This window comes from Desulfacinum infernum DSM 9756 (assembly GCF_900129305.1).
Lineage (GTDB): Bacteria > Desulfobacterota > Syntrophobacteria > Syntrophobacterales > DSM-9756 > Desulfacinum > Desulfacinum infernum.
In genome coordinates this window covers 56,787-114,457 of record NZ_FQVB01000007.1, presented here as the reverse complement: position 1 = coordinate 114,457, position 57,671 = coordinate 56,787, and the positions used below count along the sequence as shown (strand labels likewise).

General features: G+C 62.0%; 51 protein-coding genes and 1 pseudogene (1 of these 52 only partly in view). 24 read left to right on the top strand and 28 right to left on the bottom strand.

Annotated elements, in window-relative coordinates; genetic code table 11:
* The first annotated feature begins 81 nt into the window (after window positions 1–81).
* The gene (locus BUB04_RS04425; RefSeq protein ID WP_073037327.1) at window positions 82–552 is read left to right on the top strand and encodes a YaiI/YqxD family protein; all 471 of its coding nucleotides are present in this window, start codon (window positions 82–84) and stop codon (window positions 550–552) included.
* A 262-nt stretch (window positions 553–814) separates the two neighbouring features.
* On the opposite strand, the gene BUB04_RS04420 is transcribed toward BUB04_RS04425, so the two are convergent.
* Window positions 815–2,059, bottom strand: coding sequence for a NupC/NupG family nucleoside CNT transporter (locus BUB04_RS04420; protein WP_073037325.1), 1,245 nt, complete (start codon window positions 2,057–2,059; stop codon window positions 815–817).
* A gap of 57 nt (window positions 2,060–2,116) precedes the next feature.
* Window positions 2,117–2,581, bottom strand: coding sequence for a phosphohistidine phosphatase SixA (gene sixA / locus BUB04_RS04415; RefSeq protein WP_073037421.1), 465 nt, complete (start codon window positions 2,579–2,581; stop codon window positions 2,117–2,119).
* Between the two features lie 212 nt (window positions 2,582–2,793).
* On the opposite strand from sixA, the gene upp reads away from it, so the two are divergent.
* The gene (upp, locus tag BUB04_RS04410) at window positions 2,794–3,420 is read left to right on the top strand and encodes a uracil phosphoribosyltransferase (protein ID WP_073037323.1); all 627 of its coding nucleotides are present in this window, start codon (window positions 2,794–2,796) and stop codon (window positions 3,418–3,420) included.
* A 92-nt stretch (window positions 3,421–3,512) separates the two neighbouring features.
* The gene (locus BUB04_RS04405; protein WP_073037321.1) at window positions 3,513–4,757 is read left to right on the top strand and encodes a uracil-xanthine permease family protein; all 1,245 of its coding nucleotides are present in this window, start codon (window positions 3,513–3,515) and stop codon (window positions 4,755–4,757) included.
* A 243-nt stretch (window positions 4,758–5,000) separates the two neighbouring features.
* Here the strand turns inward: BUB04_RS04405 and BUB04_RS04400 are convergent, their stop codons facing one another.
* Window positions 5,001–5,963 (bottom strand): PP-loop family protein, encoded by a 963-nt coding sequence (locus BUB04_RS04400; RefSeq protein WP_073037319.1) that lies wholly within the window; start codon window positions 5,961–5,963, stop codon window positions 5,001–5,003.
* 163 nt (window positions 5,964–6,126) lie between these two features.
* Complete coding sequence (gene speE / locus BUB04_RS04395) at window positions 6,127–7,035, bottom strand: polyamine aminopropyltransferase (protein WP_073037317.1); 909 nt, start codon at window positions 7,033–7,035, stop codon at window positions 6,127–6,129.
* A 106-nt stretch (window positions 7,036–7,141) separates the two neighbouring features.
* Between speE and BUB04_RS04390 the strand changes: the two genes are divergently transcribed.
* A complete protein-coding gene (locus tag BUB04_RS04390) occupies window positions 7,142–8,020 on the top strand; it encodes a radical SAM protein (protein WP_084076160.1) in 879 nt (292 codons plus the stop codon).
* A 374-nt stretch (window positions 8,021–8,394) separates the two neighbouring features.
* Here the strand turns inward: BUB04_RS04390 and BUB04_RS04385 are convergent, their stop codons facing one another.
* On the bottom strand, window positions 8,395–9,246 hold the full coding sequence (locus tag BUB04_RS04385; protein ID WP_073037316.1) for an NAD(+)/NADH kinase: 852 nt from the start codon (window positions 9,244–9,246) through the stop codon (window positions 8,395–8,397).
* 150 nt (window positions 9,247–9,396) lie between these two features.
* Between BUB04_RS04385 and BUB04_RS04380 the strand changes: the two genes are divergently transcribed.
* The 7 genes from BUB04_RS04380 to prfB all read left to right on the top strand — a co-directional run bounded on the left by BUB04_RS04380 (window position 9,397) and on the right by prfB (window position 16,352).
* Complete coding sequence (locus BUB04_RS04380) at window positions 9,397–10,338, top strand: GGDEF domain-containing response regulator (protein WP_073037314.1); 942 nt, start codon at window positions 9,397–9,399, stop codon at window positions 10,336–10,338.
* A gap of 198 nt (window positions 10,339–10,536) precedes the next feature.
* Window positions 10,537–11,088 (top strand): helix-turn-helix domain-containing protein, encoded by a 552-nt coding sequence (locus BUB04_RS04375; protein ID WP_245795123.1) that lies wholly within the window; start codon window positions 10,537–10,539, stop codon window positions 11,086–11,088.
* Between the two features lie 81 nt (window positions 11,089–11,169).
* Window positions 11,170–11,619, top strand: a complete 450-nt coding sequence (gene speD, locus BUB04_RS04370; protein ID WP_073037312.1) for an adenosylmethionine decarboxylase — start codon at window positions 11,170–11,172, stop codon at window positions 11,617–11,619.
* A 65-nt stretch (window positions 11,620–11,684) separates the two neighbouring features.
* Window positions 11,685–12,542 (top strand): agmatinase, encoded by an 858-nt coding sequence (gene speB / locus BUB04_RS04365; RefSeq protein WP_073037405.1) that lies wholly within the window; start codon window positions 11,685–11,687, stop codon window positions 12,540–12,542.
* Between the two features lie 95 nt (window positions 12,543–12,637).
* Complete coding sequence (locus BUB04_RS04360) at window positions 12,638–13,510, top strand: hemolysin family protein (RefSeq protein ID WP_073037310.1); 873 nt, start codon at window positions 12,638–12,640, stop codon at window positions 13,508–13,510.
* 111 nt (window positions 13,511–13,621) lie between these two features.
* A complete protein-coding gene (gene lnt / locus BUB04_RS04355; protein ID WP_073037308.1) occupies window positions 13,622–15,115 on the top strand; it encodes an apolipoprotein N-acyltransferase in 1,494 nt (497 codons plus the stop codon).
* Between the two features lie 114 nt (window positions 15,116–15,229).
* A protein-coding gene (gene prfB, locus BUB04_RS04350; RefSeq protein ID WP_245795122.1) for a peptide chain release factor 2 occupies window positions 15,230–16,352 on the top strand; the annotation gives its coding sequence in 2 pieces (ribosomal slippage) (window positions 15,230–15,298 and window positions 15,300–16,352; 1,122 coding nt in all).
* Window positions 16,353–16,361: 9 nt separating this feature from the next.
* On the opposite strand, the gene BUB04_RS04345 is transcribed toward prfB, so the two are convergent.
* From BUB04_RS04345 to BUB04_RS04300, 10 genes are all read right to left on the bottom strand, one after another.
* Window positions 16,362–18,386 carry a ribonuclease catalytic domain-containing protein gene (locus BUB04_RS04345; RefSeq protein WP_084076151.1) on the bottom strand — a complete coding sequence of 675 codons (2,025 nt, stop codon included), beginning with the start codon at window positions 18,384–18,386 and terminating at the stop codon, window positions 16,362–16,364.
* A complete protein-coding gene (locus BUB04_RS04340; protein ID WP_073037305.1) occupies window positions 18,383–20,152 on the bottom strand; it encodes an N-acetylmuramoyl-L-alanine amidase in 1,770 nt (589 codons plus the stop codon). Before BUB04_RS04340 ends, BUB04_RS04345 begins: the two co-directional genes overlap by 4 nt.
* 77 nt (window positions 20,153–20,229) lie before the next feature.
* Window positions 20,230–22,863 (bottom strand): DNA mismatch repair protein MutS, encoded by a 2,634-nt coding sequence (gene mutS / locus BUB04_RS04335; protein WP_073037303.1) that lies wholly within the window; start codon window positions 22,861–22,863, stop codon window positions 20,230–20,232.
* A gap of 276 nt (window positions 22,864–23,139) precedes the next feature.
* Window positions 23,140–23,514, bottom strand: coding sequence for a LapA family protein (locus BUB04_RS04330; protein ID WP_073037301.1), 375 nt, complete (start codon window positions 23,512–23,514; stop codon window positions 23,140–23,142).
* On the bottom strand, window positions 23,501–24,001 hold the full coding sequence (locus tag BUB04_RS04325) for an HIT family protein (RefSeq protein WP_073037299.1): 501 nt from the start codon (window positions 23,999–24,001) through the stop codon (window positions 23,501–23,503). The genes BUB04_RS04330 and BUB04_RS04325 overlap by 14 nt, the downstream gene beginning before the upstream one ends.
* A 9-nt stretch (window positions 24,002–24,010) precedes the next feature.
* A complete protein-coding gene (locus tag BUB04_RS04320; RefSeq protein WP_143156348.1) occupies window positions 24,011–24,490 on the bottom strand; it encodes a metallophosphoesterase family protein in 480 nt (159 codons plus the stop codon).
* A gap of 223 nt (window positions 24,491–24,713) precedes the next feature.
* Window positions 24,714–25,448 (bottom strand): UPF0280 family protein, encoded by a 735-nt coding sequence (locus tag BUB04_RS04315; RefSeq protein WP_073037295.1) that lies wholly within the window; start codon window positions 25,446–25,448, stop codon window positions 24,714–24,716.
* 1 nt (window position 25,449) lies between these two features.
* A complete protein-coding gene (gene guaA / locus BUB04_RS04310; protein ID WP_073037293.1) occupies window positions 25,450–27,006 on the bottom strand; it encodes a glutamine-hydrolyzing GMP synthase in 1,557 nt (518 codons plus the stop codon).
* A 19-nt stretch (window positions 27,007–27,025) separates the two neighbouring features.
* On the bottom strand, window positions 27,026–28,504 hold the full coding sequence (gene guaB / locus BUB04_RS04305) for an IMP dehydrogenase (protein ID WP_073037291.1): 1,479 nt from the start codon (window positions 28,502–28,504) through the stop codon (window positions 27,026–27,028).
* 60 nt (window positions 28,505–28,564) lie between these two features.
* Entirely contained in the window at window positions 28,565–29,611 is a 1,047-nt protein-coding gene (locus BUB04_RS04300; RefSeq protein ID WP_073037289.1) for a Ppx/GppA phosphatase family protein, read from the bottom strand.
* Between the two features lie 119 nt (window positions 29,612–29,730).
* On the opposite strand from BUB04_RS04300, the gene BUB04_RS04295 reads away from it, so the two are divergent.
* Window positions 29,731–30,345 (top strand): L-threonylcarbamoyladenylate synthase, encoded by a 615-nt coding sequence (locus BUB04_RS04295; RefSeq protein WP_073037287.1) that lies wholly within the window; start codon window positions 29,731–29,733, stop codon window positions 30,343–30,345.
* 79 nt (window positions 30,346–30,424) lie between these two features.
* Here the strand turns inward: BUB04_RS04295 and sppA are convergent, their stop codons facing one another.
* The 4 genes from sppA to hisC form a co-directional block, all read right to left on the bottom strand.
* On the bottom strand, window positions 30,425–31,312 hold the full coding sequence (sppA, locus tag BUB04_RS04290; protein WP_073037281.1) for a signal peptide peptidase SppA: 888 nt from the start codon (window positions 31,310–31,312) through the stop codon (window positions 30,425–30,427).
* 106 nt (window positions 31,313–31,418) lie between these two features.
* Window positions 31,419–33,203, bottom strand: a complete 1,785-nt coding sequence (locus BUB04_RS04285; RefSeq protein WP_073037279.1) for a 30S ribosomal protein S1 — start codon at window positions 33,201–33,203, stop codon at window positions 31,419–31,421.
* A 103-nt stretch (window positions 33,204–33,306) separates the two neighbouring features.
* On the bottom strand, window positions 33,307–33,996 hold the full coding sequence (gene cmk / locus BUB04_RS04280; RefSeq protein WP_073037278.1) for a (d)CMP kinase: 690 nt from the start codon (window positions 33,994–33,996) through the stop codon (window positions 33,307–33,309).
* Window positions 33,997–33,999: 3 nt separating this feature from the next.
* A complete protein-coding gene (gene hisC / locus BUB04_RS04275; protein WP_245795121.1) occupies window positions 34,000–35,121 on the bottom strand; it encodes a histidinol-phosphate transaminase in 1,122 nt (373 codons plus the stop codon).
* Window positions 35,122–35,288: 167 nt separating this feature from the next.
* On the opposite strand from hisC, the gene BUB04_RS04270 reads away from it, so the two are divergent.
* Window positions 35,289–36,263 (top strand): RNA polymerase factor sigma-32, encoded by a 975-nt coding sequence (locus BUB04_RS04270; RefSeq protein WP_073037401.1) that lies wholly within the window; start codon window positions 35,289–35,291, stop codon window positions 36,261–36,263.
* Between the two features lie 612 nt (window positions 36,264–36,875).
* Here the strand turns inward: BUB04_RS04270 and BUB04_RS04265 are convergent.
* Window positions 36,876–37,724, bottom strand: coding sequence for an amidohydrolase family protein (locus tag BUB04_RS04265; protein ID WP_073037276.1), 849 nt, complete (start codon window positions 37,722–37,724; stop codon window positions 36,876–36,878).
* Window positions 37,725–37,944: 220 nt separating this feature from the next.
* On the opposite strand from BUB04_RS04265, the gene BUB04_RS04260 reads away from it, so the two are divergent.
* Window positions 37,945–38,823, top strand: a complete 879-nt coding sequence (locus tag BUB04_RS04260; protein ID WP_178371900.1) for an inositol monophosphatase family protein — start codon at window positions 37,945–37,947, stop codon at window positions 38,821–38,823.
* Between the two features lie 132 nt (window positions 38,824–38,955).
* On the opposite strand, the gene BUB04_RS19245 is transcribed toward BUB04_RS04260, so the two are convergent.
* A complete protein-coding gene (locus BUB04_RS19245; RefSeq protein WP_073037274.1) occupies window positions 38,956–39,348 on the bottom strand; it encodes a hypothetical protein in 393 nt (130 codons plus the stop codon).
* A gap of 127 nt (window positions 39,349–39,475) precedes the next feature.
* On the opposite strand from BUB04_RS19245, the gene BUB04_RS04250 reads away from it, so the two are divergent.
* A complete protein-coding gene (locus BUB04_RS04250) occupies window positions 39,476–40,417 on the top strand; it encodes an AEC family transporter (RefSeq protein WP_178371899.1) in 942 nt (313 codons plus the stop codon).
* 19 nt (window positions 40,418–40,436) lie between these two features.
* Here BUB04_RS04250 and BUB04_RS04245 read toward each other — a convergent pair whose 3' ends face one another.
* The 3 genes from BUB04_RS04245 to BUB04_RS04235 are packed head-to-tail and all read right to left on the bottom strand — an operon-like array spanning window position 40,437 to window position 44,107.
* On the bottom strand, window positions 40,437–41,831 hold the full coding sequence (locus BUB04_RS04245; RefSeq protein ID WP_073037270.1) for a sigma-54-dependent transcriptional regulator: 1,395 nt from the start codon (window positions 41,829–41,831) through the stop codon (window positions 40,437–40,439).
* A gap of 10 nt (window positions 41,832–41,841) precedes the next feature.
* Entirely contained in the window at window positions 41,842–43,119 is a 1,278-nt protein-coding gene (locus BUB04_RS04240; RefSeq protein ID WP_073037267.1) for a dihydroorotase, read from the bottom strand.
* 49 nt (window positions 43,120–43,168) lie between these two features.
* Window positions 43,169–44,107 carry an aspartate carbamoyltransferase catalytic subunit gene (locus BUB04_RS04235; RefSeq protein ID WP_073037265.1) on the bottom strand — a complete coding sequence of 313 codons (939 nt, stop codon included), beginning with the start codon at window positions 44,105–44,107 and terminating at the stop codon, window positions 43,169–43,171.
* Between the two features lie 157 nt (window positions 44,108–44,264).
* Between BUB04_RS04235 and greA the strand changes: the two genes are divergently transcribed.
* Both greA and rpsT read left to right on the top strand, forming a co-directional pair.
* Window positions 44,265–44,732, top strand: a complete 468-nt coding sequence (gene greA / locus BUB04_RS04230; RefSeq protein ID WP_073037263.1) for a transcription elongation factor GreA — start codon at window positions 44,265–44,267, stop codon at window positions 44,730–44,732.
* Between the two features lie 161 nt (window positions 44,733–44,893).
* Window positions 44,894–45,172, top strand: a complete 279-nt coding sequence (gene rpsT / locus BUB04_RS04225) for a 30S ribosomal protein S20 (RefSeq protein WP_073037261.1) — start codon at window positions 44,894–44,896, stop codon at window positions 45,170–45,172.
* A gap of 131 nt (window positions 45,173–45,303) precedes the next feature.
* Here rpsT and holA read toward each other — a convergent pair whose 3' ends face one another.
* From holA to leuS, 3 genes are all read right to left on the bottom strand, one after another.
* Window positions 45,304–46,293, bottom strand: coding sequence for a DNA polymerase III subunit delta (holA, locus tag BUB04_RS04220; protein ID WP_073037259.1), 990 nt, complete (start codon window positions 46,291–46,293; stop codon window positions 45,304–45,306).
* 6 nt (window positions 46,294–46,299) lie between these two features.
* Window positions 46,300–46,818, bottom strand: coding sequence for an LPS assembly lipoprotein LptE (gene lptE, locus BUB04_RS04215; RefSeq protein ID WP_073037257.1), 519 nt, complete (start codon window positions 46,816–46,818; stop codon window positions 46,300–46,302).
* A gap of 463 nt (window positions 46,819–47,281) precedes the next feature.
* Window positions 47,282–49,771 (bottom strand): leucine--tRNA ligase, encoded by a 2,490-nt coding sequence (leuS, locus tag BUB04_RS04210; RefSeq protein ID WP_073037255.1) that lies wholly within the window; start codon window positions 49,769–49,771, stop codon window positions 47,282–47,284.
* Window positions 49,772–50,070: 299 nt separating this feature from the next.
* On the opposite strand from leuS, the gene BUB04_RS04205 reads away from it, so the two are divergent.
* The 7 genes and pseudogenes from BUB04_RS04205 (at window position 50,071) to ahbD (ending at window position 57,354) form a co-directional block, all read left to right on the top strand.
* Window positions 50,071–50,499: a PilZ domain-containing protein gene (locus BUB04_RS04205; RefSeq protein WP_073037253.1), complete on the top strand. Its 429-nt coding sequence runs from the start codon at window positions 50,071–50,073 to the stop codon at window positions 50,497–50,499.
* Between the two features lie 133 nt (window positions 50,500–50,632).
* Complete coding sequence (locus tag BUB04_RS04200) at window positions 50,633–51,097, top strand: hypothetical protein (RefSeq protein ID WP_143156345.1); 465 nt, start codon at window positions 50,633–50,635, stop codon at window positions 51,095–51,097.
* Entirely contained in the window at window positions 51,094–52,020 is a 927-nt protein-coding gene (locus BUB04_RS04195; protein WP_073037250.1) for an AAA family ATPase, read from the top strand. The genes BUB04_RS04200 and BUB04_RS04195 overlap by 4 nt, the downstream gene beginning before the upstream one ends.
* Window positions 52,021–52,203: 183 nt before the next feature.
* Window positions 52,204–53,352 (top strand): annotated as a pseudogene (locus tag BUB04_RS20395) (AAA family ATPase); the annotation flags it as partial.
* A gap of 642 nt (window positions 53,353–53,994) precedes the next feature.
* Entirely contained in the window at window positions 53,995–55,179 is a 1,185-nt protein-coding gene (ahbC, locus tag BUB04_RS04185) for a 12,18-didecarboxysiroheme deacetylase (RefSeq protein ID WP_073037246.1), read from the top strand.
* Window positions 55,180–55,236: 57 nt separating this feature from the next.
* Window positions 55,237–56,214 (top strand): porphobilinogen synthase, encoded by a 978-nt coding sequence (hemB, locus tag BUB04_RS04180; RefSeq protein ID WP_073037244.1) that lies wholly within the window; start codon window positions 55,237–55,239, stop codon window positions 56,212–56,214.
* Between the two features lie 9 nt (window positions 56,215–56,223).
* A complete protein-coding gene (gene ahbD, locus BUB04_RS04175; protein WP_084076144.1) occupies window positions 56,224–57,354 on the top strand; it encodes a heme b synthase in 1,131 nt (376 codons plus the stop codon).
* Between the two features lie 66 nt (window positions 57,355–57,420).
* Here ahbD and BUB04_RS04170 read toward each other — a convergent pair whose 3' ends face one another.
* A protein-coding gene (locus BUB04_RS04170; protein ID WP_073037242.1) for a hypothetical protein crosses the window boundary here: on the bottom strand, window positions 57,421–57,671 show its final stretch. It continues 517 nt past the right edge of the window; only the last 251 of its 768 coding nucleotides appear in the window; the start codon falls outside the window, past its right edge; its stop codon occupies window positions 57,421–57,423.

Genomic DNA, 57,671 nt, shown 5'->3' with positions numbered 1-57,671 from the left:
ACGTCGTTTTTTCTCGCCCCGCCGGATCCCCCGCTGTGGTAGGGAAAAGGGGCAGGGAGACAACTTCAGAGGAGAAAACACGTGAACATTTGGATCGATGCGGACGGATGCCCGGGGGACATCAAGGAGATCGTCTTCCGGGCGGCCCAAAGGCTGCGTCTTCCCGTTTTCGTGGTGGCCAACAGGCCCTTGGCCGTGCCCCGCTCATCGCTTGTCACCATGGTGCGGGTGAGCGGGGATTTCGACGCCGCCGATCAAGCCATCGCCCAGCGGGTGGCACCGGGGGACCTGGTGATCACCGCGGACGTTCCCCTGGCCGCTCAGGTGGTGGACAAGGGAGCCGTGGCCATCGATCCCCGGGGGCAGAGCTACACCAAGGAAAACGTAGGGGAGCGACTCTCCATCCGGAATTTTCTCCACGATCTTCGAGGCGCCGGTCTGGCCCAGGGCGGCCCGGGCCCCCTGAGCGAGAGCGACCGGCGCCGTTTCGCCTCCGCCCTGGACCGGGCCCTCACCCGAGGACTCAAGGCCGGAGGCCAAAATCCGAGTTGAGGTTCGGGGATCCGAGAGGCCGGCCGAGCGTTGAAGTCGCGAACGAACACGAAACGATCCATTCGCGTCCATTGGCGTTCATTCGCGGTTCTCTTTCACTTCAACTCTCATCGCGCGGAGAGAAACAATGAAAGAGGAAACGCACCTTTGGGAAGCGGACCCTTGTAGGGTCGACTGATGATTCGCCCCTACAGGCCGCGTGCACGAACGGAACGAGGTCGCGTTTCATGCAAACGGCGGGGATCTCCGCGGCGGGTACGATTCAGACCAGCAGACCGATGACCGCTCCGGTCATGCAGGTGGCGAGAGTCCCCGCCACAATGGACCGAACCCCCAGTTCCACGATTTCCGGCCGCCGCGCGGGCGCCATGGCCCCCAGTCCTCCGATCATGATCCCCAGGGATCCCATGTTGGCGAAGCCGCACAGGGCGTAGGTGAGGATCAAGCGCGAACGGGGGCTGAGCGCATCGGCGGGCAGGGCCGCCATCTGGAGGTAGGCCAGGAATTCGTTGAGGATCGTCTTGACTCCCATGAGACTCCCCGCCGTGTGCGCCTCGGACCAGGGAACGCCCATGAGCCAGGTCACCGGCGCCATGATCAACCCCAGAAGCCGCTGCACGGTCCAGGGCTCTCCGCCCCAGGAGGGGACCCATCCCAGGATCATGTTGGCCAGATGCACCAGGGCCACAAAGACGATCAGCATGGCGATGATGTTCAAAAGAAGGGAGAGGCCGGCCAGGGTGCCCTGGGTTACGGCGTCCATGGCGCTTCGGGCCTCCCGCTCCAGGGCCAAGGAGCCCTCCACGCCCTCCTCCACGGGCGGCACCATGAGCTTGCTCACCGTCACGGCCGCCGGCGCGCTGATGATGGACGCCACCAGCAGATGCCCCATGACCCCGGGGATGACCGGTTCCAGGATGGAGGCGTACAGCACCATGACCGTGCCGGCGATGGTGGCCATACCGGCCGCCATGATGGTGAAGAGCTCGCTTCGGCTGACCCTTTCCAGATACGGGCGGACCAGGACCGGGGCTTCCACCATGCCCACGAAGATGTTGGCGGCCGTCCCCAGGGCCTCCACACCGCTGATCCCCGTGGCGCGTTTGAGCATCCAGGCCAGGGCCCGCACCACCCGGGGAATGATCCCCCAGTGATAGAGCAGCGCGGACAGAGCGCTCATGACCAGCACCAGGGGCAGTCCCCGGAAAGCCAGGATGTAGGTGGACGCCCCGGGCCGGACCTGGAAGGGCGGATCGCCGCCGCCCAGGTATCCGAAGACGAACCCGGTTCCCGCCTCGGTGGCCGCCGAAAGGGCCTGAACCGCCTGGTTCAGCCAGGCGAAGACGAGGCGCGCCCCGGGCATCTTCAAGAGGATGAAGGCCAGGGCGACCTGGAGAACGATCCCTCCCGCCACCTCCCGCCAGGCCAAACGGCGCCTGTTTTCCGAAAATCCCCACGCCAGAAAAACCAACATCACGAGGCCCAAAGCGCTCTGCAGCTGCAACATCCCTCTCGCTCAGCCTCCATGCGAACAGACAAGACCAAGGCCCGCTCCCCAAGCCGTTTATGCCAACTCAGGGGCAAGCATCCAGGCCACCTGCCAACCCTCCGCCTCCCGGACGAGACAGAGGACGGCCCCCTGCCGGAAACGGATCAAGGGCGGTTCGTCCCGGAGCCCCGCCGTGAGGAGGCGGGTGGCCAAGCGCCCCAGGTGCGGCAGGTGCCCCACCACCAGGCACTCACCCGTTGCGGCCTCCAGGTCCGCCAGCACGGACCCCGGGTCCGCCAGCGGCGCCAGATCCTCCCGTTCCTGCAGCCGCCCCTGGCCCCCCAGCTTCCTCCAGACAATGCGTGCCGTTTCCTTGGCCCTTTCCTTAGGGCTGTGCAGGAGGACCTCCGGGCGAACTCCCGCCGCCGCAAGGCGTTCCCCCACCATCTCCGCGTCCCGCACGCCCTGTCGGGAAAGGGGCTGGCGGGGATCTTCTTCCTTGGGTACGGGCCGGGCGTGTTGCATGAGGTAGATTCTCATGGGTCGCCTCCCTTCCATTTCCTCGCCGCCGAGAATCAGGCTGTAGATTCCACATGAATTTGAAAACATTAGCAGCGTCTCCGTTTCTGCGTCAACGCTGCGGCACCCGCTCGCCCTTCCCTCCCGATTCCTTCCTTGACACCCCCCCTGCTTTCCTCTATAGGCTGCGCCTGAAGCAGGCATCCGAACGCCGTCAAAGAAAGGAGACGCCCGTGGCCGTTCACGTCGTCGACCACCCCTTGGTCCGCCACAAGCTCGGCATCATGCGCAAACACAACATCAGCACCAAGGATTTCCGGGAGCTGGCTTCCGAACTGGCCCGGCTGCTCACCTACGAGGCCACCAAGGACCTGGAAACGGAAAAGCGCACCATTCAGGGCTGGAGCGGCCCGGTTGAGGTGGAACGCATCAAGGGCAAAAAGATCACCGTGGTGCCCATCCTGCGCGCCGGCCTGGGCATGATGGACGGTGTCCTGGACCTCATCCCGGGCGCCAAGGTGAGCGTGGTGGGCCTCTACCGGAACGAGGAAACCCTGGAGCCGGTCCGCTACTACGTGAAGCTGGCCAACAAGATGGACGAGCGCATCGCCCTCATTCTGGACCCCATGCTGGCCACCGGCGGCACCCTGGTCCTCACGGTGGACCTTCTGAAGGAAGCCGGATGCACCAACATCCGAGGAATCTTTCTGGTGGCCGCCCCCGAGGGCATCCGGCGACTGGAAGAAGCCCATCCGGACGTGGACATCTATGTCGCAGCCGTCGACGAAAAGCTCAACGACATCGGCTACATTTTGCCCGGCCTGGGAGATGCCGGAGACAAGATCTTCGGCACCAAATAGCTCGTTCCGAAAGCACGCAAAGCGTGCTTTTTTTTTGCCTTCCCACCGGAGAAAGCACTCCAAGAACGACGCATGTCAAAAGGAGGAATTTCATGGAAAAAGGCATTCATTCTACCGAGTATCACCTTCGATTCAAGGACACCCTGGTGGGTGCCCAGATGCTCTTCGTGGCCTTCGGCGCCCTGGTCCTGGTGCCGCTCCTGACGGGTCTGGACCCCAACGTGGCGCTTTTCACGGCCGGCGCCGGCACCCTGCTCTTTCAACTGATCACCCGGGGGAAAGTCCCGGTCTTTCTCGCTTCCTCCTTCGCCTTCATCGCCCCCATCATCTACGGGGTGAAGACCTGGGGCATCCCGGCCACCCTGTGCGGCCTGGCCGCCGCCGGCGTGGTCTACGTAATCTTCAGTCTGATCATCTTGTGGCGGGGAAGCCAGGTGCTGGACCGGATCCTCCCCCCGGTGGTGATCGGGCCCGTGATCATGGTCATCGGCCTCATCCTGGCTCCCGTGGCCGTGAACATGGCCCTGGGAAAGACCGGGGACGGCGCCGCGGTGCTGGTGCCCGAAAAGACCGCCCTGGTGGTCTCCATGATTTCGCTGGCCACCACCATCCTGGTGTCTCTTCTGGGGCGGGGCATGCTTCGGCTCATCCCCATTCTGTGCGGCATCGTGGTGGGCTACGTTCTCTCCATCCCCCTGGGGCTCGTCAATTTTGAACCGGTCCTGAAGGCCCCCTGGTTTGCCGTGCCCAACTTCGTCTTTCCCGAGTGGAACTGGCAGGCGGTTCTTTTCATCGCCCCGGTGGCCATCGCCCCGGCCATTGAGCACTTTGGGGACATCCTGGCCATCGGATCGGTGACCGGAAAAGACTACATCAAGAATCCCGGCATCCATCGCACCCTCATGGGCGACGGTCTGGCCACAGCCCTGGCGGCCTTTCTGGGCGGACCGCCCAACACCACCTACTCGGAAGTGACCGGCGCGGTGGCCCTCATCAAGATCTTCAATCCGGCCATCATGACCATCGCCTCCTGCTGCGCCATTCTGCTGGCCTTCGTGGGCAAGCTGGGTGCTCTGCTCCAGACCATCCCCGTGCCGGTCATGGGCGGCATCCTCATTCTGCTCTTCGGGGCCATCACCGTGGTGGGCCTGAACACCCTGGTACGGGCCGGCGATGATCTCATGGAACCCCGCAACATGGCCATCGTGGCCCTGGTGGTGGTCTTCGGCATCGGCGGCATGGCCTTTTCCGCGGGAGAATTCACCATCAAGGGGATCGGCCTGGCGGGTATCTGCGGGGTCATCCTCAACCTGATACTGCCCAAGCGGAGGGCGTGATCCGTCATCCGTGATTCGTCATCCGTTTCTCGTGGTGACGGATAATGAGTGACGAGTAATGAGTGATGAGTAATGAGTGATGGGTGATGGGTGATGGGAAGTCGCCCCTTTTCCGAAGGGGGTGGGGGGATTGCCCAAGATCCCTTTGCCGACAGAAAAACCCCAGGTCCGGGTTTCGGGCCTGGGGTTTCTTGCGTTCCCTTTCGGGGGAGTTCGGCGGACGGCTGGCGGCGAACAGGATCCCTATCGGGGACCTTCGCCGTCGGAAGGCGGGCGTCGCGCCGCATCCTTCTCCCGAAGCTGGTTCAAGAGGTTGCAGACGCTGCAGCGGGTTCCGTAGCAGGGCTGACCGCACTGATCGCAGGTACCGAAGTCGTCCACGGGCTTGGGCGGCTCCTTGGACTCCAGGTAGGAAAAGAGAAAATCCCGTTTCGTTCCGGGCATCTTCTTTTCGAGAAACTGGAGGACTTCCTGAAAGGTGTGGCTGGTGGCTCCGCGGGACAAGGGGCACGAATCGGCCAAGTATTCGATTCCCTCCACCCGGCAGAAGGTCCGGATCTCATCGGCCGAAACCCGATAGAGGGGTTTGATCTTCACCGGCAGCCGAGGGTGAGACGACGGCAGATAGGGGTACTGCTTCTCGATGTATTCCCTTCGATTCCGCACCAGGTTGCCCAAGAGCCGCCCCGCTTCATCGTCCAGGTTGTGGCCGGTGGCCACCACCCGGCACTCTTCCTGGAAGGTGAGGCGGTTGAGCACCTGGCGTTTGACCGTGCCGCAGACCGAACAGATCTTCCGGCGGGTGCGTTTTTGGATCTCGGGAATGGTGTACCCGAAGACCTCCTTGAGCGAATAACGTACCCATGAAAGGCCTCTTCGAGCCGCGAAAGCATCGATGGCGGCGGCCGAAGCTTCGGAAAACCCCTCGATTCCCAGATCCACGTGGATTCCCTTGGTCTTCCAGCCCAGATCCTGAAGGACGGCCCAGGCGGCCAGGGAATCCTTGCCGCCGGAGACCGCCACCAGAATCGTCTCCCGGGGATCCACGGGGAACTTCTTCATGGCCCGCTGCACGCTGCGACGAAAAAAGAAGCGAAAACAGTCTTCGCAGAAGTTGGCATGGTGGCTCGGAAGCGCAATGGTCGCCTGCTCCCGGCACCGTGTGCATTTGGCCCCTCGAGGGAGCCGCCTGGTTTCATGACTCATGATCTATCCCAACAGATTCGCGCTTTTCGTTCCCATTTATGAAACACGACCCCTCCTTGCATGCGGGCTGCAGGGGCGAATGATCATTCGCCCCTGCGGTGGGCCGCATGACAAAGGCGCTCTCATGGCTCGCAGTCCCGGGTCGTCCGTTCCGTGATGAGGACTAATACTCCTCTTCGTCCATGACGTAAGGCGCGGCGTCCGTGGATATCTGGCACGGAGTCTCCAATATCCGGGTTACATACCCGGGAAGAGCGGAAGCGCGCGGGTGCATCGCCGGGTGGTAGTAGTAAAGATGCCCGATGTTTCGATCCCGAAGCCGCTCCCTCAGCACCTCCTCCGACACGTCCAGCACATCCTCCCTGGAACAGATGGAGAAGGCAAAGTCCAGCATGTATCCCACGATGTAGGTGAGATATTGGCGCCGGTAGGGGAAGACGGAATCCAAGGTCTTGGAGATCACGTTGAAGGCTTCCGGATAGAAGAAGGGGGAGTCGTTGTGAAGGGCCAGGATGCCTCCCGGACGCAGCCGGTCCCGGCAGAGAGTGTAGAATTCCTTGGTATACACGTACTTGGACGGTTCCAAGGGATCCGTGAGATCCAGGATGATCACATCGAAAGTCTCGTCCGTCTCTTCCACGAACTTGCGCCCGTCGCCGATAATGAGACGGGTCCTGGGATCATCGAAAGCATCGCCGCAGATGGACCGAAGATGGACCTTGGCGATGTCCACCACTTCGGGGTCCAGTTCCACCATGGTGGCGGACTGAACCGACGGATATTTGAGGGACTCTTCCAGGGTGCCGCCGTCCCCCCCTCCGATGATGAGAACCCGCTCCGGGTTGGGATGGGTCATCATGGCCGGATGCACCAGGGATTCGTGATAGAAGAATTCGTCCTTTTCCGACGTCTGGAAGCGCCGGTCCAGAAAGAGGGTGATCCCGTAGTCGCTGGTTTCCACCACTTCCACCAGCTGGAAGGGGGTCTTCTGGGTGTGGATGTTCCGCGCGATGCGAAACCGGCGGCTCATGGTGGAAGAAAAAGGCTCGTTCAGGATGTTGTTCTCGGTCATGGCGAAGGTCCTCCTCGCTTGAAAATTTTGGAACGGGCCAATATATAGGAGCGATTTGGAAATCTCAAACACAGAATAGCCCTTTCCGATCCGGAGAAACCAGAACATGGACGGACTGCATTACGAAGGCATGATCATCCGCCCGCCCAGCGAGGCGGAAAGCATTATCCTACAGGTCACACGAGGCTGTTCCCACAACAAGTGTACCTTCTGCGGCACCTATAAGGGAGTGCGGTTTCGGATCAAGGATGACGCCATCATCGATCGGGACATCGACTACGCGGCCCGGAATCTTCAATTCCTGCGTCGCGTCTTTCTGGCGGACGGCGATGCGCTCATCATCCCCCAGGGGCGGCTTGCGGGGATTCTCCAGAAGATCCGCACCCGAATGCCCTGGATCCAGAGAGTGGGGTTGTACGGCAACGCCAAGAGCATCCTGCGAAAGAGCCCCCAGGAGCTGGAGGAGCTCCGGGACCTGGGGCTGGGGATCGTCTATCTGGGCGTTGAGAGCGGAGACCCGCAGACTCTCAAGGACATTCGCAAAGGGGTCTCCCGGGAAAAGATGGTGGAGGCCGGAAGGCGGATCCGGGAGGCCGGGATCAAGCTTTCGGTCACCGTCCTGCTGGGCGTCGCCGGGCGTGAGCGATCCCTGGAACACGCCCGGGCCACCGGATCCATCTTGAGCGAGATCGATCCCAACTACGTGGGCGCCCTCACCCTGATGGTGCTTCCCAACACGGAGCTGGGGCGCCGGGCACAGGAGGGCGCCTTCGAGCTCCCGGAACCCCGCGAGCTTCTGGTCGAACTGAGGGAGATGCTGGCGCATACCCACATGAGCCGGGGGCTTTTCTTGTCCAATCACGCTTCCAACTACCTGCCCCTCAAGGTGAAGATGCCGTCGGACAAGGAGAAGGCCCTGGCTCTCATCGATGCGGCCCTGGAAGGCCGGGTGCGCCTCAAGCCCGAATGGATGCGCGCCCTCTAGGAGGCTGTACGAAAACTCCACCACCCGTCACTCCCGCGCAAGCGGGAGTCCATAACTTACTGGAAATTCTGGATCCCCGCTTTCGCGGGGATGACGAGTGGGCGTTGAGCGGCGCAAATCTGCCGTTTTCGATCAGGCGCCCAGGATGCTGTCCGAAAACGCCGCGGACGACCTCTTTTCTCGTAGCGCAGCCCTTTAGGGCTGCGGAGGAACCCCCGGCCGTCGGACAGGCCATCGCGTATTCCCTGTCACTTCATGGAGTTACGATGACCCTTTCCGCGGGATTGAAGCCCCGCGGCTACGAGGAGGACCCAAATTCCTCGGCCTTGTAAAGCGGAGAGCCATTGTCAGGCAGCCTCCTAAGGCGGCCCACTTCAGGCCTGCCCCCACTTCAGCTTGGTACGCAGGATTTCGAAGTAGTCGGTGCTGGTAGGCTTGATGAGGCGCAGCGGGTAGGGCGACACACGGATGTGGATGCTGTCGTGGGCGGCCAGGTGGCAGCCCACCTGGCCGTCGCAGGTAAGGGCCACGTCCTGGGCCTCGTCATCCAGATCCACGCGGATCTCCACCGTTCCGGGCAGAATGATGGGCCGATTGGTGAGTGTAAAGGGGCAGATGGGCGTGAGGATCACCGCCTGGGCCGTGGGATACACGATGGGTCCGCCCGCCGACAGATTGTAGGCGGTGGATCCGGTGGGGGTGGCCACGATGAGGCCGTCCGCCCGGTAGTGGGTGAGATAATTTCCGTCGATATGGGTGTAGAGGTCCACGATGCGGGCCAGGGCGCCCTTGTTGATCACGGCATCGTTCAGCACGGTCTGCTGGAACACCGTTCGGCCTTCGCGCCGGATGGACACCGTGAGGCGCATGCGCTCCTCGATGTCGTAAGCCCCCTGGAGGACCTGCTCCAGATCCTCGAAGCAGCGCTCTCGGCTGATTTCGGTCAGGAACCCCAAGCCGCCCAGATTCACGCCCAGGATGGGAAGCGGCCGGTTTTCCAGCTGGCGGGCCACACTGAGGAAGGTGCCGTCGCCGCCCAGGACCACCACTGCATCCGCCGGCACCTGGGGAAGCGCCGACAGGGGCTTGTCCGAAACGCCCATATCGGCCACATTCTGCTGGGCCGTCACCTGGATTCCCTTCCGGTTCAGCCACAGCACCAGACGCTGGGCCAGCTCCGCAGCGTCCCCCCGCCCCCGCTTGTAGATGAGAATGATGTGGTTCATGCTTTCCCTTCCGAGCGTTTTGCCGGCCCCGATGATAGGGGAAACGCCTCCGAAAGGCCATAGGAAACGAATTGCAAAGAATAACGAAAGAGGCTATTCTTGTTACTTATCCCCAAGGGATCTCGCAACTGCCGGTCCGGGTTGAAAGAAATGGAAAAAGAGACCTTAGACATCTACGGCCCCCAGAACATCCTGGTGGTGGACGACGAGCTGAGTGTCCGCGAGCTGGTGGCGGAAAGCCTGGAGCTCATCGGCCACAGGGTGGAGACCGCCGTGGACGGCCTGGACGCGGTGGAAAAACTGGAAAAGAAGACCTTCGACATCGTGGTGACCGACATGGACATGCCCCGCATGGACGGCATCGCCCTCATCCGCCACATCCGCGAACACCACCCGGACGTGGACGCCATCGCCATCACGGGCCATGCGGTTCGCTACAAGTACGTGGACGTGATCCATGCGGGAGCCGCCGACTTCATCACCAAACCGTTCAGCCTGGACAAGCTGGACGCCAAGCTGCGCCGGCTCATGCGGGAAAGATGGCTGAGGCGCGAGCTGGAGCAACTGGCCACCCGCGACCCCCTCACGGGCCTCTACAACCGCCGCCACTTCCGAAAAGTCCTGACCCAGGAGGCGGTGCGCTCCATCCGGTACGGACACCCTCTGTTTCTCCTTTTCATCGATATCGACCGTTTCAAGGAGTACAACGATCAGGAGGGCCACCAGGCGGGAGACGCGCTGCTCATCGAACTGGCCGAGATCCTGCGCTCGTCCATCCGCGAACACGTGGACAGCGCCTTTCGCTACGGTGGAGACGAGTTCACCGTGGTGCTGCCCTACCTGGAATCGGAACAGGCCACCAAGGTGGCCCAAAGGATCCAATCCAAGTATGCGCGCTTGGAAGCCGCGCCCACCAGCCTGTCCATCGGGGCCGCGGCCTTTCGTTCTCTCAACGGACACGTGGATCGAAGCATCGAAGACCTGATCGCTCGGGCCGACAAGGCTCAGTACCGAGCCAAGAAGGACTTGGGCGGCGACCATCTGTGCCTGGATGCCGCCGCCGAGGTGTGCTCCCCATCCGAGTCGGCTTGACCATCTTGGTCGCCCCTGCATTCCACGCATAGAAACGCCAAGGGCACGTCTCCCATACCTGCGCCCCCCGGTCCGTCCCCTTCCCCTCTGCCTCCTTCGGCACCTTGGAACTCACGATCAATTTTTCCTTGACACCCCCCCTGCAGGGCTTTATACAAGGCGCGCTTTTTTAAACTTTTGGTTTAATATAGGTAAACCATGGGAGACGAGATCAAGATCGGCGAAAAGCTCCGGCGCCTGCGGATGGAAAACGGCCTGACCCAAGAGGAACTGGCCAACCGGGCCTACCTCACCAAGGGCTTCATCTCCCAGCTGGAGCGGGATCTGACCTCGCCTTCCATTGCAACCCTCAAGAGCATCCTGGATGTGCTCGGGGTGGAGCTGGCCGAATTCTTCCAGGACATGCCCCATCCCGGCGCGGTGGCCAGAAAGAAAGCCCGGGTGCTCAGCTCGGAATCGAGCGACGAGTGCGAGATCTACTTCCTGTTGCCGAGGGCCATGGGACGCCTCATGGACCCGGTCTACGTGAAGCTGCACCGGGGAGCGCGGACCCCCACGGATACGCCCCATGAGGGGGAAGAATTCGGCTTCGTCATCAAAGGCTCCGTGACGCTCTGGCTGGACGGAAAGCAGCACAAGCTCAACCCGGGTGACTGTTTCTATTTCAAGAGCTCCACTCCACACTGGGTGGAAAACACGGGCCGGGGAGAAGCCGTCCTCCTGTGGGTGGTAAGCCAGTCCCGGTTCTGAAAAAGCGAACCATCCGAGAACGTGGCCCCCCAAGATATATGGCGGGGGTGATCTTCACCATAGGACGGGGAGGTGGTTGACATGAATACGAAAAAACCTGAGTTCGGCTTCGGGGTTCATCTCATGCTGGACGGCTACGGCTGTGACCCCGGCCTTCTGCAGGACATCAACCTGATCTACGATTTCCTGGACAAGTACCCCACCGAGATGGACATGACCAAGATCATGCCGCCCTATGTCTTCCGCTACAAGGGAGCCGTTCCCGAAGACTGGGGCATTTCGGGGTTTGTTCTCATCGCCGAGAGCCACATCAGCATCCACACCTTCCCCGACAAGGCCTATTTGAGCCTGGATATGTTCTCCTGCAAGCCGTTCGACACGGACAAGGCCATCGCCACCATCAAGGAGCGTTTCCGCATCCAGAAGTGCGAGATCAACGTGCTGGATCGCGGCCAGGAATTCCCCAACAACATCGCCGACTCCGCCCAGGTGGTGCGCATGGATCGGATGCTGCGCCAAAGAAGCCGTTGACTGTCATGACCGACACGCCTTCTCGCCCCTTGAGGACCGGGATCCAGGAGCATCTCGGTCCTTCCTTGTCTTTTCTGGGGCTTCCCCGTAGCCCGGAGGCGCTGGAAAACGCCGAAGCGGTGATCGTGCCGGCCCCCTACGACGGCACCACCACCTATAAGTCCGGAACCCGGGAAGGGCCCCGCGCCATCATTCTGGCCTCCCGGGAACTGGAATTCTACGACGAGGAGACGGAAACGGAGCCTTACCGCCGGGGAATCGCCACCCTGGACGAGGTGGCGGTCACTGTGGCTTCTCCACGGCACATGGTGGAGCGCATCAGGACCGTGGGACGCATGCTGTTCGAGGCTGGCAAGCTCCCCGTCCTCCTGGGCGGCGAACACCTGCTGTCGCTGGGGATGATCCAGGCGGCCGCGGAATCCTTCGACTCCCTGACGGTACTTCATTTCGACGCCCACCCCGACCTGCGGCCCGAATACCAGGAATCGTCCTTCAGCAATGCCTGTGTCATGCATCACATCTTGGACCACGTCCCGCTGGTGCAGGTGGGCATCCGGTCCCTCACGCGGGAAGAACACCAGCGGATCCGGGAACGCTCCATTCCCGCCTTTTTCGCCCATGAAATCCACGACAGGGAGGATCTGCCCCAGCGCGTCGTGGAAACCCTGAGCCCCCATGTCTATGTCACCATCGACCTGGACGTGCTGGATCCGTCCATCATGCCGGCGGTGGGCACCCCCGAACCCGGAGGCCTGGGCTGGTATCAGCTTTTGAGAGTCCTGCGGGCCGTGAGCCGGAAGCGCCGGATCGTGGGCTTCGACGTGGTGGAACTGTGTCCCGTCCCGGGCATGCCCGCTCCGGACTTCTTGGCGGCCCGGCTGGTCCACAAACTGCTCGCCTACATTTTTCTAGACAGGAGTTGAATTCTCTTGCTAGAGTTACCATGTACCTCTGGGGACGACTCCGTAAGACTCTGGAAACATTCGTTATCCTTAACGCAACCTTTCGAGGATAAGCTTTGGACGAAGAGTCAGCCAAGGGTTTGCAGCGGTGGCTGAAAAAGGCCTTCCGCCGCCTGTCGAAGCTCGATAAGCCCAAGGATCTGGAAAAGGAAATCCAGCAGCTCATTGACGAGGGGGAAGAGCGCGGGCTCATCTCCGAAGACGAAGGGGATATGATCCAAGGGATCTTCTCCTTTCGAGACACCGTGGCCCGGGAGATCATGGTTCCGCGCACGGACACCCTGGCCGCCCCCTTGGACACCCCCATCGAGTCCATTATCCGCCTCATTGTGGAGTCGGGGCATTCACGGATCCCCATCTACCAGGATTCCATCGACAACATCGTCGGGATTCTCCACGCCAAGGACCTGCTCCAGTACTGGGGCAAGGACTCCATTGAATTGCGCGAGACCCTGCGCCCCCCTTATTTCATCCCCGAGTCCAAAAAGATCAGCGATGTGCTCCGTGACCTCCGCCACCGGAAGTCCCACATGGCCATCGTCATCGACGAGTATGGCGGGACGGCCGGCGTTTTGACGCTGGAGGACATCATCGAGGAAATCATCGGCGACATCATGGATGAATACGACTCGGAAGAAAATTGGCTGATGGAGCAGGAAGACGGATCCATCCTCGTGGACGCCCGCTTGGACATCGAAGAGCTGGAGGATTATCTGGACGTGGAATTCCCCGAAGGGAAGTTCGAATCCATCGGCGGTTTTGTCATCAGCCGTCTGGGCCGCGTTCCCGGCGTGAACGAGAAGATCCAGTTCCAGGGACTGGAGATGGTGGTGGAAGCGGCGGACAGCCGGAAGATCGAAAGGATCCGCATCCGCCGTCTGCAAAGCCCCGTGCTGGAGTCGCTGCCGGACGAAGGTTCCGCATCCTGATGATCCGGGCGTTTGGCTGCTGATAGCATCGTGCGAAGACTCTTTCCCAGACGCAACCACCCGCCGTCCCATGGCCCCCGGACCGCCTCACCCCACCCCGGGGCGCTCGCATTGGCCGCGATCTCAACCGGTCTTTTCCTGAGCGCCTCCTTTCCCAAGCTTTCCTGGTATCCCCTGGCCTGGATCGCTTGGGTGCCGCTTCTTTGGACCATCCCGCACGTTTCCCCGGGCGGAGCCTTCCGGCTGGGATTTTTGGCCGGTCTGGTCCATGCCGGAACGACCCTCTACTGGATCGCCTACGTGGTTCAGCGCTACGGCGGCCTGCCCCTGCCGGTGGCCCTTTCCGTCCTTTTGCTTCTTTGTGCCTATCTGGCCCTCTATCCGGCCGCCTTCGCCTGGATCGCCCGGCGCTGGCTGTCCCGGCCCGCATGGTGGGCCTGGGGCCTTGCCCCCGCCTGGGTCGCCCTGGAATGGGTTCGAGCCCATCTGTTCACGGGCTTTCCCTGGACCCAGCTGGGCTACACCCAGACCCCCCTGCTTCCCCTCATTCAAGTGGCCGATGTAACGGGGGTTTATGGAGTGAGCTGGCTCGTGGTGCAAGCCAACGCGGCCGTCCTGATCGGATGGAGATTCAAAAACATCCGCCCGGCTCTGGCCGTTTTTCTGTGTGCCGGGGTGGCCCTGGCGTACGGATCCTGGCGCCTGCAGACCGGAAACGACGCCGCTGGGACGGCGGAGGAATTCCGCGTAGGTTTAGTCCAGGGAAACATCGATCAGTCGGTCAAGTGGGATCCCGCCTACCAGGCAAAAACCCTCGACACCTATGAAGAACTCTCCCGCCAGCTCGTGCGCCGAAACCGGCTCGACCTGGTGGTTTGGCCCGAAACGGCCGCTCCGTTCTTCTACGATATGGAAGCCGGCCCCACGGCCAGGCTCCACGAGACCCTGGAAGCTCTGAAGACTCCCCTGCTGGTGGGCATCCCCGGCGTCGTCCGGGTGGAAGGCGCCCCAAAGCTCCAGAACCAGGCCCTGTTGCTGGAACCCTCCCGGGGCGTGACGGGGCGCTACAGCAAGCGGCACCTGGTGCCCTTCGGCGAATATGTGCCGCTCAAGAAGGTTCTCTTTTTCGTGGAAAAGCTCGTGGCGGCCGCCGGGGACTTCCAGCCGGGAAAAGAACCCGCGGCCCTGCCGTTGGGACGCCATGTTCTCGGAGTCTTGATCTGCTACGAGGCCATCTTTCCCGAGCTGGCGCGCGATGAGGTGCGGCGGGGGGCCACGGTGCTGGTGAACCTCACCAACGACGCCTGGTTCGGCGACAGCTCCGCCCCTTACCAGCACAAGGAAATGGCGCGCTGGCGCGCCGTGGAATTCCGGGTGCCCTTCGTCCGCTGCGCCAATACCGGCATCAGCGCCGTCTTTGCCCCTTCGGGAAAGACCTTGGCCGACCTCCCTCTGAATACGCGCGGCACCCTGTCCGCCACCCTCCCCTCTCCCGGACCCATCACCTTCTACGCCCGCTTCGGGGATCTCTTCGCCTGGCTTTGCACCTTGACGACGGCCACCCTGGGGGTGTATGGGGCGCTGCGGAACCGGCGGACGCCGTGAACCGAAATTGTCCCCTGCTAAGATCTCCGTCTCGTGTTAGAATAGCCCCGCTTCCAGGAACAAGCCGGGGAGCAGACGAGCCTTAGGGCTTCCACAATGGAAAGGAGACCATCCATGATCATTCAACCCGCAGAAATCCGAGGGACCCTCAAGGAGCTGGTCCACAAGTTTGAAATCCTCGGAGGGTATCTTTGACATCGCCGGCAAGAAGAAGCGCCTCCAAGAGCTGGACCAGCTCATGGCCAAGCAGGATTTCTGGGACGATCCCGACAAGAGCAAGGACATTCTCAAGGAACGGGCCCACCTGACGGACATCGTCAAGGACTTCGACGAGCTGGGAACCGAGCTGGAAGAAAGCGAACTGCTCCTGGACATGGCCGTGGATGAGGAGGATGCGGACACCATCAAGGAAGTGGCCGCCAAGGCCCGGGCGCTCCAGAAGAAGATCCGCGCACTGGAAGTGCAGCAGATGCTCAGCGGGGAAAACGACGACAAGAACGCCATCGTGAGCATCAACGCGGGAGCGGGCGGCACCGAAGCCCAGGACTGGGCCCAGATGCTCCTGCGCATGTACCTGAGGTGGTGTGAACGCAAGGGATTCAGTACGGAGATGGTGGATCTGCTGGAAGGCGAGGAGGCCGGCATCAAGAGCGCCACCTTCACCGCTTCCGGCCGCTTCGCCTACGGGCTCCTGAAGGCCGAATCGGGCATTCACCGCCTCGTTCGCATCTCTCCTTTCGACGCCAGCGGCAGGCGGCACACGTCCTTTGCGGCCGTCTTCGTCTATCCGGAAATCGACGACACCATCGAGATCGACATCAAGCCGTCGGACCTTCGCATCGACACGTACCGGGCCAGCGGCGCGGGCGGACAGCACGTGAACAAGACCAGCTCCGCCGTGCGCATCACCCATCTTCCCACGGGCATCGTGGTGCAGTGCCAGAACGAAAAGTCCCAGCACCGCAACCGGGACATCGCCATGAAGGTCCTGCGCGCCCGACTTTACGAGCGGGAACGCCAAAAGCAGCAGGAAAAGATGCAGGAACTCCACGACAATTTGGACGACATCGCGTGGGGGAACCAGATCCGCTCCTACGTGCTCCAGCCCTACCGACTGGTCAAGGATCACCGCACTCAGGTGGAAAAGGGCAACGTGGACGCCGTTCTGGACGGCGAACTGGACGAGTTCATCGAAGCCTTCCTGCTCCAACAGCTGAACGGGCAGGCGGCGAACTAGCCCCCTTCATCAGACGATCTGGACCCGAAAGACCTCGTCCCGGGGCGCCAGGCGCTCGATCTTGATGCGCACCATCTCCCCTGGAGAGACCGGATTTTCCTCGGGAAGCGGTGCATTGGCTTCCATGAGGAAATCCGGGATCAACAGGTGGGCGAACCGCGCATTCTTGTCCAGCACCAAGGCGTTCAGGGTCTGGATGTCTTCCTGCTCCAGGTACTTGAGGAGCCAGTAGCGGGTCCACTTTCGCTGGACGAAGGCGACCCTGCCCTGCTGGACCCGGATGCGGGTGATCAGCGCGTCCAGCTCTTCTTCCGAGTAGAAGGGTTCGTCCGTCCGGAGGGCGTGCTTGAGCTGCCTCTGGACCACCAGGTCCATATAGCGGCGAATGGGTGAGGTCACCGTGGTGTAGGGATTCATGCCCAGGCTGCAGTGGGGCCCGGGGCGCGTGGCCAGCTCCGCGCGGGCGAACAGCCGCCTCTGCCGGTAGATATGGAAGATGGGATGATCGCTTTGGACCGGGTCCGTCTCCGGCCGGCATTCGTCCTGGATCCGGTAGATGGCGGGGATATCCCTTCGGGCCAGTTCGGACGCGGCAAGACCGTTGGCCGCAATCATCCACTCCGAGACGATGACCTGCCCCGGAGTCTCCTTCTCGTAGCGGGAGACATGGATCATGCCGTGCTCGTTGACGTAGACTTGGATTTCCGGCAACGGCAGGAGCACGGCCCCCCTTTCGATGCGCATCTGCCGAAGCTGCATCGCCAGCCCGTGGAGAACCCGCAGGTCCTCGTCCTCTTCCACGGCTTGATCCACATCCTGGTAGGTGAGGCGCCGCTTAACCCGAATGAGGCTCGGCTCCACGCGGCTCTGGTGGATGGTCCCTTCTTCGTCCACCTCGAAGATGAAACTCACGGCAAGCCGGTCTTCCCCCAGCCGCAGACTGCACACATCCTCGGAAAGCCCCGGCGGAAGCATGGATATTCTGGCGTCCGGAAGGTAGACGGAGGTGATCCGCTCCGCCGCCTCCTTGTCCAAGGGATCGTCCGGCTGGACGTATTCGGCGGCATCGGCTATGTGCACAGCCACACGCCAACGGCCGTCGGGAAGCTTTTGCAGGCTCAGGGCGTCATCGAAATCCCGGGTCTGGGCGCTGTCCACGGTGAAGGCGTCCCAGTCCCTTAGATCCCGCCGTTCCGGACCGCTCAGTTCTTCTGCGGACAAACGCATCTTCTCCCGGGCCGCGGCCAGCGCCCCGTCGGAAAAGTCTCGGGAGATCCCTTGCTGATGGAGGTAGAGGTTTTCGTCCTTGGACCACACGCCCAGGCGGACGAGCAGGCGAAAAGCCGTGTTCTGCTGCGGGGGAATGCCGGCCCGTTTGAAAAGCTCCTTGACGAGGGCGCTCTCCTCCGCCTCTTGTCCAAAAAGGCAAAAGTCCTTCAGGTGGTCCAGGATTCGGGGGTCCGGCGGATCCTTCCGGGCCGGGGACCTGCTGCCGTGGACCTGCTTCAGCCAGGCGGCACCCGCCTCCAGGAGGGCCTCCCGCTGCGCCTCCTGCTCCAGTTCCAGCCGGCGTTGCTCCACCTTTTCGGCCGTTCGGGGCACAAAGAGGCCGTCCTTGTACTGGAAGTAGAGACGGTCCCGGAGAAGCACCCGCTGGAGAGCCGCCACCTGATCGTCGCTCACCTCGCCGGAGAAATACAACTCGGCCAGATAACGCGGCTCAAAGCCTTCTTCTTCGCCCTCCAGCACCTCCCACAGTTCTTCCACCCGGACGGTTCCGGCCAGATCCTCCCGCCGTTTTCGAATCCCGAGCAGGAGACGCACCAGATCATCGCGGCTCGCGGAGGGATCCAAGGCTCCGGGCGATGCAAAAAGGACCCTCCTGCGGGACAGGTTCATCTCCCGGTTCGTTTCCGTGAGGATACTCAATCGTTGGTCTTTGACGGCCAGGCAGACACCCAACAGGATATCCTTGGACTCGAAGAATTCGACGACCGTCCCGGCGGACATCTCCGGAGGCACCAGGGAACTCATGCGCCTCCCTCCAGGGTAGCCACCTGGTTCATCACTTCCACATAAGCCCGAATGCCCTTGGCGATGCCCTGGGCCACCGTCTTTTGAAACTCCTTGTCGGTCAAAAGCTTCTCCTCTCTGGGGTTCGAAATGAAAGCCGTCTCGATGAGCACCGCCGGCATCTCGGCTCCCAACAGCACATAAAAGGGCGCGTGCTTGATGCCCAGGTCCCGGACGTTCTCGTACTTTCGTACCCTGTCCACCAGCTCCCGATGCACTTCCTGGGCGAGGCGGGTCGATTCGCTGATCTTGGTGTTCTGCATGAGATCCTGGAGAATCGCTTCCAGGTCGCTGATCTGCTTGGCGGAAACCGCGTTTTCCAGGGCCGCCACCCGCGCGGATTCCCGGTCCGTGGAAAGATTCAGGATATAGGTCTCCACGCCCCCCAGCGAGCTGTCCTTGTGGGCGTTGGTATGGATGGAAATGAAAAGATCCGCCTTGTGCGTGTTGGCGATGGCCGTCCTCTCCTCCAGGCTCAGGAACCGGTCCGTGGATCTCGTGAGAACCACTTCAAAGCCGCCTTCCTTTTCCAGGAGACGCTTCAGGGCCTTCGCCACTGAAAGGGTCACGTCCTTTTCGTACACCCCGCTCGGGCCGATGGCCCCCTTGTCCTTCCCGCCATGGCCCGGATCGATCACGATGCGCCGAACGGTCAGCCCCAGCTGTTGGGCCATGCTGGGCAGTTTCGCCGCCTTTCCGGCAGCCGCAGCGTCGGTGGGAATCAGACGGCGGGTGCCCCGCACGTCGATCACCACCCGGAAGGGATCGGCCAGGGAAAAGATCCGATGGGACTCCATGGATTCCAGATCCAGCACTACCCGGGCCTTTTCCGGGGTGTACTGGCCGATGCGCACGTCCGTCAACAGCCCGTCCCGGATGTCGATCTTGTTTTTCAGGGCGGGGCCGAGCTCCGTGTTTTCGAAGTCCAGGTAAATGCGGGCGGGCAATCGGCCGGTCGGATCGGGCGGCAAGGTGTTGGGCACATAGCGCACCGGCTCGCTGAGATACACCACCACCCGCGTGTATTCGGCCGCCGACCAGTATTGGACCTTTTCCAAATAGGCCGGTGATCCTTTGGACGGGCCGCCCCGGACGGTCGTTTCTTCGGCCGGGGGGGCCTGTGTGACGGCCACCGGATGCTCCATGGCCTTTCCAGATGCCTTTTTCTCGCCCATCGGCGCCTCGGGATTCAGCTTGGCGGCCAGGCTTTGGGCTCTTTCCCGGGCCCTCGGAGCCATGTCTCCCTGAGGGTAGAGGACGGTGACGCGCACGAATTCCAGGTAGGCCTGGGTCGGATCCCGCCCTTCGTAAAGAATCCCCCTGAGAAACTGCGCATCGTCCGCCAAAGGGCTCTTTGGGTGTTCGTCGGTCAGGCGCTTGTAGGCCTCCAGCGCGGCGTTGAAGTCATCCGCCCTGCCGAGGGCATCGAAGAGATGATGGTGGGACTGGCCGATCATAAAAAGGCAGCGGGCGGTCAGAGAGCCTTTGGGATCGGCTTCCAGGATATCTTGAAAGATTTGGATATTGCTACGGAAAAGGGATTCCGTTCCGGGTTCGCGGAGGTCGTCCAGCAGCTTGTGATATTGGCGCCGGGCGGATTCGTAGCGGTCTTCCGGAGAAGAGGCGGCCCGAGCCCGGTGCGGGCCACTCCCCGGTTGCAGGCCGGTCAGCACCCAACAGAAGAAAAGGCACAAAAAGAAAAGACCTTTTGTCTTTTTCTTGTTCATTCTCCACTCTATATCGGTTTTTCCACCAGGATGACACGATCATCCCGAGACTGCAAGGCACGGAAGGCGTCCGCCGGTCACTTGGCGGGCGGGCCGGCCTTGATCTGTTCCTTCAGGGCGTAGAGGGTCTGCAAAGCCGCCAGGGGCGTCATCCGGTCCAGATCCAGGGCCACAATCTCGTCCCGCAGCCACTCCAAACTCGGCTGAAACAGGCTCATTTGGAATCCCGCTTTCTCCTTTTTCCTGGAACGCTTGCGGGACCCCGCCGAAGCGGGAGGCTCGGGCGGCCGATGATTTCCCGATTCCAGGCGGGCCAGGATCTCCCGGGCCCGCAGGATCACCTCCTGAGGCAGTCCGGCCAGTTGCGCCACATGGATCCCGTAGCTCCGATTGGTTCCTCCCGGAAGCAGGCGATGAAAGAAGAGGATGTCGTCTTCGAATTCCTTGACGGCCACGTTGTAATTCTTGGCCCGCGGCAGCTTTTCGGCCAGTTCGGTCAGCTCATGGTAATGGGTGGCGAAGAGGGTCTTCACACCCTGGTCCTGGTAGTCATGCAGGTATTCCGCCACGGCCCAGGCCAGGCTCATGCCGTCGAAGGTGCTGGTCCCCCGGCCGATTTCATCCAGAATGACCAGGCTGCGCGGGGTGGCCTGATGGAGGATATGAGCCGTTTCCTGCATTTCCACCATGAAGGTGGACCGGCCGCGCGTGAGATCGTCCGAGGCGCCCACCCGGGTAAAGATGCGGTCCACGAGGCCGATCCGCGCGCGGGAAGCCGGCACGAATCCCCCCATCTGGGCCATGAGCACGATGAGGGCCACCTGCCGGAGGATGGTGGATTTTCCGGCCATATTGGGACCGGTGATGATGAGAATCTGGTTCTCCTGCTGATCCAGCACCACGTCGTTGGGAACGAAGGCCCCGTCCTTCAGGAACCGTTCGATGACCGGGTGCCGTCCGTCCCGGATTTCGATGACGCCGCTCTCTTCCAGTTCCGGGCGGCAGTAGTCGTGGCTTGCCGCGATTTCGGCCAGGGAAGCTGCGCAATCCAGCTCTGCCACCCGGTCGGCCATGGCGAGGATGCGCGGCGCCTCCTGGGCCACCCATCGGCGCAATTCCACAAAGATCTGTTCTTCCAACTGGATGCGCTTCTCGTCCGCCTCCAGCACCTGGGTTTCGAAGGTCTTGAGTTCGTCGGTGATGAACCTTTCGGCGTTCACAAGGGTCTGCTTGCGAACGTAGTGGTCGGGCACCAGCGCCAGATTCGCCTTGGAGACCTCGATGAAATATCCGAACACCTTGTTGTAGCGCACCTTGAGACTGGAGATGCCGGTCCTTTCCCGCTCCTGGACCTCATAGTCGGCCATCCAGCCCTTGGCATCCAGGGCCAGGCGCGTGTACCGGTCCAGATCCGGATGCACCCCCCGGCGGATCACCCCGCCGTTGGCAAGACTCAAGGGGGGATCGTCCACCAGGGTCTCCGTGATTTTTCCCACCGCGTCTTCCAGCGGGTCCCATTGGCTCATCATCTCCTGAAAGAAAGGGCTTTCCGCCTGGGCCAGCGCCTCTCGCATCCGGGGAAGGATTTCCAGGGAGCGGGCCAAGGCCGTCAGATCCCTGGGATTGGCCGTCCCCACGCTCACGCGCCCCATGATCCTTTCCACATCCAGGATCTTTCCCAGGTGCTCGCGCAGCGAAGCCCTGAGAAACCCCTTGTCCACCAATTCGGCCACCGCCTCCTGGCGTCGCCGGATGGGCTCCAGGCGGACCAGGGGGTAACGGAGCCAGCGCTGCAGGCGCCTCCCGCCCATGGGGGTGAGGGTGGCATCCAGCACGTGGAGGAGCGATCCTTTGCGTCCCAGGGTGGAGGGGGAAGACAGAAGCTCCAGGTTTCGGACCGTGGCCTCGTCCAGGTGCATGAAATCCCCGGGGGCATAGGGAGTGATCTTGCGCAGATGGGCGCAGTCCCCCAGGTGGTTTTGCCGGATATAGTCCAGGATGGCTCCGGCGGCCTGAACGCCGGGCCCCATGTCCTGCAGGCCGAAGGATTCCAGGGAGTGGATTCGAAAATGCTCCACCAGCCGCTCTTCACACCGCTTGCGGTCGAAGGCGCTTTCTTCCAGCCACGTGACCGCCGGATCCCGCTGGACACGGAAGGTTTCCAGCCAGGAGGCTTCCCGCCCCTTGGGCACGAGCAGTTCCCTGGGGGCCACCCGATAAAGTTCGTCCAGAAGCGCCTCCTGCCCGGCCACCTCCACCACCTGGAAATCGGCCGTGGAGATATCCAGATAGGCCAGTCCGTAGGTGCCACGCGCCTCGGCCACGGCGGCCAGGTAATTGGGCTCCTTGGACGAAAGGTTGCGGCTTTCCACCACCAGCCCGGGGGTCACGACCCTCGTGACCTCCCGCCTGACCAGCCCCTTGGCCTTCTTGGGATCCTCCACCTGGTCGCAGATGGCCACCTTGTGGCCCGCGGCGATCAGGCGGGCGATGTAGCTGTCCGCGGCATGGTACGGAACCCCGCACATGGGGATGGGATTCTCCGCGTTCTTGTCTCGCGAGGTGAGGGCGATTTCCAGGATCTGGGCGGCGGTAACGGCATCCTCCATGAAGAGCTCGTAGAAATCCCCCATGCGGTAGAGCAGGAGCGCATCGGGATAGCGGGCCTTGATCTCCAGATATTGCTGCATCATGGGGGTGACTTTGCTCATGAACCCTGACATCCTCCTGCAGAAGACTTCTTGGATTGCGGCATCCCTTTCCGAGCGGGACCTTTCCTTCCCGTCTCGTCCGCCGCGGCTTGGAATGTAGCCCAGGCGAAATCCGGGACGCAATCCTTATCCGGGAAACGTCGTGGGCACTGGCGATTGGGAAAACGGGCGGAAGTCAAGGCGGGCGGAAATGGGCGTTCCAGGAGCGTGGCCGCCCCCTGGGTGGAGGAAAAAACGGAGGCGGGATCCCCCCGCCTCCCAAATGGATGGATCGGGTCAGGCCGGGCTGGCTTCGGGCTCCTCGGGCGGCGGCACAGCCTCCTCGGCAGCGGGCTCCTCCGCAAGGACTTCCCGGCTTTTCACTTCCTCCTCGATCCTTTGCAGAAGCCGTTGGTTTTCCTGCCGCTCCTGCTGCAAGGCCCTTCGGGTGTGGAGGAAGGGTTTCAACATGAGAAAGAATCCCACAAGGAATCCGACAAAGCCGGAGAGGAGGATCAGTGTGGACACCCGGTGGGTCCATCGAACCTCCTCGCGAATGAACAGATCCAACGAAAATTCCAGGGTCTTGTTGAAGGTGGCAAGGTTCTGCCGGACAAAAAGCACGATGACGGCCAAGAGAAGAAGGGTCGTAAACAGCCTAAACAGCCTCATGGATCTTCTCCTTCTTGAAGTAGGGTAACAGTTTGGCGTAGGTCTGCCTGAGATGTTCCGGAATGCTGCGCACGTCGGCAAAGACGGTCATGAAGTTGGTGTCCCCTTCCCACCGGGGCACCACATGAAAGTGCAGATGGCTTTCCACGCCGGCTCCCGCCGCAGCGCCCAGGTTCAGACCCACGTTGAAGCCGTCCGGACGCATCACCTTGCGCAGGATCTGAACGCACTCGCGAACCATGCGCATGATATCGGTCATTTCCTCTTCCGTTAAGTCTTCGATGGAAGCCACATGGCGCCAGGGAGCCACGAGAAGGTGACCGTTGTTGTAGGGGTATTTGTTCATCATGACCATGGTCAAATCGCCTCGATAAAGAATCAGGCGTTCCTCATCGCTCAGCCCATCCCCCTCGGGACAAAAAATACAGTAGGACTCCCGCTTTCCCAGGATGTATTCCATTCGCCACGGCGCCCACAGATTCCGCATAATCCGCTCCTACAACCTCACGATCTCAGCCTGGAGGGTCCTGCCCACCGTCAGGAGGCCCAGGCTGCGGCCCGAACCCCTGCTGGAAAAAACCGATCCCGGATTGAAAAAGAGCTGTCCGCCTTCCCTTTCCACCAACGCCCGATGAGTGTGCCCGAAAAGGATCGCGTCCACGCCGTCGAACTCCCGGCGCAAGGCCTCTTTCAGGTCCCCGTAGAACCCGTACCCGTGGGTCATCCCGATGCGGAATCCCCCCACTCGGATCACCTGGCGCGCCGGAAGCTGCAGACGCACCGCCATGTCATCGGTATTCCCGCTCACGCCTTCCAGGGGATATTGTTGAAGAAAGTTCAATACCGACGCGGAAGTCCAATCGCCCAGATGGATCACCCTGTCCGCATCACGGCAATAGTGGTCACAGATGGATTCAAACTCCTCCGTGACCCGGTGCAGGTGTGTATCCGAAAAGACGACGATTTTCACGGCCATGGGCTCCAGCTGGAAGGACCCCAAAAAATTCTTTTAATCCCAATGGTTAACAGGAACATATAACAGCCCCCCGGGAAAACACAAGGCATTTTTCCCGCAGCAGCCACCAAATGGATGGATCCGGAAAGCTTGACGGGCGGGCCTAGAGCCCGCCCCCACAAAATGCATTGTCGTCCGGAGTGGGGGCGAGGTCCCGTTTCATATAAAGAGGGGCTGGAAAATCTCAGGGCACGGTGAGCTCCACGGCTCCCCAGGCGGCCAGCTTGTCCCCGCAGATCGCCAGAGCCCCCTCCACCCCCGGAATGCTTCGCACCCAATCCATGGCCGGATCCAGATCTTCGGGGCGTCGAATCCGGTTTCCCAGGGCCGTGGCGCAGGCATCCGCCAGGGCCGCATCCTTGGCGAGCACCGTGGCGGCATCGGCCCGGCCCAGGCTCAACGAGTGCCCGATGGAAGCGGACGAGGTGCACACGGCCCATGGAAAGGTGTCCGCGGGCAAACGGACGGCGAGGGAATCCCGAAAGGGGGAATGTTCGCCCGGGTAGATGGAGACCACCAGGTCTTCGGAGGCCATGAGGTAGCAGTCGCCGCCGTTTTCCACCAGGACCGACGGGCTCCAACGACTCAATCGCTCGGCCACGGCCTGGGCGATGGCCCCCGCCACGGCCGCCATGGGCCCCACGCCGGCCGCCCGACCGGCCCGGATCATGGCCTGCACCAGCGGCGGAGCCAGGGGGTCCTCCTCCAGGGGCTCCAGGGCGTGCAGGAAGCGGGGGGCGGAAGCAATGTATTTTCCCAGCTGACGCCGAAAGGAAATCACCAGGTCGTGGGCCGGTCGGGTCAGGTCCGCCTGGGCGCGGATCCACAGATCGGTCTGCTCCACCCGCACCTGAAACACGTACCATCCACGGCTTTTATGATGATAGCGGTAGAAGCGCTCCGCAGACCGGCGGTCCATGCTATTCCCATTCGATGGTGCTGGGCGGCTTGGAAGAAATATCGTAGACGACCCGGTTCACGCCGGCCACCTCGTTGATGATGCGGTTGGAGATGCGGGCCATGAGCTGATAGGGCATCCGAGCCCAGTCGGCCGTCATGGCGTCCACGCTCTCCACGGCCCGCAGCGCCACCACCTGCTCGTAGGTCCGTTCATCGCCCATGACGCCCACGGAACGAACGGGCAGCAGGACGGCAAAGGCCTGCCACACCCGGTCGTACCAATTGGCCGCCTCCAGCTCCTCCAGCACGATGGCGTCGGCTTCCCGCAGGATCCTGAGCCGTTCGGGGGTGACCTCGCCGATGATCCGGATGGCCAACCCGGGTCCGGGGAAGGGATGGCGCATGATGATGCGCTCGGGCAGACCCAGTTCCCGGCCCACCATGCGCACTTCGTCCTTGAAGAGTTCGCGCAGAGGCTCGATGAGTTCCAGTTGCATCCGCTCCGGCAGCCCGCCCACGTTGTGGTGGGTCTTGATGGTGGCCGAAGGCCCCTTGAAGGACACACTTTCGATCACGTCCGGATAGAGGGTTCCCTGGGCCAGGTAGCGGGTGCCTTCCAGTTTGGCTGCCTCTTTTTCGAAGACCTCGATGAAGAGGTTTCCGATGATCTTGCGCTTCTGCTCGGGGTCCGTCACCCCCTGCAAACGGCCCAGGAAGAGATCCGTGGCGTCCACCGTCACCAGATTGATCTCGAAATGATCCCGGAAGACCCGCTCCACCGTCTCCGCCTCGCCCTTGCGAAGCAGCCCGTTGTTGACGAAGATGCACTGGAGCTGATCCCCGATGGCCTTGTGGAGCAGCACCGCCACCACGGAAGAATCCACGCCGCCGCTCAAGGCGCACAGCACGCGGTCCCGGCCCACCTTGTCCCGGACGGCCTCGATGCTGGATTCCACGAAGCTCCTCATGGTCCACGTGGGCTTGCAGCGGCAGATCTGGAAGAGGAAGTTGTCCAGCAGGGTCCGGCCGCAGGGCGTATGGGCCACTTCCGGGTGGAACTGCACGGCATAGATGGATCGTTCCACGTCCGCCATGGCGGCCACCGGGGAGTTGTCGCTGTGGGCCAGGGTGCGGAACCCCGGGGGCAGGGAGAGGATGCGGTCCCCGTGGCTCATCCACACCCGCACGTCCTCCCTTTCGATGTCCTGAAACAGCACGGTGGGCTCGTCCACCTGCAGAACCGCCGGGCCGTATTCGCGCTGCTCGGCCTTTTCCACGCGCCCCCCCAGCAGGTGGGCCAGCAGCTGCATGCCGTAGCAGATCCCCAGGACCGGAACCCCCAATTCAAAGAGCTCCTTATCCACCATCGGGGCATCGGGGTCATGCACGCTGGAAGGCCCCCCGGACAGGACGATGCCCTTGGGGGCAAAGGCCCGCACCGACGACGGATCCATGGTGCAGGGATGAATCTCGCAATACACGTGGCTTTCCCGAATGCGCCGGGCGATCAATTGCGTGTATTGGGATCCGAAATCGAGGATAAGGATTCTGTCCTTGTGAAGATGGTCCCAGTCCATGGCATCCGCCCTTCCTTCGTTACTTGAGGTCCACCTGATAGTTGGGCGCTTCCTTGGTGATGATCACGTCGTGAACGTGGCTTTCCTTGAGGCCGGCGCTGGTGATGCGGATCATTTCCGCCTTGGTGCGCAGTTCCCGGAGGTTGCGGCATCCCACGTAGCCCATGCCGGCCCGAAGACCTCCGACGAGCTGGTGGACCGTGGCCGCCAAGGGCCCCCTGTAGGGCACCATGCCTTCAATCCCCTCGGGCACCAGCTTGCTCACCTCCTGGACCTGGTCCTGGAAGTAGCGGTCCTTGCTGCCCTCCTTCATGGCCCCGAGGGAGCCCATGCCCCGGTAGACCTTGTAGCTGCGCCCTTGGTAGAGCACGGTTTCGCCGGGACTCTCGTCGGTTCCGGCAAAGAGGCTGCCGATCATGACCGAACTGGCACCCGCCGCCAACGCTTTGGCCACGTCGCCGCTGTACTTGATGCCGCCGTCGGCCACCACGGGAACGCCGTACTTGTCCGCCACCTTGGCGCATTCCATGATGGCGGTCACCTGGGGAACGCCCACTCCCGCCACCACCCGGGTGGTGCAGATGGAACCGGGCCCCACGCCCACCTTGACCGCGTCAGCCCCCGCCTTGATGAGGCTCTCCGCGCCCGGTCCCGTGGCCACGTTGCCCGCCACCACGGGCAGGTCCGGGAATTCCGACTTGATCCATTCCACGGTCCGGAGCACGTTGCGCGAATGACCGTGGGCGCTGTCCACCACGATCACGTCGACACCGGCCTTGACCAGGGCCCGCACCCGATCCGGAGTGTCCGCACCGGCTCCCACGGCGGCTCCCACCCGGAGTCTTCCCAGGTGATCCTTGCAGGAATTGGGGTATTTCTTGACCTTCATGATGTCCTTGATGGTGATGAGGCCCTTGAGGCGCCCGTCGGCGTCCACCACCAAGAGTTTTTCGATCCTTCGTTTCTGGAGGAGCTTCTTGGACTCTTCCAGGGAAATGCCCACGGGAGCCGTGACCAGATCCTCCTTGGTCATGAGCTCCGAGACCTTGCGGGTCGGATCCGTCTCGAACCGGAGATCCCGGTTAGTGATGATGCCCACCAGCTGGTCGCCCTTCACCACGGGAACGCCCGAGATGCGGTAGCGGGCCATGAGATCCATCACGTCTCCGATGGGCTGATCGGGATCCACCGTGATGGGGTCGACGATCATGCCGCTTTCCGACTTCTTCACCCGGTCCACTTCCAGGGCCTGGCGTTCAATGCTCATGTTCCGGTGGATGATGCCGATGCCTCCCTCCCGGGCCATGCTGATGGCCGTCTCGGCTTCGGTCACCGTGTCCATGGCGGCACTCAGGAGCGGAATGCGCATGGGGATCTGGGGCGTCAGAACGGTGCTCACATCCGTTTCCGCCGGCAACACCTCCGAATAGGCGGGCACGAGCAGCACGTCGTCAAAGGTTAAAGCCTCCGGGATTCGATCCGTCGTCTTGGTCTCCATCGATTTCACTCCATTCATGAAGGCTGGAAAAAGATTGTGCGATTCGGTGTTGCGGGCCCTTTAATCCCATTTGATTTCCCATGTCAAGGGAACGCCTCCCGCCCCGGTCCGGGGGCCCTGCCGGGTGATGCCGTCCAGCAGAAGCCCTTCCAGCAGGCCGGCGTCGGTGACGATGAATTGCTCGGCTTCGAAGGCCGCCAGGATCTCCTCCACAATGAGAGCTCCTCCCAGGATGATGTCTTCGCGGCCAGCTTCCAGGCCCGGGATGCGGCGCCTCTGCTCCAGGCTCATGGCCGAGAGCCGCTCCACCGTCCGGCATACCCACGAGGCGGAGAGCCTCTGGTTGTTGATCCGATACGGGACATAGCCCCTCATGCCGAGGCGCATGGCCGCAAGCGTGGTCACCGTGCCCGCCGTTCCCACCAGCACCGGCCACCGGTCCGGTCGGTGGCCCATGGCGGACTTCACCGCCCGGCAAACCGGGCCCAGAAGGACTCGGACGTGGCGGCGCGCCTTGCGGATCGCCTCGGGCGGAGCCGGCGCCCTTTCCAGGAATTGCTGGGTCAGAACGGCAGCCCCCACAAAGAGACTGGTGGTCCAGCAGGGAACCTGGGCCCCCGGCATGGCCAGGCTAAACTCGGTGGAACTGCCCCCCAGGTCGAAAGCCAGGAGGGGACCTTCCGGTCTTTTGAGGACGCCCAGCATCCCGCGAAGAGACAGAAGCGCCTCCTCGTCTTCCGTCAGGACCGGCACCTGGAGTCCCGTGACTTCGGCCGCACGGCGCAGGAAGTCCCGCCCGTTGACGGCCCTTCGCACCACGCCCGTGGCGCCGGCTCGGATCGTCCGGGGCCGGAAAGCCTCCACCCGTTCCGCCACCCCCTGAAGGATGGAAAGGGCCCGGGCCATGGCCTCCCGGGAAAGGCCCGACGGTTCCTCGTAATCCTTCGCCAGGCGGGCGATGTGCCGTTCCTGGAGGATCGGCACCAGCACACCCGGCTCCGGAACCTTCACCACCAGCACCCTTATGGTGTGGGACCCCACATCCAGAGCGGCATGGCACGGAGCGGAATCGGTCGAGTCTGGGGCATTCCGGGGATTCGCGCCCATTGTTGTCTTTTGACTCCCGTTGTGCTCTCTTTATCCGGAGGGGATCGGCTCGGACAGCCGAAATCCGTCCCGGCAAGAGGCCTCCAGACGCACTTCATCACAGAAGGAGAGGGATGCCTATGATCCTGGAAATCAATCCCCAACACCCGGAACCGCGCAAAATCAAACAGGTTGCGGACATCTTAGCCAAAGGAGGGATCATCGCCTACCCCACGGATACCTATTACGGGATTGGATGCGACCTGTTCAACAAGCAGGCAATCGAAAAGATCTACCAACTGAAGCGCCGGTCCCCTCATCAGCCCTTCAGCTTCATCTGCAGCGACCTCAAGAACATCAGCGAATACGCCCAAGTAACCAACTACGCCTACAAGACCATGAAGCGGCTCCTGCCCGGCCCCTACACCTTCATCCTGGAAGGTTCCCGGCTGGTCCCCCGCATCATGCTCACCAAGAGAAAGGCGGTGGGCATCCGGGTGCCCGACCATCCCATCTGCCTGGCCATCGTACGGGAGCTGGGCCATCCCGTCATCAGCACCAGTGCCACCGACCCCGAAGACGGCCGCATCCTGGAAACTCCCCATGAGATCCGGGACGTGCTGGGGCATTCCCTGGATCTGATCGTGGACGGAGGCCCCGTGCCCGGCCGTCCCTCCAGCGTGATTTCCCTCATCGAGGACGCCCCCGAAGTCCTCCGCGAAGGCAGCGGCGACGTGGAGATCTTTCAGACCTGAAAAAACGGCAAATCGTGGGGGCGAAAAACTTTTCGCCCCCATAACCTCTCCGCCCCTCACGGTCCGGCATCACGGCCCGTCAGGGCGACAGGATCAGTTGATAGCGAAGGGGGCTCAGGGCGGGGTCGAGAGTCTCACGGATTCCTTCAAGTCCGCTCTTTCCCAGAATCCATTCCAAGAGCGAAGGCCGTTTCTTTTCCGCATAGACCACGTGGGGCTCTCCCGGGATCCCTCCCAGTTCCGCCGCCTTGGCCACCGCATCCTGGAAGTTTCCCAGCTCGTCCACCAGCTTCCACGTGAGCGCGGCCTCTCCCGACAGGATCCTCCCGTCCGCCATGCGCCGTACGTGCTCCTCGTCCAGGCCGCGCCCCCGCGCCACGTCCCGAATGAACTGGGCGTGCATGGCATCCATGGTCTCCTGGAGCAAAGCCCGTTCCTCGTCGGTCATTTCCCGTCCGGGATTGCCCACGTCCTTGAATCGGCCGCTTTTGATGGTCACGGTGCGGTATCCGACCTTTTCGAAGAGCGAGGCCAGGTTGGGCAGATGGGCCACCACCCCGATGCTCCCGGTGAGCGTTCCCGGGTTGGCGATGATGTAACGGGCGCCGGACGCCACGTAGTAGCCCCCGGAAGCCGCCACGCCGCCCAAGGAAGCCACCACGGGCTTCTCCTTGTCCGTCCTTCGCACTTCCCGATAGATCTCCTGGCTGGCCCCCACCCCTCCGCCGGGGGATTCGATGCGCACCACGATGGCCCGGACGTTGGGGTCCCTGCGAAAGGAGACCAGGGACTCCAGAGTCGGCCGGGCGTCCTTGATCATCCCGTCCACCTCCACCACCCCCACCCGGTTGGGCGATGCGGTCAGGTCCCAGTCGGCGGGAGCGAACCACACCAGGAGGGCGGCAAAAGGGAAGAGGAAGATGATCAGGACTACAATCAGAAACCAGAAGAGCTTCCGCACCTTCATGACGGCCTCCCCTTAAAAAGGAGCACCCGGCTCGAAGGCTCAAGCCGGGTGGATAGTGAAGGGATCCGAATGGAAAAAAGGCGGTGACGGCGCACCGCCTTCGGGATCAATCGTCGGAGTTTTCGGCGTTCTGCAAGGCGGCCAGTTCGCCCTTGAGCAATTCGCCCAGATTGGACGTGGCGGCCCTGGCGTTGTTCATGTAGTCCCGGTAATCGGACCGGTCCTCCTGCTCCTCGGCCTTCTTGATGGAAAGGCCGATCTTTCGTTCCTTGGGGGAGATGTTGATCACCTTGGCCGTCACCCGATCTCCCACCTTGTATTCGTCGTTGGGGCTCTTCACCTTGTCCTTGCTGATTTCGGACACGTGGACCAGGCCTTCGATCCCTTCCTCCAGCTCCACGAACAGGCCGAAGTCCGTCACGTTGGTCACCGGGCCGGTGATCACGCTGCCCACGGGATAGCGCTGAGGCACGCTTTCCCACGGATCCGGCTGGAGCTGCTTGATCCCCAGCGAGAACCGCTCGTTCTCCTTGTCGATATTGAGCACGATGGCCTGGACTTCCTGACCCTTCTTGTAGACTTCCGAAGGATGACGGATGCGCTTGGTCCAGGAGATGTCCGAAATGTGCACCAAGCCGTCGATCCCCTCATCGATCCCGATGAAGATGCCGAAGTCGGTGATGTTCTTGATCTTGCCGGAAATCACCGTCCCCACGGGGTACTTGTCGGCGATCACATCCCACGGGTTGGGCTCAAGCTGCTTGATACCCAGGGAGATGCGCTTCCGGTCGGGATCGATGCTCAGGATCACCGCTTCCACCTCGTCGCCCACGCTCAGGATCTTGGACGGATGGCGGACCTTGCGGGTCCAGGACATCTCGGAGACATGAATGAGACCTTCGATGCCCTCTTCGATCTCCACGAACGCGCCGTAGTCGGTGAGGCTGACCACCTTGCCGATCACCTTGGTGCCCACCGGGTATTTTTCGGCCGCGTTGGTCCACGGGTCGGGCTGGAGCTGCTTGAGGCCCAGGGAAACCCTCTCGTTTTCCCGGTCGAAGTGGAGCACCTTCACCTTGATGGTGTCCCCAATCTGGCACATCTCGGAAGGATGGCCCACCCGGCCCCAACTCATGTCGGTGATATGCAGCAGGCCGTCGATGCCCCCCAGGTCCACGAACACCCCGTAGTCGGTGATGTTCTTGACCACGCCTTCCATGACCTTGCCTTCTTCCAGAACGGCCAGGGTCTTGGCCTTCTGCTCCTCGCGCTCCTTTTCCAGGATCACGCGGCGGGACAAGACCACGTTGCGGCGCTTTTTGTTGTACTTGAGGATCTTGAACTCGAAGGTTTGCCCGATCAGAGAATCCAGATTGCGCACGGGGCGAAGGTCCACCTGGGACCCCGGCACGAAGGCCTGGATGCCGATATCCACGGCCAGGCCGCCCTTCACGCGGGAGACCACCCGTCCCTCGATGACGCCGTCCTCGTTGTAAATGCGGCTGATGTCGTCCCAGACCTTTATCTTTTCAGCTTTCTCCTTGGAGAGAAAGATCGTTCCTTCGTCGTCGTCGTGGTATTCGAGCAGCACGTCCACCTCATCGCCGATGCCGACCATGAGGTTTCCTTCCTCATCCCGGAATTCGGCAATGGGAATCTCGCCTTCGGACTTGTAGCCGATGTCCACCATCACATAGTCGTCCGAAATCTGGACGACCCGCCCGCGCACCACCTCGCCCTCCTGGATGTTCCCGAAGCTCTGCTCATACAGGGCCTCAAAGGACATTTCCTCCATGTCCTCGGGGTCCATCCCGGCGGCGCGATCCGCTATCGGGCTTTCCGTTTCATGGTACTGGTTGTCAAAAGTTTCGTTGGTGTCTTTCGTGGTCATGTAGCTCACTACCCCCTTGTCAGGATTCGACCCATGGCTCAGCATGGGTCCTTCTTACTGGCAGGGCAATCTAGCAGACCCCTAGGCCGTTGACAATGCAAATTTATGAAGACCCTTCCCGTTTTCCCGCTTTTTTCCTTGCTTCGAATGCCAAACGCGCCAGTTGTTCCACCACCTGGTCGATGGAAAGGTCGGAAGTATCCACAATAATCGCACCTTCTCCGGGCCTGAGGGGAGCCAAGGACCGTTGGGAGTCGGCGGCGTCCCTTTCCTGGATCTGGCGCAAAATCTCTTCCAAATCCGCCGACAGGCCCTTTTGCCGGTATTCCGCCCAACGTCTTTCGGCCCGCACCCGGTCGGAAGCGGTGAGAAAGACCTTGAGTTCCGCGTCCGGGAAGACCACGGTGGTCATGTCCCGTCCTTCCACCACCACATCCCGGCCTCGGGCCAGATCGCGCTGCAGGCGGGTGAGAAAGTCCCGGACCGGACGCCGCTGGGAAACGAGCGATGCCGTTCGGGAAACGGACGGGGTACGGATTTCATCCCCCAGGGGCTTTCCCTGCCAGTAGACGGCCAGACCCTCGCCTTCCATGCGGAACTCCAGGGGGAGCGCAGCCAGTTCCGAGCGGATCCGTTCATCGGGCGCGTCGGCCATCCCACGCTTGTCCAGGGCCCAGGCCACGGCCCGGTACATGGCGCCGGTATCCAGGTAAACGGCCCCCAGAGCCTTGGCCAAACGGCGGCAGACCGTGCTCTTTCCCGCCCCGGCGGGACCGTCCACTGCGATCACCATCGATCAGTCGTTTCCTTTCGGAGCGTTCAGATCTTGCAAGACCTTGTTCAGAGTGCGGAGAAAACGCCCGTTTTCCTCCGGCGTGCCCACGTTGATCCGGATACAATCGGGCAGACCGTAGGCGTTCATGGCCCGAACGATGACCCCTTCACGCAGCATGGCCTGGTAGATCACCTTGGCATCCACGGGCATGCGGATGAGAAAGAAGTTGGCCTGGGTCGGGAGGGCCTCCAGCCCCATTTCCCGTAGCCGCTCGTAGAGCCGTGGAAGCTCTTCCCGCACCAAGGCGCGACTCTTTTCCAGGAAGGCGTCGTCGTCCAGAGCCGCCAACGCCGCAGCCTGAGCCGGGGTGCTCACATTGAACGGCTGGCGCACACGGTGGAGATAATCGGCCACGGCAGGGTCCATGACCCCGTAGCCGACCCGCAGGCCCGCCAGGCCGTAGGCCTTGGAAAAGGTCCTTGCCACCACGATCCAAGGCCCCCGGCGGTCGAGATAGTCCAGGCCCGAGAAGGTCTTTTCAGGGTCTGCGAACTCGATGTAGGCCTCGTCGATCACAAGGAGAACATCCGCCGGCACCCGGTCCAGAAAGGCCTCGAATTCGCTCTTGGGAAGAACCGTGCCCGTGGGATTGTTGGGATTGTTGATGAAGATGAGCCGCGTGCGGTCGGTCACGGCCTTCAGGACGCCCTCCAGGTCGATCCTCATGTCCCGAAGCGGCACAGAAACCACGGCCCCCCCGACACATTGCACACTGAGCCGATAGACCAGAAAGGACGGATTGGGCACGATCACTTCCAGGCCCGGCCGCACGAAGGTGCGGATCACCAGCTCGATGATCTCATTGGACCCGTTGCCCAGGACCACACCATCCATGGGCACCTTGAACTTTTCAGCGATCCGGCGTCTGAGATAGTAGCCGCTGCCATCCGGATAGCGGTGGAGCGTTCCGAGCTTTTCCCGCAGGGCTTCCAGGGCCTTGGGGGACGGTCCCAGGGGATTTTCGTTGCTGGCAAGCTTGATGGAACCCACAATACCCAGTTCCCGCTCCAGCTCCTCCATGGGCTTTCCGGGCGGGTACGGTTCGATGGCCGCGATGTGGGGCGGCACGAGCTTGGAGATCAAGGCGTTCGGCTCCTGCTGTTGGGTGGCTGACGGATCGGAGTGGTACGAAATCTGCCTTATAGAAAAGACGGGCCCAAAACGCAAGCTCTAGTGGTGTTTCGGCGGAATTATGTTAGTATGGCCGGTGCATGAAACCGAAGAGCACAAGAGAAGACGGGGTGCAGAAGATGGCAAAAAGCAAGAAGGCACTCAAGGACGAAGATACCAAGCCTGAAGTGGTGGATGTCCCTTCCCAAGGCGATGGGGTGAAGGTCGAACCTCCCGAAAAGGCCTGGCCCCAACCCTATGACACACTTCGGGCCTATCTGGAAGAAATCAAGCGTTATCCCCTGCTGACCCGGGAAGAGGAGACCCAGCTCGCCATTCGTTACCGGGAAAAAGGCGACCTGGACGCCGCCTACAAACTGGTGACCTCCAATCTCCGCCTGGTGGTCAAGATCGCCATGGACTTCCAGCGCCACTGGATGCAGAACCTGATGGACCTCATCCAGGAGGGGAACATCGGCCTCATGCAGGCCGTCAAGAAATTCGACCCCTACCGGGGCTACAAGTTTTCCTACTACGCCTCCTTCTGGATCAAGGCCTACATCATCAAGTTCATCATGGACAACTGGAAGCTGGTCAAGATCGGGACCACCCAGGCCCAGAGAAAGCTTTTCTTCAACCTTCGGAAGGAAAAGGAGCGACTGGAGGCCCAGGGGATCGAAGCGACCCCCAAGCTGCTGAGCCAGCGGCTGGATGTGAAGGAATCGGAAGTCACCGAGATGGACATCCGACTGACGGGAGGCGAGATCTCCCTGGACGCCCCCCTCGACCACGATTCCACCGACACGCACAAGGCCTTTCTGCCCGCCCAGGTCACCCCCGTGGACGAGCAACTGGCGGACCAGGAGGCCAAGGCCATCCTCCATGAGAAGCTGATGCGCTTCCGCGAAGGCCTCAAGGACAAGGAGGCCGTCATCTTCGACAAGCGCCTCCTGGCCGAAGACCCCTTGACGCTTCAGGAAATCGGCGACCAGTTCGGGATCAGCCGGGAACGGATCCGCCAGATCGAAAGCCGGCTCAAGAAGAAGCTCAAGGCCTATCTGGAAGAAGAGGTGGACGATCTGGAGCTGCTCCAGGAGAGCCTCATCGACACCTGAAGATGGATCCCACGGAGTTCCGGGTTCGCCTCGATTTGTTCCTTGGTTCGGTTGCAAGCCGCCATAAGAAGCAGTCCCCGAAACCCCCACCTGTAGGGGCGAATGATCGTTCGCCCCTACAGGTCCCGACGAGACTTTCCGAAAACGATTGATCGGCGCCGTTCAACCCCCATTCGTCATCCCCGCGAGCCTTGCCCCCGGCTTGAACGGGGAGCGGGGATCCAGCATTTCCGGCAACTTATGGACTTCCGCTTGCGCGGGAGCTGCGCCAATGATCTCCGGGCAACGGGCATACTGTTGAGCCTTTGTCCCGGAGACTCATGGAGTTGCGAGCCGGAATTGGACGATTCTTTCTTATGGACAGGTCCGGAAGGGCGGGCGTAAAGCCCGCCCCTACAAAAGGCGCGGACCCATTGAGTGATTAGCGGGCGGGGTTTATCCCCGCCCGCTAATCACGTTGTGTAAGAGACAACCGAAGAAAAAATCGCTCAGTTTAGGGCGAGGGCATCTTCCTACGGGATTCAAGCCCCTCGGCCACAAAAAGGAGCCATCCCATCCCCGGTTTCCGCTGAAAACCTCCCGATCAGCCTCCTCCCCGGCACGTGTGGTCGTTCACTCCACCGGCAAACCGAAGAGCCGGGCGGCGTTGTCCCCCAGGATCGCCGCCCGCTCCCGCTCGTCCAGGCCCGCATCCGCCATCTCGCGTTCATACCGGGCCACGGAAAGAAGAGGGTAGTCGGTTCCCAGCAGGACGCGGTTCGCTCCCGCCGTCCGAACAGCCTCCCGATAGATTTCCGGATGGTACAGAAAAGGAGACGCGGCGGTATCATAGAACACGTGGGAAAGCACGTCCCGGGTCTCCCTCTTGAGCCTTTCGAAGAAGAAGAGCCCCCCGCCCCAGTGGGCCAGGATCAGGGGCACCCCCCGGGTTCGGCGCGCCAACTCGTAGTAGAATTTGAGGCCCATGGGCGCCTTGCCCGGATAGATGTGGCCCACAGGCTCGTTGGCATGCACCAGCAGCACCGCCGTTTTCTCACGGCACAAGGCGGCCAGCTCCTCGTATCGATGCAACACCTCTTCTTCCGCACACGCCTCGTAGACGGCCAACTCGCCGAGCCCCACGGCACCGGCCTCCAGCCCGCGCCGAGCTTCCGGAAGGGCGTACGGACAGGTGGGATCGAAGCAGACCATGGGGAGGATCCGGCCGGGAAAACGAGCCGCCGCCTCCAGAACATAGTCGTTGTGCCGCCGGGCCAAGTGCTCCTGGCGCCAGGGAAAACCGAAGACGACCGTGACATCGATCCCGCCCTCATCCATGGCCTCCACCAGGGTTTCGGCATCGACGAGCCGGGACTTGGCCGACCGGTAGAGGGCCTCGAAGGCCGGCTCCCGGTGGAAGAACTTCTCCCTTTCGGCAATCACCTCGGGCGGAAAGATATGGGCATGCACGTCGATCTTCATGTAAGCTTTCTCCCGGCGAACAAGCGGTTTTCCCAACGGGCTCGCGGCGGCTCGCATGAGCGGGCCCTGGCGGTGCCGGAGTGCGCTCATGATGTCCCGATCCCCCCCTCTTGTCAACGCAGGGAGGATCCAAGGTTGGAACGGGAGCCGATCCGGGCCCGGCACCCCCGCACAGGGAACCGAGACCACGGTGGTGTTAGAGATTTGCAAGGAGGCGTTGGTGAACAAGAACAACAGCACGGCAGACCCCTTCCCCCTGAACCAAGAGGAAAAACAGTCGATCCTGCGGGTGGGCCGGCTGACGGTCCTGGAAGCGGGAGCCCTCATCAGAAGACGGATGGACGGCAAGGGCCCCGGCACCGTCCGCAACAAGGCCGCCTTCGATTACGTCACCGAAGTGGACCGCCTCTGCGAGGACCTCATCGTGCGCCGGCTGAAGAGCGCCTTTCCGCACCATGAAGTGGTTTCCGAGGAGATGGAAGAGCCCCCGGCGGCGGCGTCCCTGCAGTGGCTCGTGGACCCCCTGGACGGCACCACCAACTTCATCCACGGTTTCCCCATGGTCGCCGTCTCCATGGCGTTTCTGGTGGAAGGAATCCCCGTGCTGGGCTGGGTCCTGGACCCGGTTCGCCGGGAGCTTTTCGAGGCGGTCCGGGGCGAAGGGGCCACACTCAATGGACTTGCAATCGGCATCCGTCACCAGGCCTCCGTGGCGGAAGCCCTGGTGGCCACCGGTTTTCCCTTCCGCCGCAAGGACCTGCTTACCCCCTACCTCCGTGTCTTCCAGGAAATCTTCACGGAAGTAAGCGGCATCCGCCGCGCCGGGTCCGCCGCCTTGGATCTGGCCTACACGGCCGCGGGCCGGCTGGATGGTTTTTGGGAGATGGGCCTCAAACCCTGGGACGTGGCGGCCGGTTCTCTCCTTGTGACCGAAGCCGGCGGCGTTGTGTCCGACTTCTGGGGCGGAACGACCCATGTGGAAACGGGCCACATCGTCGCCGGATCGCCCCGCGTTCATCCCTTTCTCCTGGACGCGGTGCGCAACGGCCTGGCTCCCATCCTGCACTGCGATGCCCCCCCAGACCGCCCGGCAATGTGAAAGGGACCGCCTGGATCCCAGCACACCCCTTCGGGGCTGGGACAGGAACACCCGGCGTTCAACACAAAAAAAGAGCCTCCCGCTTCGGGAGGCTCTCCGCGCTTCCTTCTCAATCCGCACAACCCGGTCGGCTTAATCCTTGGCCGGGGGCTGCACGTTCATGGCCATGAGCTTCCTGGACGCCTCGTAGACCACTTCCATCTTCTTCGGGGTGATCACCTTGCTCACCACCCCCAAGCCGAACTTGGGATGGAAGATCAGGTCCCCTTCCTTGTAGGTGTCTTCCATGCGGTACTCGGGAACACCGTCGGAGCTGGCCTCCAGGAGGAGCTGGCGCCAGTCGTCTTCCGTCTTGGGTTTGCTGATGCCCTTGTACAGGACGGAAGGAATGAGATCCTCATCCTCGTCATCAAGGATCAGATCCTCCTCTTCGTCGTCGAAGCTCAGCTCAGAGTCGTCGTCCAGCTCCAGGCTGTCGTCCTCGAAATCTTCCATCAATTCGTCTTTGTTCACATCTTTTGCCATTGAATTCACTCCGCATTCCAAAATTGCTTTATTTCTGAGATCCTGGAGTCTATTAAAACCCGGGTGAGGAAAGGTCAAGCCTTTTCGCGGCTCCCTGCTCTTCCCGATCCGTCACCGGAGGATGCCCGTGGTTTCCGTCTTCGTCAACAACATCCTGCCCGTCTTTTCCATCATCCTCTTGGGCTATCTGCTCACCCGCCGCGCCTTCATCGGACCGGCCTTCATCCAGGCGGCCAACCGCCTGGTCTTCTACGTGGCCGTTCCAGCCATGCTTTTCCATAAAGTGGCCCGGTCCTCCTTTTCGGAAAACTTCGAACCTCACGCAGTGACCAGCATTCTCCTGGCCCTGGCGACCCTGTTCGCCTTCTCCCTGCTCGCGGTGCGCCTCTTCGGGCTCGCCCCGCCGTCTCGAAAGACCTTTGTACACAGCACCTTCCACGGGAATCTCGGATACATGGCCTATGCCATCGCCTATTATGCCCTGGGGGAAAGGGCCTTCGCTCAGACGGCGCTGCTCAGCAGCTTTCTCATCGTCGCCCAAAACGTTCTGGCCATCGGCGTTTTCGCGTTCCCGCCCCAAAATCGACGCGAAAAAGCAGGTCCCTCGAAGCCCCATTCAGCAGCCATGCTGCGTCAAGTGGCGACCAACCCCATCATTTTATCCGTGCTGGCCGGCGTTCTTTGCTCCTTCCTGAAGATCCCGCTCCACACCGCCCTGTCCCGATCCCTGGACATCCTGTCCGGCATGGCTCTGCCCATGGCGCTGCTGCTCATTGGCACTTCCTTCTCCTTCGGAGCGGCCCGAAAACGGATGACCTCGATCCTGGGCATCGGCCTTTTGAAGCTCACGGCCCTGCCCCTCATCGGTTTGGTCTTCATGGGCTGGCTGGACGTTCCCGCCGATTTCCGCCTGCCCGCTCTGATCCTCCTGGCCGCCCCTCCCGCCACCGTTACCTACATCATGGCCTCCGAAGCGGGAGGGGACCAGGAACTGGCCGCCACGTCCATTTCCGTTCTCACGCTTCTGTCGGGACTGACCTACGCCTGTTTTCTCGCCTTGGACTGGTAGGTGGGGAAGTCTTCGAGGATTATTCCGAATCTTCGGCCGCGGACAGGCCGTATTTGACGAGGCGGTAGCGAAAGGAGCGGAAACTGAGGCCCAGGAGTTCCGCGGCCTTTTGCTTCACCCCGCCGCTCCGGTCCAGGGCCTGGACAAGCAGGCTCTTTTCCATGTCGGCCAGGTAGTGGTCCAAATCCATGCCGTCGGGCGGCAGAACCGGGCCGTCCGATTCCACCCGGCCCCGCTGCGCCCTTTTGTGGGCGGCCAAGGTCAAGCTCTCCGGCAGGATGATGCTGGACGACTCCAGGGCCACGCCGCGCTCAATGATGTTCTCCAGCTCCCTCACGTTCCCGGGAAAGTCGTAGCTTTTGAGAATGTCCATGGCGTACGAGGAGATCTTCCGGATGTCCTTCCCGAACTCCCGGCAGAACTTGGCCAGGAAATGGTCCGCAAGGAGCGGGATATCCTCCCGGCGTTCCCGAAGGGGCGGCAGCCGAAGCTGGATCACGTTCAACCGGTAGTAGAGGTCCTCCCGGAACCGGCCGTCGATGACCATCTGTTCCAGGTCCCGGTTGGTGGCGGAGATGATGCGCACGTCCACCGGGATATCGGTGGTGTCCCCGATCATGCGGATGGTCTTCTCCTGGACCACGCGCAGGAGCTTCACCTGGAGGGCGGGCGACAACTCCCCGATTTCGTCCAGAAAAAGGGTTCCGCCCTCGGCGGCTTCCACCAGGCCCTTGCGGTCCGCTCCGGCCCCGGTGAACGCGCCCCGGCGATAACCGAAAAGCTCGCTTTCGATGAGCGATTCCGGCACGCCCGCACAGTTGACGGCGACGAACGGCTTCTTCGCCCGGGCGCTCTGCCCGTGGATGGCCTTGGCCACCAGCTCTTTTCCCGTGCCGCTCTCTCCCGTAATGAGCACGTTGCTGCTGGTGGCGGACACCTTTTCGATCAGCTCGTAAACCTTCTTCATCGGGGAACTCTCCCCGATGAGGCATCCGAAGTAGAGGGGCCCCTCGCGGGGCCGCGCCGGGGCGTCCTGGCCGCGGCTCAGGAGCGCGCTTCGGATGACGTTGCGCATCTCGTCGATCTTGAAGGGCTTGGGAAGGTAGTCGTAGGCGCCCTCTTTCATGGCCGCCACGGCCGTTTCCGTGCTGGCATAGGCGGATATGATGATCACCACGGTGGAAGGAGACAGGCTCTTGGTCTGTTTGAGAACCTCCAAGCCGTCCACGGGCTTCATGCGGATGTCGGTAATGACGAGATCGAACTTCCGTTCTTTCAGACATTCCATGGCCTCCAGGCCATCGGCGGCGCAGTGGACCTCATAGCCGTCCTTCTGGAGCATGATCTCCAGAAACTCGCGCATGCTCCTCTCGTCATCCACCACCAGAATACGTGCCCCGGCCGGATCCGCCATGCCTTCCCCGCTACAGTGAATAGCGCACCACTCCGTCGACGATGGTCAGGAGCGCCCGCCCCTTCACACGCCATCCGGCGAAGGGGCAATTGCGTGCCTTGGAGCGGAACTTGTCAACATCGATCACGGTTTCTTCTTCGGGATCGATCAGGGTCAGATGGGCCGGGGTGCCGGCCCGCAGGCTCCCCATGGGGATCCCCAATATCCGGGCGGGATTGCAGGTGACCTTGGCGAGGATCTCCAACGGCCCCCCGATCCCGTCTCGAATCAGCTGGAGCACCAACGGCAGGGCCGACTCCAGACCGATCATCCCGTTGGCCGCGTACTCGAATTCCGTATCCTTTTCCAACACGCTGTGCGGCGCATGGTCCGTGGCCACCGCATCGATGGTCCCGTCTGCCAGCCCCTCCCGGACAGCCTCCAGGTCGCGCCGGGAGCGCAGCGGCGGGTTCACCTTGAAGACGGTGTCGAATCCTTCCAGGGACGCATCGGTCAGAGTGAAGTAATGAGGCGCCGTCTCACAGGTGACCCGGACCCCTCGGCTCTTGGCTTCCCGAATCAACCGCACCGACGCTTCCGTGCTCACGTGGGCGATGTGCAGGGCTCCCCCGGTGAGTTCGGCCAGCAAAAGATCCCGGGCAACCATGACGGCCTCCGCCGCTGCCGGGATTCCCCGCAGTCCCAGCCGGGTGGAAACGGCCCCTTCGTTCATGAGGCCCCCTCGGGCCAGTTGGAGGTCTTCCGCATGGCTGATCACCACCAGATCGAACGCCTGGGCATACTCCATGGCCCGGCGCATCAACAGGGAGTCCATCACCGGGCGCCCGTCGTCGCTGACGGCCACGGCTCCCGCTTCGCGCAGCTCTCCGAACTCCGCCAGTTCCTTTCCTTCCAGCCCCTTGCTGATGGCCCCCACGGGATAAACGCGGCAGTGGCCTTGCTCCCGGGCCCGGCGCCGGATGAATTCCGTCACCGCCGCCGAATCGTTGACGGGACGGGTGTTGGGCATGCAGGCCAAAGCGCCGTAGCCTCCGGCCACGGCCGCCGCCGTCCCCGTTTCGATGGTCTCCTTGTACTCCTCGCCCGGCTCGCGAAGATGCACATGCATGTCCACCAGGGCCGGCACCACCCACTTGCCGCCGGCGTCGATGACCTCCAGGCCCTCCGCCTCCTCGGGAGAAAGGCCCGGGGAGCCCACCGCCTCCAGGGTGCCGTCCCGGATCACCACGTCGCCCACCGTATCGAGCCCCCGTTCCGGGTCCAGAATGCGCGCCGAGCGCAGGATCATGTGTGCCCTTTTCACTTGTTCATCCTCACGTTCCGATTTCGCCGGCCTTTCAGCCCTCCGCCGAGGGCGCCTCCCTGTGAACCAGCAGATAGAGCAGGGCCATGCGCACCGCCACCCCGTTGGCCACCTGGTCCAGGATGACCGAATAGGGCCCGTCCGCCACCTCGGGGCTGATCTCCACCCCTCGGTTCATGGGGCCCGGGTGCAGGATGAGCACGTCGTCCTTGGCTCTTTCCAGCTTCTTTGCATCCACGCCGTAGTAGACGGCGTACTCGCGAAGCGACGGCAAGAGCCCCTGGCCCTGTCTCTCCTTCTGGAGCCGCAGGACCATGATCACGTCCGCTGCTCCGATCACCGCGTCCAAATGATGGGAAACCTTGACCGGCAGGGAATCCACCTCGGCCGGCAACAGGGTGGGCGGCGCACAAAGCACCACGTGGGCGCCCATCTTGGTGAGCCCCCAGATATTGGACCGGGCCACGCGGCTGTGAGCGATATCCCCCACGATAAGCACGTTGAGCCCTTCCAGGCGCCCCTTTTTCTGGCGGATGGTCAGCATGTCCAAGAGCGCCTGGGACGGATGTTCATGCATGCCGTCGCCCGCGTTGATCACCGAGGCCGACGTGCGCCCGGCGATCCGGTGGGGAGTGCCCGACGCCGAATGGCGGATCACGAACACATCCGGCCCCATGGCTTCCAGGTTCTTGATGGTGTCGAGGAAGGTCTCTCCCTTCACCATGGAACTGGTGGACGTGGAGATGCTGTAGGTGTCCGCGCTCAGCCTCTTGGCCGCGATGTCGAAGGATGTGCGGGTCCGCGTGCTGGGTTCATAGAAAAGGTGCACCACCGTCTTGCCCCGCAGGGTCGGCACCTTCTTGATGGCCCGCTGGTTGATCTCACGGAGGGATTCGGCCGTATCCAGGATCGTCTGGATCTCGTCCGGTCTCAGGTCGCGAATACCCAGCAAATCTTTTCTCTCGAACGCCATCATGCTCCTCGATTCGGTGGAAAAAGAAGGACATGGCTCAATCTTTGTATATGTACCACGATTCCCGCCGGACCGGGAGCGAAAAACCAATTCATCTTGACACCCCCTCCCATTGCTTATAAACCTTGGCTCACTTTGAAGAACCTGGAGGCGGATCATGCAAAGAGTTCCCATTACACGGGAAGGTTACGAGCGGCTGCGGCAGGAACTGCAGCGGCTTCAAAAGGAAGAACGGCCCAAGGTCATCCGAGCCATCGAGGAGGCGCGGGGGCACGGCGATTTGTCCGAAAACGCCGAATACGAAGCAGCCAAGGAAAAGCAAGCTCTCATCGAGGGACGGATCGCCGATCTCCAGACCAAGTTGTCCCAGTGCGAAATCGTCGAGCCGGGCCTCAACGGCGGGAAGGCCATGTTCGGGCTCACCGTGGTCCTGGAAGATCTGGACACGGGCGAAGAGCTGGCCTACAAGCTCGTGGGCCCCTACGAAGCGGACATTCAGGCCGGCACCCTTTCGGTAACCTCTCCCCTGGGCAAGGCGCTCATCGGAAAGGAAGAGGGCGACGAGGTGAAGGTGCAGACCCCCAAAGGGGTTCGAAACTTCCAGGTGGTGGAGATTCGCCCGTAACGGAAAACTTGGCCGCCGTTTTGGCCGCGGCTCGGACGAGAACAGCGCTTGACATCCTCGACGGCAACCGCTAAAAGGCTGTGTTCCCTGTGCCAAGATCGTGAACGGAACACGGACACTGGCTATAGAAAGACGGTGAGCAGCTTAAGGAGGTAGGGGTTTTGGCTAACCACAAATCGGCACTCAAACGCGCGAAGCAGAGCGAGATCCGGCGGGTGCGGAACCGCTCCCGCAAGACCCGCATGAAGACGGCCATCAAGGCCCTGGAAGAGGCCCTGAAGGCCCAGAGTCTGGAACTGGCCGAACAGCGGTTTCGGGAGGCGAGCTCCATCATCGCCAAGACGGCTTCCAAGGGCACGATCCACAAGAACACCGCTTCCAGAAAGATTTCCCGGCTGGCCCGCAAGGTGAACGCCCTGAAGGCGGCTCAAAGCGCCTGAGCTCCGGGATTCCCGCGGGCTCCACGCCACCGGGCACGGATAGGAGGCGGACGACGCCGAAAGGGGTCGTCCGTTTTTCTTTTGCAAGGCGGTCTCAATCGGCTTTTCCCCGGACGGGAAGCGGAACCGGGCTACCTGCAGAGGCGGTAGATGAGGCTTTCCAGGGCTTTTTCCGGATCCAGGCCCGTGGTCTTCAGTCGCAAGTCCGTCTGGAGGATGGCGCCGTGCAGGGTGCTGAGGGCGTCGTGCGAGAACCGGCGCGCCTGCCGGGCATGCCGTTCCACCACAAAGGGAGGCAGGCGCAAGGTTTTGGCCAACTGGGCAGCGGACTGTCCGCGTTCCAAACCGTCTTTGATCTGCCAGACCAACCGGACCTGCCGGGCCAGCAGGGCCAGGATGCTCAAGGGGGCGTCGCCGGAAAGAAGCAGCCCCCGCAGGCAGAGAAAGGCTTCCGCGGCCCGTTTTTCTCCCACGTATTCCATGAGCTTGAAGATATTGTCCGTGTGCTGGTGGGCCACCACCGCCTCCACATCCTCATCGAGGATCTCCGGGCGATCGTCCACATAGAGACCCAGCTTTTCCAGCTCTTTTTCCAGATTCTGTAGGTCCGCGCCCACCTTCGCCATGAGGAGCCCGGCCGTTTGGAGCGAGATCCGCTTTCCCTGGGCCGCCGCCCGATCCCGGATCCAACCGGGAATCTGCCTTTCGTGGAGCCCTCTGAACTCCACCACGGCACCGTGCTCCCCCGCCAGCCGTTCCAGTTCCTTCCACGCCTTCTTGGAAGCCACGCACGCCACGAAACAGGATCGGGGATTGGGCTTGCGAAGATAGTCGTGCAGGATCTCCCGCTGCTCCCCCGGCCATGCGTCCACATCCCGTACGAGCACCGCTCTTATGGGAGCAAAGAGCGACAGCGTGCGCAGTCGAGCCACCACCTCCGCAGCGGCCACCTCGCGTGCGGAAAAACGCTCCCCCCGGATGGAGCCGCCCTTGGAAGAACGGCCCAGGGCGGAGAGAAGCGCCTGCCACGCCTGGTCCATCAGGAACGGCTCCTCTCCTTTGAAGAGGTACACCGGGCGGGGACGCTCCCGGAGGCTTGCGATGAAGGTCCGACTGTCCATGGAAGCTCAGAAGCGGCTCAGGAAACGGTCATGGATCCGCACGGCCAAGTCCCTGGCCGCGGTCTCCAGAGCCTCCCGACGGTTTTGGAAGGACACCAGGGGATCCGAATCCTGGATGTAGTCCTGATAGTAGGTGAGGGAACGATCCTGCCAGAGCACCTTTTGGGTTCGATTGTCAACGCAGCGCACATCCAGGGTGACCGAAAGGCGCGTCAGGATCGTATCCTGCGATTTTCGATGGGCCACCGAAGACGTGGACAGGCGGGTGATGCGGCCCAGGAAAACGGCCTCGGCCTCCCGGCGGGGAACCAGCCTGATCCGGCTGCGAAGAAGAAATTCACGGCGAAGGGCGCCCGTGAAAATCGGTTCCAGGCCCGGCTCGGCCGTCAGATTCTCGAAGACGGGAATCGCCAGCGTGGAGATCCCGGGTTCCGGGCCCTGTCCTTCTCCAGCAAAATGGTAGCCGCACCCGGCGCAAAGAAGGAAAAGCGCCACACAGAGGATGAGCCGGCGGTACGTTCCCACAGCGTCCCTCCCCACTGAGCCACACGAAGGCCTGCCGCCTGTCCGACGGCATTGCCGCCCGTTCGGGTTCCTTGGCCGCATTCGATCACCAGAACCGGGCGATTTTTCCATCGGGTTTCTTGATCACCACGCCATGAGCGGGCGGGGATAAACCCCGCCCCTGCCCGAAAGGTCCATGGGTTTTGTCGGGGGCGGGCTTCAGGCTCGCCCTTTGGGACCCCGCCATGACAAAGAATCGTCCCCGTAGGGCTTCACACTAACGGTGATGGTCTCCCTCGCGCCACCCCGCATGGATGAAAGAGCGGGCCGGAGCAAGGGCATTTGTCGGAACGCCGCGATATGCCATTCTCTATGAGTCACTGCGCGCCCAGTGTATTACCGGGCACCCTCATTGCAGCCTTCGCAGTCCCTACAACTAAGAAGATTTGCGTCTATTCGCGTTCATTCGCGGTTCTCTTTCACACTAAACCACGATGTTGACGAGTTTTTTGGGGACCACGATCACCTTCCGGATCGGTTTGCCTTCGAGGAAGCTCTGTACTTTGGCATCCGCCAGGGCCGCCTTCTCCAGTTCCTCGTTGCTGATGTCGGCAGGAACCGTCAAACGGCCTCGAAGCTTACCGTTCACCTGGACAACCACCAGGATCTCTTCCGCCTGGAGAGCCTCTTCGCGCCAGGCGGGCCAGGGAACCTTGGCAACGCTGGGCGCCTTGCCCAGCCGTTCCCAGAGTTCTTCAGCGATGTGCGGTGCCATGGGCGAAAGCAGAAGCACCACGGCCTCCACCGCCTCGCGCATCACCGGCCAATAGGCGGCTTCCCGGGAGGCCTTGTCCTGCACGGCGTAGATCTGGTTCACCAGTTCCATGACGGCCGCAATGGCCGTGTTGAAGTGGAAGCGCTGCTCGATGTCCTCCGTCACCTTCTTGATGGTCTGGTGGGTCTTTCGATGAAGGGCCTGCAACCGGGGGCTCAGCGGGGCTCGGCCATCGTAGGGATCGGCCCCTTTCAGGCCTTCCAGATTGTCGTGCACCAGCCGCCAGACGCGCCCGAGGAACCGGGAAGCCCCTTCCACGCCCTGATCGCTCCATTCCAGTTCCTTTTCGGGAGGCGCCGCAAAGAGACAGAAAAGGCGGACGGTGTCGGCACCGTAGGCCTGGATCATGTCGTCCGGGTCCACCACGTTGCCCTTGGATTTGCTCATCTTGGCCCCGTCCTTGATCACCATGCCCTGGGTGAGCAGGTTGGTGAACGGCTCGTCCACCTTCAGGTATCCCATGTCCCGAAGGACCTTGGTGAAAAACCGCGAGTAGAGCAGGTGCAGGACGGCGTGCTCGATCCCCCCGATGTACTGGTCCACGGGCATCCAATAGCCCACCCGCTCGGGGTCCAGGGGACCCTTGTCGTAGTCGGAACAGGAAAACCGGGCGAAATACCAGGACGATTCCACGAAGGTGTCCATGGTGTCCGTCTCCCGCCGGGCCGGCTTTCCGCATTGGGGGCACGTGGTGCGGACGAATTCCTCGCTCATGGGCAGCGGAGACGCCCCGTTTTCGGGCATTTCCAGATCCAGGGGCAGCACCACCGGAAGATCCTCTTCGGGCACGGGAACCGTGCCGCAGGCGTCGCAGTAGATGATCGGGATGGGAGCCCCCCAATAGCGCTGGCGGGAGATGCCCCAGTCCCGAAGCCGGTACTGCACCGTGAGCCCCCCCTGTCCCTTGGCTTCCAGGGCCTTGGTGATGGCTTCCCGGGCCTGCGGGGACGTCATGCCCGTGAAGTCGCCGGAATCCACCAGGACCCCGTCCTCTTCGAAAGCCTGGTCCATGGTGGAGGGATCCGGTGCCGGGGCTTCCGCGCTTTCCTTGATCACCACCTTGATGGGAAGATCGTATTTGCGGGCAAATTCAAAATCCCTTTGATCATGGGCCGGAACGGCCATCACGGCGCCCGTACCGTATTCCATGACCACGAAGTTGGCCACGAAGATGGGCATCTTGGCGCCGGTCATGGGATTGATGCAATAAGCCCCCGTGAAGACGCCTTCCTTTTCCAGCAGGTCGGCGGCCCTTTCGCCGCGCTTGGCCTGCTTTGCCCGCTCCACAAAGGCGCGCACGGCCTCTTCCTGCCCCGTACCCCGACACAACTCGTCCACCAGGGGATGTTCCGGAGCCAGGCTCATGAAGGTGGCTCCGAAGAGGGTGTCGGCCCGGGTGGTGAAGACCTCGATGCTCCCGGTTCCCGATTCCAGGGGAAAGAGGATGGTGCTGCCGTGGCTTTTGCCGATCCAGTTGCGCTGCATGGTCAGAACCCGCTCCGGCCAGCCGGGCAGCTTGTCCAGATAGTCCAGCAGCTCTTCCACGTAATCGGTGATCTTGAAGAACCACTGTTCCATCTCTTTTTGAACGACAGGCTGGTCGCAGCGCCAGCAGGCTCCGTCCTCCACCTGCTCATTGGCCAGAACGGTCTGGCAGGTCCCGCACCAGTTCACGTAGGATTTTTTCTTGTAGGCCAGCCCCCGCTTGTACATCTGCACGAAAAAGAGCTGCTCCCAGCGGTAGTAGGACGGGTCGCAGGTGGCGAACTCCCGGGACCAGTCATAGGAAAAGCCCAGCTTCTTGAGCTGGCGGCGCATGTAGTCGATGTTCTCGTAAGTCCATTTGGCCGGGTGGGTCTTGGCCTTGATGGCGGCGTTTTCGGCGGGCATCCCGAAGGCATCCCAGCCCATGGGATGGAGAACGTTGTAGCCGCGCATGGAGAGGAACCGGGCCACCACGTCCCCGATGGTGTAGTTGCGCACATGGCCCATGTGGATCCTGCCGGACGGATAGGGAAACATCTCCAGCAGGTAGAACTTCTTCTTATGGGGATCTTCCCCAACCGAGAAGAGGTTCCTGCTCTCCCAGAAGCTCTGCCACTTTTCTTCCACTTCCTTCGGGTTGTACCGCATCTCCATGATCTGCCACCCCTGTTATGCCATCGATCTGCAGGCAGTCGCCCCGCCTTGGTTTTTCAGCCTCCGAAAGGGTGGCAGACTTGTAGCACATGCCCCGGCCTTTCGCAACATGGCCCACGGAGGATTCCACTCGATAAATTCCTTAAAGGGAAGATCACGAACATCCGAACCTTATAAGTGGAAGCCATGACTTGCGTGGTGACACCACTTGAGAGCCCCGGCAGCCTCGACGGCGGATTCCTCGAAGGAAACGCTCATGGCAAATCAGGAAACAATCCAAACAAGCGGAGGGCACATCCATGGGAAGTAAGGGCGTGGAATCCATCCTGTCCGAACTTGAGGAATTCGAAGAGATTCTGACCCTGAAGGGCCTTTCGCCGGAAGAAAACGTCGTAAGGAAATCCTTCCGGGTGCCGGTGGACGAAGACACCCCGGTACGCGTCACCATCGGGGGCTCCGCCCTGTCGGTGGCCAATGTCAGCGAAGGCGGCATCGGTCTGACCGATGAACGGGCCGATCGATTCTCCCCTGGAGACAAGCTCACCGACGTGCAGATCCACTACGGTGAACGGTCCATACAGGCCCGGGCCGTCATCCGACATGCAACCCCGTTGGAAGAAGGGGGTGTTCTCTACGGGTTGGCGCTGGAATTCCAGTCGGAAGAAGACCGGCTGTTCGTAGAGGATTTCGTTCAGAAAGCCCGGGAGCGCTTCTTTGCCAAGCAGTAGGCGACCGACAATGACTCCCACTGACGACCCGGATCGGAGCGGTCCTTCGGATCGAGTCGAGGGGAAGACGGCCATGGGTCTGGAATTGATTTCTTTGGAACATGGAAGCGGGCATCAGAGTGGAGGGAACTTGGTGTCGGAACCGAAAGATCACAGACCGGACATCATGACCGAGCTCCTGCTGGGAAAAGCGCCCCAAGTCACAACTCAGGAAAACGACCTCATCGAACGACTCGCTTTCTACCTGAAACGCCTGGAGCAGCGCGCCGGAAGCCCCGAGCCGTCCCCGGAGCCCCAGCCCGCTCGACGCATGCGTGCACCGCGCACCAAGAAAAAAGCTACCTACTACCTGACCAAGGCCCTGATCCGGAAACTGGATGCAGCACAGCAAACGTTGGTGGATCTCACCGAGGGGACGGGCGCCCCGAAGATCTCCAAGTCCCTCATCGTGGAATTGGCTCTGAAGACGATGCTCAAAGATTTGGAGGTTTCCGGCCGCTCCAGCCGGTTGCTCAAACTCATCACAGGGATTCCCAAAAAGAACGCCCGGAAACATGAGAACGCCGAGAAAACCAAGCACGGCGAGGGTGAACAATGATTATCATCTGCCCCAGTTGTAAGAGACAGCACAAGATCGACGAAACCCGCCTGTCCGACAAGGTCAAGGCCGCCAAATGCATCTATTGCGGGCACAAGTTTCCCATCCCCCGACAGCAGGACGGCCCGGCACAGGTCCAAGACCTCGAAGCCAAGACGGACAGGAAGACCCGACGCATCGCCGTCTCCCTCAGCAAAGGAGGAGTCGGCAAGACCACCACGGCTGTCAATCTGGCCGCTGGCCTGGCCCTTGCCGGCTACAAGGTGCTGCTGGTGGACACGGACACCCAGGGCCAGGCTGCCTACATGCTGGGAGTGAAGCCCAAGGCGGGACTCACCGAGCTCATGACCGGGGAGGTCATCCCCCAGGACTGCATGGTGGAGGCCCGAGAGCGGCTCTCTCTTCTCGCTGGAGGAAAATCGCTGGCGGGAGTGAAACGGCTCATCGCCAGGAAGGATTTCCGGAGCGAAATGATGCTCACCGAGGCCCTCAGCCCCTTCGACAGCCACTTCGACTTCGTCATCCTGGACACCTCCCCGGGCTGGGACGTGCTCACCATCAACGTGCTTTTTTATGTCAAGGAAGTCCTGACCCCCGTCAGTCTCGAGGTCATGGCCATCCAGGGCCTGTTGGAATTCTGCCGCAGCCTGGCCTCAGTCCAAACCTACCACAAGGACCTGAGCCTCAGATACGTGGTGCCCACCTTCATGGACAAGCGGGTCAAGCAATCCGAAGAGATCCTCTCCCAGCTGGAATCCCATTTCAACAGCCGGCTCTGCCCGCCGGTTCGCTACAACGTGCGGCTCAGCGAAGCTCCCGGCCACGGCCAGACCATCTACGAATACGCCCCCGGCTCCCCGGGCGCCAAGGATTATCGGGAATTGGTGCGAAAGGTGTGCGGAAACGACAAACTATGGCGTTGATGCCCCGCCGGATTCCCCAACAGCCGACTGCACGAGAACAAAACCCACCCGCTCGGGTGGGTTTTCCATTTTGGAGCGGCTGGGCAAGCGCGCCGGCGTCGGTTGAAATGGGCCACGGAAGTGTTTATAGTACGAGGGCGCTTTCGCGGTAATTGCTTGAAATTAAAAAACGTTAGGTGAGCCATGAGCGACAAGTTCCAAAAACTTCCCGATCAGGAAGAGCTGGAAAGAGAGCTGAGCGAGTACCTTTCCAAGAAATACGGACGACCGGTCAGGGTCATCTCCCCCATGATGATGCCCTCCGCCAAGGAATCCAAGACCAAGGAATCGGGTCCCCGTGGTTTGGAAAAGATCCAATTCGACATGAAGCCCGAGGAACTGGAGGCCTACCTGGACCAGTACGTGGTCAAACAGGACCAGGCCAAGGCGATTCTGGCCACCAAGATCTGCACCCATTACAACCGGATCAAGTGGCAGATGGAACACGGGCGCCGGGCTCCCGACAGCGCCGTGGGCCGCATCAAGAACAACATCATTCTCATGGGCCCCACCGGAGTGGGCAAGACCTACCTGATCAAGCTCATCGCCCAGAAGCTGGGGGTTCCCTTCGTCAAGGGCGATGCCACCAAGTTCAGCGAAACCGGATACGTGGGCGGCGACGTGGAGGATCTGGTGCGGGATCTGGTCCGGGCTGCGGACGACGATCTGGAGCTGGCCCAGTACGGCATCATCTATATCGATGAGATCGACAAGATCGCATCCGCCTCCAACCTCATCGGCCCCGATGTGTCCCGAACGGGAGTTCAGCGGGCGCTTTTGAAACCCATGGAGGAGACGGAGGTGGATCTTCGGGTTCCCCACGACCCCATCTCCCAGCTGCAGGCCATCGAGCAGTACCGCAAATCGGGCAAACGGGAAAAGCAGACCATCAACACCAAGAACATCCTCTTCATTGTGAGCGGCGCCTTCAACGGCCTGGCCGAAAAGGTCAAGAAAAGGCTCCATCAGCAGGGCCTCGGGTTCAAGGCCTCGGTCCAGAGCCGCTCGGACGATTTCAAGTACCTCCAGCACGTCAAGGCGGAGGATCTCATCGCATACGGGTTCGAAAGCGAATTCGTGGGGCGCCTTCCCGTGATCGCCGTCCTGGAACCCCTGGAGGTGGAGGATCTCTACCAGATCCTGAAAAACCCCAACAACCCCATCATCCAGGGAAAGAAGGAGGACTTCCGCTGCTACGGCATCGATCTCAAATTCGAAGACGAGGCCCTTCGCGTGCTGGCGGAAAAGGCTTATCAGGAAAAGACGGGGGCCCGGGGTCTGGTGAGTGTCATCGAGCGGGCCTTGCTGGGCTTCGAAAAAAAGCTGCCCTCCACTTCCATCCGCTACCTGGTGGTGACCCGGGAAATGGTCCTGGAACCGGAGGCGGAGCTGGAGAAAATTCTGAAGGACCCGGATTCCCCCGAACGCCGCCGCATCTACGAAAGGATCCTTCGGGAGGAAAAGGAAGCCGTCCGGGAACAGGTGCTCAGGAAAAAGAAGCACTATGTCCAAAATTACCCTTTCGTTTTCACACAAAGCCGTTTAGATCTGCTGGTCGAGCAGCACCTGAGGACCGGGGAGCCCTTGGAGGATCTCTTCGACGAGATGATCACCCTGTACAATCAGGTGAAGGTCTTCGAGGACGAGTTCCACGAGCGCCATGGCTATCGCATCCATTTCGACGACCAGGCCGTCACGGCCATCGTGAGCCGGGCTCTCAGGGAAAACAAGCCGGCCGGGTCCGTCTGCCGGGAGATCTCCCGCGATTACGATTACGGGTTCAAGCTGGTCGCGGAGCGCAGCGGTCAGACCCAGTTCATCCTGCCCCGGGAGGCGGTGGAGGAACCCGGTTCGTACCTGGACAACCTGATCCGAGAGACGTATCGCAAGTATCCCTTGCAGGAAAGGGATGAAGACTAGAAAGGACACCCGCTCATGATCGGCATCTCCAAACTCTACTGCGGCACGGTGGAGCCTTCCGACGCGCTCCGCTACGGCCGCAGGAGCCGCGATCTGCCCTCCCACCTCCTCCAGTTTTCCGAAGACAAGAAGCCCGTGGTGGTTTGGAACATGACCCGCCGCTGCAACCTCAAGTGCGTCCACTGCTACGCCCACGCCAAGGACCGGGCCTTCCCGGACGAGCTCACCACGGCCGAGGGCAAGGCGCTCCTGGACGATCTGGCCGCTTTCGGATGCCCGGTGGTGCTCTTTTCCGGCGGGGAGCCCCTGATGCGACCGGACCTGGTGGAACTGGCCGACTACGCCGTCCGGAAAGGCATGCGGGCGGTGATCTCCACCAACGGAACCCTCATCACCCCGCGGGTGGCCCAGGAACTCAAGAAGGTGGGGCTTTCCTACGTGGGCATCAGCCTGGACGGCATGGAGGAGGTCAATGACCGCTTCCGGGGGGTGAAGGGCGCTTTCCGCATGGCCCTGGACGGCATCGCCGCCTGCCGGGAGGCGGGCATTAAGGTGGGGCTTCGGTTCACCATGAACCGGCGTAACGCCTCCGAGATCCCCGCCATCTTCGATCTGCTGGAAGAGCGGGACATTCCCAGGGTCTGCTTCTATCACCTGGTCTATTCCGGCCGCGGTTCGGCCCTCATGGAAGAAGATCTCTCCCACGAGGAGACCCGCCGGGCGGTGGATCTCATCATCGACCGGACGGCGGATCTGCACCGGCGCGGAAAGCCCAAGGAAGTGCTCACCGTGGATAACCATGCCGACGGCCCTTACGTGTACCTCCGTCTTCTCCGGGAGGGCTCCCCCCGGGCCGAAGACGTGTTGAAGCTCCTGCAGATGAACGAAGGAAACAGCTCCGGCCGGGGCATCGGTTGCGTGAGCTGGGACGGCCGGGTGCATGCGGACCAGTTCTGGCGCCACTACAGCTTCGGCAACGTGCGGGAAAGGCCCTTCAGCGAGATCTGGTCGGACCTGTCCAACCCGCTCATGGCAAAGCTGAAGGATAAAAAGCCCCACGTGAAGGGGCGGTGCGCCCGGTGCCGCTGGCTCGATATCTGCGCGGGAAACTTCCGGGTGCGGGCGGAGGCCGCCACCGGCGACCTGTGGGCGCCGGATCCGGCCTGCTATCTGACGGACACGGAAATCGGCATCGCATGATGCAAAAGAGCGGCGGCCCATGGACCGCCAGGATCGTTGGCGAGGGAGGAACGCCCCATGTGGTTTCCTGACTACCGGCCCCGTCGGCTCCGCCGAACGGAAAATCTTCGGAGAATGATCCGGGAAACGCGCCTGTCACCGGACCGATTCATCTACCCCCTCTTCGTCAGGAAGGGAAAGGACATCCGAAACCCCATCGCCTCCATGCCCGGCGTCTTTCATCTTTCGCCGGACACGGCCGTCCGGGAGACGGAAGAGCTCCAGCGGCTGAACATCCCTGCCGTGATCTTGTTCGGCCTTCCCGAGGCCAAGGACGAAAAGGGATCGGAGGCCTACGACCCTGACGCCGCGGTGCAAACCACTGTCAAGGCCCTCAAGGACCGTTTTCCCGAACTGGTGGTGATCACCGACGTGTGCCTGTGCGAATACACCAGCCACGGCCACTGCGGCATCCTGGACGGCCATGAGGTCCACAACGACGCCACCCTGGAAGTGCTGGCCCGGACGGCTCTCTCCCACGCCGAAGCGGGGGCCGACATGGTGGCCCCGTCGGACATGATGGACGGACGCGTGGGAGCCATCCGCCACGCCCTGGACGAGAACGGCTTCGACCGGGTGGCCGTCATGGCCTATTCAGCCAAGTATTGTTCGTCCTTCTACGGCCCGTTTCGCGACGCCGCCGACTCGGCCCCCCAGTTCGGCGACCGCCGCGCCTATCAGATGGACCCCGCCAACGCCCTGGAGGCCCTCCGGGAGGTGAACCTGGATATCGAGGAAGGGGCGGACATCGTGATGGTCAAGCCCGCCTTGGCCTACCTGGACATCATCCGCCGGGTAAAGGAGGAATACGATTATCCGGTGGCCGCCTACAACGTGAGCGGGGAATATTCCATGATCAAGGCGGCGGCCATGCAGGGCTGGCTGGACGAGGAGCGCGTCATGATGGAAACCCTCACGGCCATCCACCGGGCCGGAGCCGACTGCATCATCACTTACTTCGCCAAGGATGCCGCCCGCATCCTTTCGGCTTCCTGAGGCGGCGCCATGAACCCGCAAGGATCCCGCCCCTCGGCCCAGACCCACGGTTCTTCCCAGGACGCCTCGCCCCCGGGAGGCGCCTTCTCCCTTCGGCTTGTGGCCTGGGAGGTGACCCGCACATGCAATCTGTCGTGCATCCACTGCCGGGCGGCGGCCGTGGACAAACCTTACGAGAACGAGCTGACCACGGAAGAGTGCCGGCGGATCCTGGACGACATCGCCTCCTTCGCCAAGCCCATTATCATCCTCACGGGCGGAGAGCCGTTGCTCCGGCCCGACATTTTCGAGCTGGCCTCCTACGGGAACTCCCTGGGCCTTCGCATGACCATGGCCCCCAACGGAACCCTGGTCACCCGAGAGGCGGCGCGGAAGATGGTGGAGGTCGGCATCCAGAGGATCAGCATCAGCATCGACGGGGCCACGGCCCAAAGCCACGATGCCTTCCGCCGCGTTCCGGGGGCCTTCGAGGGGGCCATGCGCGGGATTCGAAACTCCCGGGAAGCCGGCCTGCCCTTCCAGATCAATACCACCATCACGGCCCAGAACATCCACGAGCTGGAGTCCATCCAGAAACTGGCGGTGGATCTGGGCGCCGCGGCCCACCACATCTTCCTGCTGGTGCCCACCGGCCGGGGCAAGAATTTGGAGGAACAGGCCATCAACGCCGAGCAGTACGAGAAGACGCTCCATTGGTTCTACGAGCAAAGAGACCAAGTCCCCCTGCAGCTCAAGGCCACCTGCGCCCCCCATTATTATCGGATCCTGAGACAGAGGGCCCGCCGGGACGGCAGGAGGGTGGATATGGCCACCTTCGGCCTGGACGCCATGACCCGAGGGTGTCTGGGGGGCACCGGCTTTTGCTTTGTGTCCCACGTGGGACAGGTGCAGCCCTGCGGATATCTGGAAGTGGATTGCGGAAACGTGAGGGAGCAATCCTTCCGGGAAATCTGGGAAGCATCTCCGGTCTTCCTGAAGCTGAGGGACTATAAGGCCCTGGAAGGCAAATGCGGTCGGTGCGAATATGTGCGGGTCTGCGGGGGATGTCGGGCACGCGCCTTTGAAGCCACCGGGAACTACATGGCCGAAGAGCCCCTTTGCCTCTACCAACCCCGGGGAGCGTCCCCCGGCGGGCCGTAAGGATGGGGATTGGTCCACAGGAGGGCGGATCCCCGCTAATGGTCATGGCCCTTTTCGGAAGGACCTCTAGCGATTCACCACGAAGACGTTTACCACGTGCCGCTCGCCGGCTTCCACGTCCGTTTCGATGGTCAAGGTCGTATGGCGCTGGGTCCCCTGGGCGACGGACGCCAGGCGTGGCCGCAGTTCGAGGCTGTAGCCGGGACGATCGGGGAGCGGATTCCGGATTACTTCCAAAAGGGCCTGGTCATAGTCCAGCCGGGTGATGGTGAAGGGGCTGTCCAGGTTGCTCACCACCAGGAGGCGCCCCGGCCGGA

What these genes read in the sequence shown, in the direction of transcription:
- BUB04_RS04420 (WP_073037325.1), bottom strand. Translation starts at nt 2,059, where the DNA reads ATGTTGCAGCTGCAGAGCGCTTTGGGCCTCGTGATGTTGGTTTTTCTG.
- sixA (WP_073037421.1), bottom strand. Translation starts at nt 2,581, where the DNA reads ATGAGAATCTACCTCATGCAACACGCCCGGCCCGTACCCAAGGAAGAA.
- BUB04_RS04405 (WP_073037321.1), top strand. Translation starts at nt 3,513, where the DNA reads ATGGAAAAAGGCATTCATTCTACCGAGTATCACCTTCGATTCAAGGAC.
- BUB04_RS04400 (WP_073037319.1), bottom strand. Translation starts at nt 5,963, where the DNA reads ATGAGTCATGAAACCAGGCGGCTCCCTCGAGGGGCCAAATGCACACGG.
- speE (WP_073037317.1), bottom strand. Translation starts at nt 7,035, where the DNA reads ATGACCGAGAACAACATCCTGAACGAGCCTTTTTCTTCCACCATGAGC.
- BUB04_RS04390 (WP_084076160.1), top strand. Translation starts at nt 7,142, where the DNA reads ATGGACGGACTGCATTACGAAGGCATGATCATCCGCCCGCCCAGCGAG.
- BUB04_RS04385 (WP_073037316.1), bottom strand. Translation starts at nt 9,246, where the DNA reads ATGAACCACATCATTCTCATCTACAAGCGGGGGCGGGGGGACGCTGCG.
- BUB04_RS04380 (WP_073037314.1), top strand. Translation starts at nt 9,397, where the DNA reads ATGGAAAAAGAGACCTTAGACATCTACGGCCCCCAGAACATCCTGGTG.
- BUB04_RS04375 (WP_245795123.1), top strand. Translation starts at nt 10,537, where the DNA reads ATGGGAGACGAGATCAAGATCGGCGAAAAGCTCCGGCGCCTGCGGATG.
- speD (WP_073037312.1), top strand. Translation starts at nt 11,170, where the DNA reads ATGAATACGAAAAAACCTGAGTTCGGCTTCGGGGTTCATCTCATGCTG.
- BUB04_RS04345 (WP_084076151.1), bottom strand. Translation starts at nt 18,386, where the DNA reads ATGAGTTCCCTGGTGCCTCCGGAGATGTCCGCCGGGACGGTCGTCGAA.
- BUB04_RS04340 (WP_073037305.1), bottom strand. Translation starts at nt 20,152, where the DNA reads ATGAACAAGAAAAAGACAAAAGGTCTTTTCTTTTTGTGCCTTTTCTTC.
- mutS (WP_073037303.1), bottom strand. Translation starts at nt 22,863, where the DNA reads ATGAGCAAAGTCACCCCCATGATGCAGCAATATCTGGAGATCAAGGCC.
- BUB04_RS04330 (WP_073037301.1), bottom strand. Translation starts at nt 23,514, where the DNA reads ATGAGGCTGTTTAGGCTGTTTACGACCCTTCTTCTCTTGGCCGTCATC.
- BUB04_RS04325 (WP_073037299.1), bottom strand. Translation starts at nt 24,001, where the DNA reads ATGCGGAATCTGTGGGCGCCGTGGCGAATGGAATACATCCTGGGAAAG.
- BUB04_RS04320 (WP_143156348.1), bottom strand. Translation starts at nt 24,490, where the DNA reads ATGGCCGTGAAAATCGTCGTCTTTTCGGATACACACCTGCACCGGGTC.
- BUB04_RS04315 (WP_073037295.1), bottom strand. Translation starts at nt 25,448, where the DNA reads ATGGACCGCCGGTCTGCGGAGCGCTTCTACCGCTATCATCATAAAAGC.
- guaA (WP_073037293.1), bottom strand. Translation starts at nt 27,006, where the DNA reads ATGGACTGGGACCATCTTCACAAGGACAGAATCCTTATCCTCGATTTC.
- guaB (WP_073037291.1), bottom strand. Translation starts at nt 28,504, where the DNA reads ATGGAGACCAAGACGACGGATCGAATCCCGGAGGCTTTAACCTTTGAC.
- BUB04_RS04300 (WP_073037289.1), bottom strand. Translation starts at nt 29,611, where the DNA reads ATGGGCGCGAATCCCCGGAATGCCCCAGACTCGACCGATTCCGCTCCG.
- BUB04_RS04295 (WP_073037287.1), top strand. Translation starts at nt 29,731, where the DNA reads ATGATCCTGGAAATCAATCCCCAACACCCGGAACCGCGCAAAATCAAA.
- sppA (WP_073037281.1), bottom strand. Translation starts at nt 31,312, where the DNA reads ATGAAGGTGCGGAAGCTCTTCTGGTTTCTGATTGTAGTCCTGATCATC.
- BUB04_RS04285 (WP_073037279.1), bottom strand. Translation starts at nt 33,203, where the DNA reads ATGACCACGAAAGACACCAACGAAACTTTTGACAACCAGTACCATGAA.
- cmk (WP_073037278.1), bottom strand. Translation starts at nt 33,996, where the DNA reads ATGGTGATCGCAGTGGACGGTCCCGCCGGGGCGGGAAAGAGCACGGTC.
- BUB04_RS04270 (WP_073037401.1), top strand. Translation starts at nt 35,289, where the DNA reads ATGGCAAAAAGCAAGAAGGCACTCAAGGACGAAGATACCAAGCCTGAA.
- BUB04_RS04265 (WP_073037276.1), bottom strand. Translation starts at nt 37,724, where the DNA reads ATGAAGATCGACGTGCATGCCCATATCTTTCCGCCCGAGGTGATTGCC.
- BUB04_RS19245 (WP_073037274.1), bottom strand. Translation starts at nt 39,348, where the DNA reads ATGGCAAAAGATGTGAACAAAGACGAATTGATGGAAGATTTCGAGGAC.
- BUB04_RS04245 (WP_073037270.1), bottom strand. Translation starts at nt 41,831, where the DNA reads ATGGCGGATCCGGCCGGGGCACGTATTCTGGTGGTGGATGACGAGAGG.
- BUB04_RS04240 (WP_073037267.1), bottom strand. Translation starts at nt 43,119, where the DNA reads ATGATCCTGCGCTCGGCGCGCATTCTGGACCCGGAACGGGGGCTCGAT.
- BUB04_RS04235 (WP_073037265.1), bottom strand. Translation starts at nt 44,107, where the DNA reads ATGGCGTTCGAGAGAAAAGATTTGCTGGGTATTCGCGACCTGAGACCG.
- greA (WP_073037263.1), top strand. Translation starts at nt 44,265, where the DNA reads ATGCAAAGAGTTCCCATTACACGGGAAGGTTACGAGCGGCTGCGGCAG.
- holA (WP_073037259.1), bottom strand. Translation starts at nt 46,293, where the DNA reads ATGGACAGTCGGACCTTCATCGCAAGCCTCCGGGAGCGTCCCCGCCCG.
- leuS (WP_073037255.1), bottom strand. Translation starts at nt 49,771, where the DNA reads ATGGAGATGCGGTACAACCCGAAGGAAGTGGAAGAAAAGTGGCAGAGC.
- BUB04_RS04205 (WP_073037253.1), top strand. Translation starts at nt 50,071, where the DNA reads ATGGGAAGTAAGGGCGTGGAATCCATCCTGTCCGAACTTGAGGAATTC.
- BUB04_RS04195 (WP_073037250.1), top strand. Translation starts at nt 51,094, where the DNA reads ATGATTATCATCTGCCCCAGTTGTAAGAGACAGCACAAGATCGACGAA.
- ahbC (WP_073037246.1), top strand. Translation starts at nt 53,995, where the DNA reads ATGATCGGCATCTCCAAACTCTACTGCGGCACGGTGGAGCCTTCCGAC.
- hemB (WP_073037244.1), top strand. Translation starts at nt 55,237, where the DNA reads ATGTGGTTTCCTGACTACCGGCCCCGTCGGCTCCGCCGAACGGAAAAT.
- ahbD (WP_084076144.1), top strand. Translation starts at nt 56,224, where the DNA reads ATGAACCCGCAAGGATCCCGCCCCTCGGCCCAGACCCACGGTTCTTCC.